The 57,060-nt window shown below is 73.7% G+C and carries 48 protein-coding genes and 1 pseudogene (1 of these 49 running past the window's edge); 34 read left to right on the forward strand and 15 right to left on the reverse strand.

Annotation, left to right across the window (positions count from 1 at the left end):
* The 6 genes from IF45_RS0117530 to IF45_RS0117555 form a co-directional block, all read left to right on the forward strand.
* Positions 1–817: the 3' portion of an ABC transporter ATP-binding protein gene (locus IF45_RS0117530; protein WP_030308282.1), read on the forward strand. The gene continues 353 nt to the left of window position 1, outside the view; 817 of the gene's 1,170 nt are visible here — the last part of the coding sequence; its start codon lies off the left edge, out of view; it ends in the stop codon at positions 815–817.
* Entirely contained in the window at positions 814–1,887 is a 1,074-nt protein-coding gene (locus IF45_RS0117535; protein ID WP_030308283.1) for an ABC transporter ATP-binding protein, read from the forward strand. The genes IF45_RS0117530 and IF45_RS0117535 overlap by 4 nt, the downstream gene beginning before the upstream one ends.
* Before the next feature lie 167 nt (positions 1,888–2,054).
* On the forward strand, positions 2,055–2,678 hold the full coding sequence (locus IF45_RS0117540; RefSeq protein WP_202474989.1) for a trimeric intracellular cation channel family protein: 624 nt from the start codon (positions 2,055–2,057) through the stop codon (positions 2,676–2,678).
* Between the two features lie 127 nt (positions 2,679–2,805).
* Positions 2,806–3,573: a D-Ala-D-Ala carboxypeptidase family metallohydrolase gene (locus IF45_RS0117545; RefSeq protein ID WP_003950999.1), complete on the forward strand. Its 768-nt coding sequence runs from the start codon at positions 2,806–2,808 to the stop codon at positions 3,571–3,573.
* A 149-nt stretch (positions 3,574–3,722) separates the two neighbouring features.
* Positions 3,723–4,574, forward strand: coding sequence for a thioesterase family protein (locus tag IF45_RS0117550; protein ID WP_030308284.1), 852 nt, complete (start codon positions 3,723–3,725; stop codon positions 4,572–4,574).
* 114 nt (positions 4,575–4,688) lie between these two features.
* The gene (locus tag IF45_RS0117555; protein WP_030308285.1) at positions 4,689–5,858 is read left to right on the forward strand and encodes a cysteine desulfurase family protein; all 1,170 of its coding nucleotides are present in this window, start codon (positions 4,689–4,691) and stop codon (positions 5,856–5,858) included.
* A 22-nt stretch (positions 5,859–5,880) separates the two neighbouring features.
* On the opposite strand, the gene IF45_RS0117560 is transcribed toward IF45_RS0117555, so the two are convergent.
* A complete protein-coding gene (locus tag IF45_RS0117560; RefSeq protein WP_030308286.1) occupies positions 5,881–6,615 on the reverse strand; it encodes an N-acetylmuramoyl-L-alanine amidase in 735 nt (244 codons plus the stop codon).
* Between the two features lie 61 nt (positions 6,616–6,676).
* On the opposite strand from IF45_RS0117560, the gene mnmA reads away from it, so the two are divergent.
* A complete protein-coding gene (gene mnmA, locus IF45_RS0117565; protein WP_003951003.1) occupies positions 6,677–7,822 on the forward strand; it encodes a tRNA 2-thiouridine(34) synthase MnmA in 1,146 nt (381 codons plus the stop codon).
* A 44-nt stretch (positions 7,823–7,866) separates the two neighbouring features.
* Here mnmA and IF45_RS0117570 read toward each other — a convergent pair whose 3' ends face one another.
* Positions 7,867–8,643, reverse strand: a complete 777-nt coding sequence (locus tag IF45_RS0117570) for an alpha/beta fold hydrolase (RefSeq protein WP_015507070.1) — start codon at positions 8,641–8,643, stop codon at positions 7,867–7,869.
* 55 nt (positions 8,644–8,698) lie between these two features.
* Positions 8,699–9,061, reverse strand: a complete 363-nt coding sequence (locus tag IF45_RS0117575; protein ID WP_008410664.1) for a DUF427 domain-containing protein — start codon at positions 9,059–9,061, stop codon at positions 8,699–8,701.
* A gap of 85 nt (positions 9,062–9,146) precedes the next feature.
* Between IF45_RS0117575 and IF45_RS0117580 the strand changes: the two genes are divergently transcribed.
* The 11 genes from IF45_RS0117580 (at position 9,147) to IF45_RS0117630 (ending at position 23,172) form a co-directional block, all read left to right on the forward strand.
* Positions 9,147–9,695 carry an LOG family protein gene (locus IF45_RS0117580; protein ID WP_003951005.1) on the forward strand — a complete coding sequence of 183 codons (549 nt, stop codon included), beginning with the start codon at positions 9,147–9,149 and terminating at the stop codon, positions 9,693–9,695.
* Positions 9,696–9,720: 25 nt separating this feature from the next.
* On the forward strand, positions 9,721–10,419 hold the full coding sequence (locus IF45_RS0117585; RefSeq protein WP_008410668.1) for an SDR family oxidoreductase: 699 nt from the start codon (positions 9,721–9,723) through the stop codon (positions 10,417–10,419).
* Positions 10,420–10,500: 81 nt separating this feature from the next.
* On the forward strand, positions 10,501–11,514 hold the full coding sequence (locus IF45_RS0117590) for a methionine synthase (RefSeq protein ID WP_008410671.1): 1,014 nt from the start codon (positions 10,501–10,503) through the stop codon (positions 11,512–11,514).
* Positions 11,515–11,534: 20 nt separating this feature from the next.
* Positions 11,535–13,721, forward strand: coding sequence for an NAD-dependent DNA ligase LigA (ligA, locus tag IF45_RS0117595; RefSeq protein ID WP_018470884.1), 2,187 nt, complete (start codon positions 11,535–11,537; stop codon positions 13,719–13,721).
* 227 nt (positions 13,722–13,948) lie between these two features.
* On the forward strand, positions 13,949–16,117 hold the full coding sequence (locus IF45_RS0117600; RefSeq protein ID WP_037638188.1) for a putative bifunctional diguanylate cyclase/phosphodiesterase: 2,169 nt from the start codon (positions 13,949–13,951) through the stop codon (positions 16,115–16,117).
* Positions 16,118–16,418: 301 nt separating this feature from the next.
* Positions 16,419–16,715 carry an Asp-tRNA(Asn)/Glu-tRNA(Gln) amidotransferase subunit GatC gene (gene gatC, locus IF45_RS0117605; RefSeq protein WP_003951011.1) on the forward strand — a complete coding sequence of 99 codons (297 nt, stop codon included), beginning with the start codon at positions 16,419–16,421 and terminating at the stop codon, positions 16,713–16,715.
* A gap of 5 nt (positions 16,716–16,720) precedes the next feature.
* A complete protein-coding gene (gatA, locus tag IF45_RS0117610; RefSeq protein WP_003951012.1) occupies positions 16,721–18,217 on the forward strand; it encodes an Asp-tRNA(Asn)/Glu-tRNA(Gln) amidotransferase subunit GatA in 1,497 nt (498 codons plus the stop codon).
* On the forward strand, positions 18,214–18,453 hold the full coding sequence (locus IF45_RS0117615) for a hypothetical protein (protein WP_008410677.1): 240 nt from the start codon (positions 18,214–18,216) through the stop codon (positions 18,451–18,453). The genes gatA and IF45_RS0117615 overlap by 4 nt, the downstream gene beginning before the upstream one ends.
* 17 nt (positions 18,454–18,470) lie before the next feature.
* The gene (gatB, locus tag IF45_RS0117620; protein ID WP_003951014.1) at positions 18,471–19,979 is read left to right on the forward strand and encodes an Asp-tRNA(Asn)/Glu-tRNA(Gln) amidotransferase subunit GatB; all 1,509 of its coding nucleotides are present in this window, start codon (positions 18,471–18,473) and stop codon (positions 19,977–19,979) included.
* 297 nt (positions 19,980–20,276) lie between these two features.
* Positions 20,277–22,511, forward strand: a complete 2,235-nt coding sequence (locus IF45_RS0117625) for an MMPL family transporter (protein WP_030308289.1) — start codon at positions 20,277–20,279, stop codon at positions 22,509–22,511.
* Positions 22,512–22,545: 34 nt separating this feature from the next.
* Positions 22,546–23,172, forward strand: a complete 627-nt coding sequence (locus IF45_RS0117630) for a hypothetical protein (protein WP_008410682.1) — start codon at positions 22,546–22,548, stop codon at positions 23,170–23,172.
* Between the two features lie 69 nt (positions 23,173–23,241).
* On the opposite strand, the gene IF45_RS0117635 is transcribed toward IF45_RS0117630, so the two are convergent.
* A complete protein-coding gene (locus IF45_RS0117635; RefSeq protein ID WP_030308290.1) occupies positions 23,242–23,553 on the reverse strand; it encodes a hypothetical protein in 312 nt (103 codons plus the stop codon).
* A gap of 267 nt (positions 23,554–23,820) precedes the next feature.
* Between IF45_RS0117635 and IF45_RS33355 the strand changes: the two genes are divergently transcribed.
* The 4 genes and pseudogenes from IF45_RS33355 (at position 23,821) to IF45_RS0117655 (ending at position 28,712) form a co-directional block, all read left to right on the forward strand.
* Positions 23,821–23,994 (forward strand): hypothetical protein, encoded by a 174-nt coding sequence (locus IF45_RS33355; protein WP_163008469.1) that lies wholly within the window; start codon positions 23,821–23,823, stop codon positions 23,992–23,994.
* Positions 23,995–24,065: 71 nt separating this feature from the next.
* Positions 24,066–27,203, forward strand: a complete 3,138-nt coding sequence (locus IF45_RS0117645; protein ID WP_030308292.1) for a helix-turn-helix transcriptional regulator — start codon at positions 24,066–24,068, stop codon at positions 27,201–27,203.
* Between the two features lie 283 nt (positions 27,204–27,486).
* Positions 27,487–28,310 (forward strand): annotated as a pseudogene (locus IF45_RS31435) (IS5 family transposase).
* A gap of 30 nt (positions 28,311–28,340) precedes the next feature.
* Positions 28,341–28,712, forward strand: coding sequence for a hypothetical protein (locus tag IF45_RS0117655; protein ID WP_030308293.1), 372 nt, complete (start codon positions 28,341–28,343; stop codon positions 28,710–28,712).
* Between the two features lie 592 nt (positions 28,713–29,304).
* On the opposite strand, the gene IF45_RS33360 is transcribed toward IF45_RS0117655, so the two are convergent.
* From IF45_RS33360 to IF45_RS0117670, 3 genes are all read right to left on the reverse strand, one after another.
* A complete protein-coding gene (locus tag IF45_RS33360) occupies positions 29,305–29,478 on the reverse strand; it encodes a DUF6191 domain-containing protein (protein WP_003951022.1) in 174 nt (57 codons plus the stop codon).
* A gap of 45 nt (positions 29,479–29,523) precedes the next feature.
* Positions 29,524–30,645: a PQQ-dependent sugar dehydrogenase gene (locus tag IF45_RS0117665; protein ID WP_018470893.1), complete on the reverse strand. Its 1,122-nt coding sequence runs from the start codon at positions 30,643–30,645 to the stop codon at positions 29,524–29,526.
* A 279-nt stretch (positions 30,646–30,924) separates the two neighbouring features.
* Complete coding sequence (locus IF45_RS0117670; RefSeq protein WP_030308295.1) at positions 30,925–31,932, reverse strand: aldo/keto reductase; 1,008 nt, start codon at positions 31,930–31,932, stop codon at positions 30,925–30,927.
* A gap of 82 nt (positions 31,933–32,014) precedes the next feature.
* On the opposite strand from IF45_RS0117670, the gene IF45_RS0117675 reads away from it, so the two are divergent.
* From IF45_RS0117675 to serA, 6 genes are all read left to right on the forward strand, one after another.
* On the forward strand, positions 32,015–32,965 hold the full coding sequence (locus tag IF45_RS0117675) for a 2-hydroxyacid dehydrogenase (RefSeq protein ID WP_202475369.1): 951 nt from the start codon (positions 32,015–32,017) through the stop codon (positions 32,963–32,965).
* Between the two features lie 481 nt (positions 32,966–33,446).
* The gene (locus IF45_RS0117680; protein WP_202508652.1) at positions 33,447–36,476 is read left to right on the forward strand and encodes a putative bifunctional diguanylate cyclase/phosphodiesterase; all 3,030 of its coding nucleotides are present in this window, start codon (positions 33,447–33,449) and stop codon (positions 36,474–36,476) included.
* A gap of 260 nt (positions 36,477–36,736) precedes the next feature.
* Positions 36,737–38,584, forward strand: coding sequence for an acetolactate synthase large subunit (locus IF45_RS0117685; RefSeq protein ID WP_008407512.1), 1,848 nt, complete (start codon positions 36,737–36,739; stop codon positions 38,582–38,584).
* 32 nt (positions 38,585–38,616) lie between these two features.
* Positions 38,617–39,141: an acetolactate synthase small subunit gene (gene ilvN, locus IF45_RS0117690; protein WP_003951028.1), complete on the forward strand. Its 525-nt coding sequence runs from the start codon at positions 38,617–38,619 to the stop codon at positions 39,139–39,141.
* A gap of 175 nt (positions 39,142–39,316) precedes the next feature.
* Positions 39,317–40,315: a ketol-acid reductoisomerase gene (ilvC, locus tag IF45_RS0117695; protein WP_003951029.1), complete on the forward strand. Its 999-nt coding sequence runs from the start codon at positions 39,317–39,319 to the stop codon at positions 40,313–40,315.
* A gap of 331 nt (positions 40,316–40,646) precedes the next feature.
* Positions 40,647–42,269: a phosphoglycerate dehydrogenase gene (gene serA, locus IF45_RS0117700; protein WP_044474672.1), complete on the forward strand. Its 1,623-nt coding sequence runs from the start codon at positions 40,647–40,649 to the stop codon at positions 42,267–42,269.
* A 64-nt stretch (positions 42,270–42,333) separates the two neighbouring features.
* Here serA and IF45_RS0117705 read toward each other — a convergent pair whose 3' ends face one another.
* From IF45_RS0117705 to IF45_RS0117725, 5 genes are all read right to left on the reverse strand, one after another.
* Positions 42,334–43,200 (reverse strand): putative protein N(5)-glutamine methyltransferase, encoded by an 867-nt coding sequence (locus IF45_RS0117705; protein ID WP_030308298.1) that lies wholly within the window; start codon positions 43,198–43,200, stop codon positions 42,334–42,336.
* Positions 43,201–43,378: 178 nt separating this feature from the next.
* The gene (locus IF45_RS0117710; protein WP_008407519.1) at positions 43,379–44,320 is read right to left on the reverse strand and encodes a sterol desaturase family protein; all 942 of its coding nucleotides are present in this window, start codon (positions 44,318–44,320) and stop codon (positions 43,379–43,381) included.
* A 104-nt stretch (positions 44,321–44,424) separates the two neighbouring features.
* Positions 44,425–45,063: a helix-turn-helix domain-containing protein gene (locus IF45_RS0117715; protein WP_051720709.1), complete on the reverse strand. Its 639-nt coding sequence runs from the start codon at positions 45,061–45,063 to the stop codon at positions 44,425–44,427.
* 42 nt (positions 45,064–45,105) lie between these two features.
* A complete protein-coding gene (locus IF45_RS0117720) occupies positions 45,106–45,666 on the reverse strand; it encodes a GNAT family N-acetyltransferase (RefSeq protein WP_008407523.1) in 561 nt (186 codons plus the stop codon).
* A 144-nt stretch (positions 45,667–45,810) separates the two neighbouring features.
* Positions 45,811–47,031 (reverse strand): PucR family transcriptional regulator, encoded by a 1,221-nt coding sequence (locus IF45_RS0117725; protein WP_015507058.1) that lies wholly within the window; start codon positions 47,029–47,031, stop codon positions 45,811–45,813.
* 229 nt (positions 47,032–47,260) lie between these two features.
* Between IF45_RS0117725 and IF45_RS0117730 the strand changes: the two genes are divergently transcribed.
* From IF45_RS0117730 to IF45_RS0117740, 3 genes are all read left to right on the forward strand, one after another.
* Positions 47,261–48,187 (forward strand): proline dehydrogenase family protein, encoded by a 927-nt coding sequence (locus IF45_RS0117730; RefSeq protein WP_003951037.1) that lies wholly within the window; start codon positions 47,261–47,263, stop codon positions 48,185–48,187.
* A gap of 49 nt (positions 48,188–48,236) precedes the next feature.
* Positions 48,237–49,868 carry an L-glutamate gamma-semialdehyde dehydrogenase gene (gene pruA, locus IF45_RS0117735; RefSeq protein ID WP_003951038.1) on the forward strand — a complete coding sequence of 544 codons (1,632 nt, stop codon included), beginning with the start codon at positions 48,237–48,239 and terminating at the stop codon, positions 49,866–49,868.
* Positions 49,869–50,038: 170 nt separating this feature from the next.
* Positions 50,039–50,779: a tyrosine-protein phosphatase gene (locus IF45_RS0117740; RefSeq protein ID WP_030308302.1), complete on the forward strand. Its 741-nt coding sequence runs from the start codon at positions 50,039–50,041 to the stop codon at positions 50,777–50,779.
* Between the two features lie 22 nt (positions 50,780–50,801).
* Here the strand turns inward: IF45_RS0117740 and IF45_RS0117745 are convergent, their stop codons facing one another.
* Genes IF45_RS0117745 through IF45_RS0117755 form a run of 3 tightly spaced genes read right to left on the reverse strand, consistent with a single transcriptional unit; the run spans position 50,802 to position 53,523 of the window.
* Complete coding sequence (locus IF45_RS0117745; RefSeq protein WP_030308304.1) at positions 50,802–52,007, reverse strand: lysophospholipid acyltransferase family protein; 1,206 nt, start codon at positions 52,005–52,007, stop codon at positions 50,802–50,804.
* Complete coding sequence (locus IF45_RS0117750; RefSeq protein WP_015507056.1) at positions 52,004–52,867, reverse strand: phosphatidate cytidylyltransferase; 864 nt, start codon at positions 52,865–52,867, stop codon at positions 52,004–52,006. Before IF45_RS0117750 ends, IF45_RS0117745 begins: the two co-directional genes overlap by 4 nt.
* Positions 52,864–53,523 carry a CDP-alcohol phosphatidyltransferase family protein gene (locus IF45_RS0117755; RefSeq protein ID WP_015507055.1) on the reverse strand — a complete coding sequence of 220 codons (660 nt, stop codon included), beginning with the start codon at positions 53,521–53,523 and terminating at the stop codon, positions 52,864–52,866. The genes IF45_RS0117750 and IF45_RS0117755 overlap by 4 nt, the downstream gene beginning before the upstream one ends.
* Positions 53,524–54,102: 579 nt before the next feature.
* On the opposite strand from IF45_RS0117755, the gene IF45_RS33960 reads away from it, so the two are divergent.
* The 3 genes from IF45_RS33960 to IF45_RS0117770 all read left to right on the forward strand — a co-directional run bounded on the left by IF45_RS33960 (position 54,103) and on the right by IF45_RS0117770 (position 56,812).
* Entirely contained in the window at positions 54,103–54,237 is a 135-nt protein-coding gene (locus IF45_RS33960; protein WP_008406190.1) for a hypothetical protein, read from the forward strand.
* A gap of 104 nt (positions 54,238–54,341) precedes the next feature.
* The gene (locus tag IF45_RS0117765) at positions 54,342–55,382 is read left to right on the forward strand and encodes a 3-isopropylmalate dehydrogenase (RefSeq protein ID WP_030308307.1); all 1,041 of its coding nucleotides are present in this window, start codon (positions 54,342–54,344) and stop codon (positions 55,380–55,382) included.
* Positions 55,383–55,723: 341 nt separating this feature from the next.
* Entirely contained in the window at positions 55,724–56,812 is a 1,089-nt protein-coding gene (locus IF45_RS0117770; protein WP_003951042.1) for a branched-chain amino acid aminotransferase, read from the forward strand.
* The last annotated feature ends 248 nt before the right edge of the window (positions 56,813–57,060 follow it).

Here is a 57,060-nt window from a genome sequence, read left to right on the forward strand (position 1 = left end):
GCGGCACCGCGGCATGAAGGGCGCCGCCGCCCGCAAGGAGGCCGCCGACCTGCTGGACCGCGTCGGCATCCCCGACCCGACCCGGCGGCTCAAGGAGTACCCGCACCAGCTCTCCGGCGGTATGCGCCAGCGCGCGCTGATCGCCATGGCGGTGGCCTGCGCGCCCCGCATGCTGATCGCGGACGAGCCGACCACCGCGCTCGACGTGACCATCCAGGCGCAGATCCTCGAACTCCTCAAGGAACTCGTCGACCAGCAGGGCACCGCCCTGCTGATGATCACCCACGACCTCGGCGTGGTCGCCGGCCTCTGCGACCAGGTCAACGTCCTGTACGCGGGCAAGGCCGTCGAGTCGGCCGGGCGGCGCGAGCTGTTCGCGCAGCCCACCCACCCGTACGCGCACGGGCTGCTCGGCTCGATCCCGCGCCTGGACGCCCCCCGGGGCGAGCCGCTGCGCCCGATCCGGGGCTCCATCAACGACCGGATCGACTGGGCCGACGGCTGCGCCTTCGCGCCCCGCTGCGACCACTACACCCTGGAGTGCCTGAGCGGGACGCCGCAGCTGACCGAGCCGGTCGGCGCGGGCCACGGCGTCCGCTGCGTCAACCCGGTGCTCACCGGCGTCGAGGTCAAGACCCTCGGTGTCCCGGCCGAGCAGGCCGTGGACGCGGCGGCGGCGACGGCTCCCGCCGAGCCCGCCGAGCCGAAGATCCCGGCGCAGGCCGGGCCGGAGGCGGACGGGAAGGCCGAGACCGACGAGGGCGACGCCGCACCGGAGGCGGAGCCCGAGGCCGAGAAGAAGAAGGACGCGTCATGAGCCTGCTCGAACTGGACGATGTGAAGGTCCACTTCCCGGTCAAGAAGGGCCTGATCTTCGACCGGACCGTCGGCCACGTCTACGCGGTCGACGGTGTCTCCCTCTCGGTCGAGGAGGGCCAGACCTACGGCCTGGTCGGTGAGTCCGGCTGCGGCAAGACCACGCTGGGCCGCTCCGTGCTCCGGCTGGTCGACATCACCGACGGCTCGGTCAACTTCGACGGCACCGACCTCGCGAAGCTGCCCGCCGAGGAGATGCGGACCTTCCGCCGACGGCTCCAGATGGTCTTCCAGGACCCGCTGGGCAGCCTCAACCCCCGGCAGAACATCGAGTCGATCCTCTCCGAGGGGATGGCTGCGCACGGCATCGGCGGCACCCGCGAGGAGCGGCGCGAGAAGATCCGCGACATCCTCGCCAAGGTGGGGCTGCCCGCCAACGCCCTCGCGCGCTACCCGCACGAGTTCTCCGGCGGCCAGCGCCAGCGCATCGGCATCGCCCGCGCGCTGGTCCTGGAGCCCGACGTCATCATCTGCGACGAGCCCGTCTCGGCGCTGGACGTCTCCATCCAGGCCCAGGTCATCAACCTGCTGGAGGAGCTCCAGGAGTCGCTGGGCCTCACCTACCTGGTGATCGCCCACGACCTCGCGGTGGTCCGGCACATCTCGGACGTCATCGGCGTGATGTACCTCGGCTCCCTGGTCGAGGAGGCGCCCAGCGACGCCCTGTACGCCGAGCCGAGGCACCCGTACACCAAGGCCCTCATGTCGGCCGTGCCGGTGCCCGACCCGGAGGTGGAGGACCGCCGCGAGCGCATCCTGCTCACCGGCGACCTGCCCTCGCCCGCCAACCCGCCGGCCGGCTGCCGGTTCCACACCCGCTGCCCGTGGGCGCAGGACACCCTCTGCGCCACCGAGCGGCCGGCGCTCAAGGACGTCGGCGGCGGCCACAAGGTGGCCTGCCACTTCGCGGCCGAGATCGCCGCGGGCACCGTGGAGCGGACCGCCGCCTCGGTGGTGCCCGCCACCCGCGAGGAGATGGCCGACCGGGTCGTGGAGACCCCGGCCGAGTAGTTCCCGCGTCACACCCGCGCGCCGTGGCGCCCGCCCCGCTCCCGTGAGCGGGGCGGGCGCCACGCGGCCTTCCGTGGGCGGGTCCGCGGGGCCGGGGCGGGACCCAGTACAAATACAGGGTGTTCCAGCAATTCTTCACCCCGGCCGTCCAGCACACCCTCGACCTGATGGGGATCTTCGTCTTCGCGATCTCGGGTGCGCTGCTCGCCGTCCGGAAGAACTTCGACATCTTCGGCATCGCGATGCTGGCCGAGGTCACGGCGCTGGGCGGCGGGCTCTTCCGGGACGTGGTCATCGGCGCGCTGCCCCCGGCGGCCTTCACCGACCTCGGATACTTCACCACCCCGCTCTGCGCCGCCCTGCTGGTCTTCTTCCTCCACCCGCACGTCGAACGCATCCAGAGCGCGGTCAACGTCTTCGACGCCGCCGGGCTCGGCCTCTTCTGCGTCATCGGCACCACCAAGGCGTACACCTACGGGCTCGGGCTGACCGCCTCCGCGGCGCTCGGGCTCGCCACGGCGGTCGGCGGGGGAGTCCTGCGCGACGTCCTCGCCAACGAGGTGCCCTCGCTGCTGCGCTGGGACCGCGACCTGTACGCGGTGCCCGCTATGGTCGGCGCGGCGATGGTGGCGCTCTGCATCCGCTTCGACTCGCTCAACCCGTTCACCGCCGGGGTCGCCGTGCTGACCGCGTTCGTGCTGCGGCTGCTGGCGATGCGGTACCACTGGCGGGCGCCGCGGGCCTGGAACCGGCGCTCCTCGGGGGTGGAGGTGGACGAGGCGTCGACCTGATGGGCCCGGACGTGGGCCCGTACGGGCACCCGGGCCCAAGGATTTGACGAGTTCTTGACAATCGGGCGGTGCGCGGACAGTCTCGGGGGCCCGTCCGGCACCACGGATCAAGAAGAGGTGGCCCCCCATGCGCCCACGCCCCATCAGACTTCTGCTCACCGCCCTCGTCGGGGCCGGTCTCGCGTTCGCCCCCGTCTCCGCCGTCGCCGCCCCCACCGCGACGGCCTCCGCCTCCGCCGACGTCGGCGCCCTGGACGGCTGCTACACCTGGAGCGGCACCCTCAGCGAGGGCTCCTCCGGTGAGGCGGTGCGCCAGCTCCAGATCCGCGTCGCCGGGTACCCGGGGACCGGCGCCCAGCTCGCCATCGACGGGCAGTTCGGCCCCGCCACCAAGGCGGCCGTGCAGCGCTTCCAGTCGGCCTACGGACTGGCCGCCGACGGCATCGCCGGGCCCGCCACCTTCAACAAGATCTACCAGTTGCAGGATGACGACTGCACGCCCGTCAACTTCACCTACGCCGAGCTGAACCGCTGCAACTCGGACTGGTCCGGCGGCAAGGTCTCCGCCGCCACCGCCCGGGCCAACGCCCTGGTCACCATGTGGAAGCTCCAGGCCATGCGGCACGCCATGGGTGACAAGCCGATCACCGTCAACGGCGGCTTCCGCAGCGTCACCTGCAACAGCAACGTCGGCGGCGCCTCCAACAGCCGCCACATGTACGGCCACGCGGCCGACCTCGGCGCCGGCTCGCAGGGCTTCTGCGCGCTGGCCCAGGCCGCCCGCAACCACGGCTTCACCGAGATCCTCGGCCCGGGCTACCCGGGCCACAACGACCACACGCACGTCGCCGGCGGCGACGGCCGCTTCTGGTCGGCGCCCAGCTGCGGCATCTGAGCCCCGGCTCGCCGCGGTACCCCCGGCGCCCTCCCCGTCACCCGGCGGCGGAGGGCGCCGTGCCGTGTCCGGGGGCGGCCGGTGCACGTCACACAGATGTCACACCGGAAAGCTACCGCTCGGTAGCCTCCCCGTGTAGCGTGGCCGGCATGGCTCAGGCAGCACAGGCAACCATCGGTGACAGCGAGTTCGACCGCGACACGACCATCACCCTCCGCGCCCCCGGCGTCTACGACACCGAACTCTCCGCGGGCTGGACGATCATCTCCGCCGTCAACGGCGGTTACCTGCTGGCGACCCTCGGCCGCGCCCTGGCCGACGCCCTGCCCCACCCGGACCCGTTCACGATCTCCGCGTACTACCTCACGGCCTCCCAGGCGGGCCCGGCCACCATCCGGACCGAGACCGTCCGCACCGGCCGCACCCTCTCCACCGGCCAGGCCTCGCTCTACCAGCAGGACGCGGAGGGCAACGAGGTCGAGCGCATCCGCGTCCTCGCCTCCTACGGCGACCTCGACGCCCTCCCCGACGACGTGCGCACCACCGCCACGCCGCCCGAGTTCCCGCCGGTCGAGCACTGCTTCGGACCGCAGGACGCCCCCGAGCACCGCCCCGTCGAGGGCAGCTCCGCCATCACCGACCGGCTCTGGCTGAAGATCGACCCCGCCACCCTCGGCTGGGCGCTCGGCGCCCCCACCGGCAAGGGCGAGATGCGCGCCTGGTTCGGCCTCGCCGACGGCCGCGACGCCGACCCGCTCTCCCTCCTCCTCGCCGTGGACGCCCTGCCGCCCACCGCCTTCGATCTGGGCCTCAAGGGCTGGGTCCCCACCGTCGAGCTCACCGTCCACATCCGCTGCCGCCCGGCCCCCGGCCCGCTGCGCGTCGCCATCACCACCCGCAACCTCGCCGGCGGCTTCCTGGAGGAGGACGCCGAGGTCTGGGACAGCGCCGACCGCCTCGTCGCCCAGTCCCGCCAGCTGGCCCGCGCCCGGCTGAGCTGACGGACGCCCCGGGGACCTCGGCCCAGGCATCGTGGTCCGGCCGGCCCCGCCGTGGCCGGACCACGACGCCTGGCTGCCGGGGCTCCCGCGCGGGTCCGTAGAATCGGCCCCACCATGGCCTACCTCGACCACGCCGCGACGACCCCGATGCTCCCCGAAGCCGTCGAGGCGATGTCCGCCCAGCTCACCCGCACCGGTAACGCCTCCTCGCTGCACGCGGCCGGGCGCAGAGCCCGGCGCACCGCCGAGGAGGCCCGGGAGACCCTCGCCGAGGCGCTCGGGGCCCGGCCCAGCGAGGTGGTGATCACCGCCGGCGGGACCGAGGCCGACAACCTCGCCGTCAAGGGGCTGTACTGGGCCCGCCGCGCCGCCGACCCGCGCCGCACCCGCGTCCTGGCCAGCCCGGTGGAGCACCACGCCGTCCTCGACGCGGTGCACTGGCTCGGCGAGCACGAGGGCGCCACCGTCGAGTACCTCCCCGTCGACACCCTCGGCCGGGTCCACCCCGAGGCGCTGCGCGAAGCCCTCGCCCGGAACCCGCACGACGTGGCGCTGGCCACCGTCATGTGGGCCAACAACGAGATCGGCACCGTCCAGCCGGTCACCGAACTGGCCGCCGTCGCCGCCGAGTACGAGATCCCGCTGCACGCCGACGCCGTCCAGGCCTTCGGCCAGCTCCCGCTGGAGTTCGGTGCCTCGGGCCTGGCCGCCGCCACCGTCAGCGGTCACAAGATCGGCGGGCCCTACGGCATCGGCGCGCTGCTGCTGGGCCGCCAGTACACGCCGGTGCCCGTCCTGCACGGCGGCGGGCAGGAGCGGCACGTGCGCTCCGGCACCCTCGACGTGCCCGCCATCGCCTCCTTCGCCGTCGCCGGGCAGCTCGCCGCCCAGCGCCGCCCCCGCTTCGCCGAGGAGATCGGCGCGCTCCGCGACGAGCTGGTCGCCGCCGTCCACGCCGCCGTCCCGGACGCCATCCTCGGCGGCGACCCCGACCCCGCCGGGCGGCTGCCCGCCAACGCCCACTTCACCTTCCCCGGCTGCGAGGGCGACTCCCTGCTGCTGCTCCTGGACGCCCAGGGCATCGAGTGCTCCACCGGCTCCGCCTGCACCGCGGGCGTCGCCCAGCCCAGCCACGTCCTGCTCGCCACCGGGACCCCGCCCGACCTCGCCCGGGGCACGCTGCGCTTCTCGCTCGGCCACACCTCGACCCGCGCCGACGTCGAGGCCGTCGCCAAGGCGATCGGCCCGGCCGTGGAACGGGCCCGCAACGCCGGACTGAGCTGACCGGGCGCGGGCACCCGGCGGCTCACGCCCGCTCGCGCCGCTCGTCCTGCTCGCGCTCCCGCTCCAGCTGCTTCTTGGCGGCCCGGACCAGCCGCAGATAGCGGTCCCAGTCCCAGTGCGGGCCCGGGTCGGTGTGGTCGGTGCCGGGCACCTCGACGTGGCCGATGACGTGCGTCCGGTCGACGGGTATGCCGTGGCGCAGGCAGATGTCGGCGGTCAGCCGCGCCGAGCTCTCGTACATCGCGCCGGTGAAGTCCTGCGGGCGGTCCACGAACCCCTCGTGCTCGATGCCGACCGCCCGCTCGTTGTACTCGCGGTTCCCCGCCTGGTACGCCACGTCCAGCTCGCGGATGAGCTGGGCCACCCGGCCGTCCTTGCCGACCACGTAGTGCGTGGCCGCGCGGTGCGCCGGGTCCTGGAAGACCTTGAGCGCCACCGCGTAGCTGCCCTGCACCACATGGATGATCACGCGGTCCACGGTGAAGTCGTCGGGGCGGTCCGCCCGCCGCCAGTTGGCGTCCGAGGCCGCGACCCACTCCGCCTTCGCGTAGTCCACCGCCCCCTCCACCCGGGGCTTGGAGACCCCCGGCACCTGGTACCACAGGCGGCCCAGCTGCTCTCGTGCCAGCACGCCGCCGGTGGCCGCCGCCACCCCGGCGCCGATCAGCACCGACCGCCGCCGGAGCGTACGGCGCCGCGCGCCCTGCCCGCCGTCGGCGCCCCTGCCGGCGCCCGCACTGTGATTTCCGTTGCCCACGCCTGCCCCAACGCCTACGCGAGGGACATTCGTTCCCGCGCCCCCGTACCCTGGACGGGCTATGACTGAGACCTCCCCGCGCACCGAGAACCCGCCGCGCCCCCTGAGGGTGCTCGCCGCGATGTCCGGCGGTGTGGACTCCGCCGTCGCCGCCGCCCGCGCCGCCGAAGCAGGCCACGACGTGACCGGCGTCCACCTGGCGCTCTCCGCCAACCCGCAGTCCTTCCGGACCGGTGCGCGCGGCTGCTGCACCATCGAGGACTCCCGCGACGCCCGCCGCGCCGCCGACGTGATCGGCATCCCCTTCTACGTCTGGGACCTCGCCGAACGCTTCCGCGAGGACGTGGTGGAGGACTTCGTCGCCGAGTACGAGGCCGGGCGCACCCCCAACCCCTGCCTGCGGTGCAACGAGAAGATCAAGTTCGCCGCCCTCCTCGACAAGGCCCTCGCCCTCGGCTTCGACGCCGTCTGCACCGGCCACTACGCCACCGTCGTCACCCGCGAGGACGGCTCCCGCGAGCTGCACCGCGCCTCCGACATGGCCAAGGACCAGAGCTACGTCCTCGGCGTCCTCGACGAGCGGCAGCTCGCCCACGCCCTCTTCCCGCTCGGGGACACCCTCACCACCAAGGACGAGATCCGCGCCGAGGCCGAGCGCCGGGGCCTGGCCGTCGCGAAGAAGCCCGACAGCCACGACATCTGCTTCATCGCCGACGGCGACACCCGCGGCTTCCTCGCCGGGCGCCTGGGCACCGCCGAGGGCGACATCCTCGACGAGGCCGGGCAGAAGGTCGGCACCCACGAGGGCGCCTACGGCTACACCATCGGCCAGCGCAAGGGCCTGCGGATCGGCACCCCGGCCGCCGACGGCAAGCCCCGCTACGTCCTGGACATCTCCCCGGTCGACAACACCGTCACCGTCGGCCCCGCCGCCGCCCTCGACGTCACCGGGCTCACCGCCATCCGCCCTCGCTGGTGCGGCACCCCGCCCGAGGGCAGCGGCCGCTACACCGCGCAGCTGCGCGCCCACGGCGAGGAGACCCCCGTCACCGCCGAGGTGCGCGAGGGCGAGCTGACCGTCACCTTCGACGAGCCGGTCCGCGGCGTCGCCCCCGGCCAGGCCGTCGTCCTCTACGACGGCAGCCGTGTGGTCGGCTCCGCCACCATCGCCGCCACCCGCCGCGCCGGGGCCGTCCCGGCGGCCTGACGGACCCGCCGGGCCGTGCGGCGGGGCCGCTCCCGCCGCACGGCTCAGGGCAGCAGGAACTCCCGCAGGGCCGCCGCCACCGCCTCGGGCGCCACGTCGTGGGTCTGCCCGCCCAGCTCGCGGTACCTGCCCTCCGGCAGGGCCTCGGCCACCGTCCGGGCCGCCTCGGTCATCGCGGGCGGGCTCGCCGAACCGGCCATCACCAGCGCCGGAACCGGCACCAGGGCGAGCCGGTCCAGCGGCGGCGCGCCGTCGCCCAGCAGCTCGTCGTCGTAGGCGAGGGTCGGTGCCACCGCCTCCAGACCGGGCCAGGCGGGGGACCGGCGGGCCCCCGCGATCATCTCCGGCGGCAGCCCGATGCGGGTCATGAACAGCTCCACCGCCCCGCCCCGGTCGTCCGCCGCCAGCAGCGCCACCAGCCGCGAGCGGTACGCCTCCCGCCGCGAGGGGTCCGCCTCGCCGACGGTGAACGGCGGCTCGTACAGCGCCACCCGGCTCACCGCCGTCCCCGCCGACGCCGCGTGCAGCGCCAGCGCCGCCCCCGAGGAGACCCCGTAGAGCGCGGCAGGGCCGCCCACCGCGCGGATCACCTCGGCCAGGTCCTCCACCTCGCGGCCGACCGCGTACGGCCGTGTGTCGCCGCTGCGGCCGCGCCCGCGCCGGTCGTAGGTCACCACCGTGAAGCTGTCGGCGAGCAGCCCGGCCAGCGGCGCCGCGTGCTCCCCGGCCGTCATCGCCCCGCCGACCAGCACCAGCGCCGGGCCGCTGCCCCGTGTCCCGTAGGCGATCGGCGTGCCGTCCCGGGAAACCACCGTGTCCATACCGGCAGCCTCGCCCGAAGACCCGCCGCCCACCACCCGGGCCGCACCCGTCAGGTCACCCGGCGGGCTCCGCCACCACCTCCGTCTCGTAGAAGCAGAAGTGGTCCCTGATCTCCGCGACCGCCTCGATCGGCTCCGGATAGGCCCACACCAGATCCGGCTCGCCCGGCAGCGACCAGTACGAGGCCGTGCCCTTGAAGGGGCAGACCGTGTGCGTCTCCGAAGGCGTGAGCAGGTCGGTGCGGACGTCCTCGGGCGGCAGGTAGTACCGGACGGGCAGCCCCGTCTCGCGCAGCAGCAGCGGGCGGCGGCTCTCCGCCACCACCTGCCCGTCCCGCACCACCCGCACGTGCACCGGGGCCTGCTCGACGGTGATGCGGTGACCGCGTGCCGTGTCGTCTCCGTGTCCCTGAGTCATGGGGTCGACCGTACTCCCGCCCGCCGACAACCCCTGTCCGGTACGCGGCTTCTGCGCCGCGGCGGACGGGCGGTAAGTTGCGGGCATGAACATATGCGTCTTCCTGTCCGCCGCCGACCTGCCCGAGCGCTACACCCGGCCCGCCCGCGAGTTCGCCGAACTCCTCGGCAAGGGCGGCCACACCCTGGTGTGGGGCGGCTCCGACAAGGGACTCATGAAGGTCGTGGCGGACGGCGTCGAGCAGTCCGGCGGCAAGCTCCTCGGCGTCTCGGTGGAATTCCTCGCCGCCTCCGCGCGCCCGGTCCCCGCCGAGTCCGGCGAGATGATCATCACCGCCGACCTGGCCGAGCGGAAGGCGCAGCTCCTCGCCCGCGCCGACGCCGTCGTCATCATGGTGGGCGGCACCGGCACCCTCGACGAGGCCACCGAGATCCTCGAACTCAAGAAGCACGGCATGCACACCAAGCCCGTCGTCCTGCTCAACACCGCGGGCTTCTACGACGGCCTGCGCGAGCAGTTCCAGCGGATGGAGGACGAGGGGTTCCTGCCGCTGCCCCTGACCGAACTGGTCCTCTTCGCCGAGGAGCCCGTCGGCGCCCTCGCCCACCTGGAGGAGAGCGCGGGGGTCCAGTAGGAGCGGTACGGCGCCCGGTGGGATCATGCGGGCCATGGCTACTCATGTGATCACCGGCGCCGGTTCCGGCATCGGCGCCGCCGTCGCCCGCCGCCTCCACGAGCGCGGCGACCACCTCGTCCTCGTCGCCCGCGACGCCGGCCGCGCCCGCGAACTGGCCGCCGCCCACCCCGGCGCCGAGACCCTCGTCGCCGACCTCGCCGACCCCGACCGGATCTCCTGGGCCCTCTCCCACCAGACCCTCCCCGACCGCATCGACTCGCTGCTGCACATCGCGGGCGTCGTCGACCTCGGCACCGTCGGCGAACTCACCCCCAAGACCTGGCGCCACCAGATCGACGTCAACCTCCTCGCCCCCGCCGAACTGACCCGCCACTTCCTGCCGCAGCTGCGCCTCACCCACGGCCACGTCGTCTTCGTCAACTCCGGCGCCGGCCTCAACGCCAACGGCGGCTGGGCCGCCTACGCCGCCGCCAAGCACGGCCTCAAGGCCCTCGCCGACGCCCTGCGCCAGGAGGAGCAGGAGCACGGCGTCCGCGTCACCTCCGTCTACCCGGGCCGCACCGCCAGCGCCATGCAGCAGAAGATCCACCAGCAGGAGGGCAAGGAGTACGACCCCGACCGCTGGATCAGCCCCGAGTCGGTGGCCACCACCCTGCTCACCGCGCTCGACCTGCCCGCCGACGCCGTCATCAACGACGTCAGCATCCGCCCGGGCGGCTGACCCGACCCCGCCGGGACGGCCCGGCGCCGCACCCCGCCCTGCCGGGGCCGGCGCCGCCCCGGGGCCCGTAGCCTGTCCGGCGTGAGCGACACCGACGACTTCCCCACCCTGCGCGCCACCGGCATCGGCTCGATGCCCGGCGGCGACGCCCGCGAGGCGGCCAGGACCGTGACCGGCACCTTCGCGGGCGGCGAGGGCATGCCGTACCTCCCCGAACTGCCCGCCCGCGGCCCCGGCGCCGACATGACCGGCCGCACCGCCGGACTCCTGGCCGACCTCCACGCCCAGCTGGAGCCCAGCGGCTGGCGGATCGCCGACCGGCCCGGCCGCGACATGCGCCGCGCCGTCTCCTGGCTCCGCGAGGACCTCGACGCCCTGGAGGAGTACACCCAGGGGTACGAAGGCCCGCTCAAGCTCCAGGTCACCGGCGTCTGGACGCTCGCCGCCGCCCTCCAGACCCGCGGCGGCGAAGCCTTCCTCGGGGACGCCGGGGCCTGCCGCGACCTCGCCGCCTCCCTCGCCGAAGGGCTCCGCGGCCACCTCGCCGAGGTCCGCCGCCGCGTCCCCGGCGCCCGCCTCGTCCTCCAGCTCGACGAGCCCTCCCTCACCGCCGTCCTCACCGGAACCGTCCGTACCGCCAGCGGCTACCGCACCTACCGCGCCGTCGACCGGCAGGTCGTGGAGTCCGCCCTGCGCGAGGTCGCCGCCGTCCACGACGGGCCCGTCCTCGCGCACAGCTGTGCCCCGTCCGTCCCCTTCGCCCTGCTGCGCCGCGCCGGATTCGCGGGCGCCTCGTTCGATTTCTCCCTGCTCACCGAGGGTGACGACGAGGCGCTCGGTGAGGGCGTCGAGGCGGGCTTCCGGCTGCTCGCCGGTGTCGTGCCCGGCACCGACACCGCATTGTCGGACCCGGCCGGTAGCGTCATGGGGGTCAGGACGTGGTGGCGCAGGCTGGGGCTGAATCCCGGGCTGCTCCCCGAAGCGGTGGCGATCACCCCGTCGTGCGGTCTGGCCGGCGCCTCGCCCGGCTACGCCCGCGCGGCCCTCGCCCACTGCGTCCGGGCGGCGAACTCACTCGCGGACAACCCGGAGTGACGAAACGGGAGGACAGGACAGTGGCCGGCGAACAGCAGAACGCAGACGTTCCCGCGGACGCGCGGGAGCGCCACAAGCACCTCGCCGAACAGGTCGAGGAGCACCGCTTCCGCTACTACGTCAACGACCAGCCCGTCGTCAGCGACGCCGAGTTCGACCGGCAGCTGCGCGCCCTCACCGAACTGGAGGAGCAGTACCCGCCGCTGCGCACCCCCGACTCGCCCACCCAGAAGGTCGCCGGGCAGTACGAGACCGAGTTCACCTCCGTCCAGCACCGCGAGCGGATGCTCTCCCTCGACAACGCCTTCGACGACGAGGAACTCGCCGCCTGGGCCGAGCGCGTCGCCAAGGAGGTCGGCGCCCCCGGCTACCACTTCCTGTGCGAGCTGAAGGTCGACGGCCTCGCCGTCAACCTCACCTACGAGCACGGCCGCCTCACCCGCGCCGCCACCCGCGGCGACGGCCGCGTCGGCGAGGACATCACCCCCAACGTCCGCACCATCTCGGACATCCCCGAGCGGCTGCACGGCGACGACCTCCCCGCCCTGGTGGAGATCCGCGGCGAGGTCTTCTTCCCGATGGAGGAGTTCGAGAAGCTCAACGCCCGCCTCGTCGAAGCCGGCGAGAAGCCCTTCGCCAACCCGCGCAACGCCGCCGCCGGCTCCCTGCGCCAGAAGGACCCCCGGGTCACCGCCACCCGCCCGCTGCACATGGTCGTCCACGGCATCGGCGCCCGCGAGGGCTTCACCATCGACTGCCTCTCCCACGCCTACGACCTGCTGCGCTCCTGGGGCCTGCCCACCGCCCGCCACAACAAGGTGGTCGAAGGACTCGACGGCGTCCGCGCGTTCATCACGTACTACGGCGACCACCGGCACTCCGTCGAGCACGAGATCGACGGCGTCGTCGTCAAGCTCGACGAGGTCCCCCTCCAGGGCCGCCTCGGCTCCACCTCCCGCGCCCCCCGCTGGGCCATCGCCTGGAAGTACCCGCCCGAGGAGGTCAACAGCCGCCTCATCGACATCCGCGTCGGCGTCGGCCGCACCGGCCGTGTCACCCCGTACGCCCAGGTCGAGCCGGTCACCGTGGCCGGCTCCGAGGTCGAGTTCGCCACCCTGCACAACCAGGACGTGGTCCGCGCCAAGGGCGTCCTCATCGGCGACACCGTCGTCCTGCGCAAGGCCGGCGACGTCATCCCGGAGATCCTCGGCCCCGTCGCCGACCTCCGCGACGGCACCGAGCGCCCCTTCACCATGCCGGCCGAGTGCCCCGAGTGCGGCACCCCGCTGAAGCCGATGAAGGAGGGCGACATCGACCTCCGCTGCCCCAACGCCCGCTCCTGCCCCGCCCAGTTGCGGGAGCGGATCTACTACCTCGCGGGCCGCAAGTGCCTCGACATCGAGAACTTCGGCTACGTCGCCGCCACCGCCCTCACCCAGCCCCTGGAGCCCTCCGAGCCCCCGCTGCGCGACGAGGGCGACCTCTTCGACCTCACCGTCGACCAGCTCCTGCCCATCCGCTCCTACGTCCTCGACCCGGACAGCGGCCTGCCCAAGCGCGACCCGAAGACCGGCGAGGAGAAGATCGTCACCTTCTTCGCCAACAAGCAGGGCGAGGCGAAGAAGAACACCCTCGCCATGCTCGACCACATCGAGGCGGCCAAGCAGCGCCCCCTCGCCCGCGTCCTCACCGGCCTCTCCATCCGCCACGTCGGCCCGGTCGCCGCCCAGGCGCTGGCCCGCGAGTTCCGCTCCATCGAGCGGATCGAGGCCGCCACCGAGGAGGAGCTGGCGCAGACCGAAGGCGTCGGCCCGACCATCGCCGCCTCCCTCAAGAGCTGGTTCGCCGAGGAGTGGCACCGCGAGATCGTCCGCAAGTGGCGCGAGGCCGGCGTCCGGATGGAGGAGGAGTCCACCGGCGAGGACGAGGGCCCCCGCCCGCTGGAGGGCCTCACCGTCGTCGTCACCGGCACCCTCGAACACCACACCCGGGACAACGCCAAGGAAGCCCTCCAGAACCAGGGCGCCAAAGTGACAGGTTCTGTCTCGAAGAAGACTTCGTTCGTGGTCGTCGGCGACAACCCCGGCTCCAAGTACGACAAGGCCATGCAGGCCAAGGTGCCCGTCCTGGACGAGGCGGGCTTCGCCGTCCTCCTCGGACAAGGCCCCGACGCCGCACGTGAAGTGGCACTTCCGCTTCCCGAGTGACCTCCGCGAGCCACCCGTTCGGCGCATACCAGATGCATCGGGGTGGCCAGGTCTCATTCGGGCAACCGTCCCCGACCGGTGCCCGTGAAGGCCCTGAGCGGCCTACTGTTGGGGGACGCGCCTCGCGGTGCCCGGCCGGCTCACGGGGCCGGCCGGGCACCCGGGCGGTGACAGTCAAGGCCGTCGGCCCCGCACCCGCGGCACGTGTCGGCCGGGAGAGGGACGGAATGGAACCGACCGAGAGCGCCGCACCGGCCTCATGGCCGCGTCTGCGCCGCACCATTGCCGCGCGCACCGGCCCGCGTCGGGCCCCGTACGGCCCCGGCCGCGCCGAGGGCGTCACGCCGCTGCTCCCGATCGCCGTCATCGCGCTCGCCGCCGTCCTCCTCGCCACCGGCATCGGCCGCGCCGTCGCCACCGGCCACGCCCTCTTCCCGGCGGGCGCCGCCGGGTGGGCGCTCGCCGTTCTCACCGGCATCGTCGTCGGCCACCTCGTCGCCCTCGGCCGCGACCGCTGGTGGGGCGGGACCGGCTCCGGCGCCGCCCTGACCCTCGCCGTCCTGCTGCTCTACGGCTGGGTCCCGGCCGGGCTGGTCAGCATCACCGTCGTCGTCCTCGTCGGCGTCGCCCGCAGGCACCGCTGGCGCCAGGGCCTGCTGCACGGCGCCGTCGACATCCTCGGCATCGCCGCCGCCGCCCTGCTGCTGACCCTCACCGGCGTCACCCCCAGCGTCGAGACACCCTGGGACCCGCGCAGCTGGACCCTGGCCACCGGCGCCGGCGTCCTCTTCGCCGCCGCCGGATACCTGCTGATGACCCGCCTGCTGCTCTGGCTGGTCCACACCCCGAACCCGGGCACCCTGCCCACCGTCACCCGCACCGCGGTGATCCGGCAGAGCCTCGTGGGCGTCGCCCTGCTCGGCATCGCCCCGCTGATCTGCGTGGTCGCCGTCGCCCTGCCGGTGCTGCTGCCGCTCTTCTCCATCCCGCTGATCGCCCTCGACTCCACCCTCTGGATCGCCCGCGCCCGCGCCGAGGAACAGCTCCGCGACCCGCTCACCGGCCTGCCCAACCGCCAGTGGCTGCTGGAGCGGATCTGGACCGCCCTCGACGAGGCCGAACAGGCCGGGACCCGCTCCGCGCTGCTCCTCATCGACCTCGACCGGTTCCGCTCGGTCAACGACACCCTCGGCCACCTCGCCGGCGACCGGCTCCTGCTGCAGATAGCGGAACGGCTGCGCCCCGCACTGCCGCGCGGCGCCGAGGCGGCCCGGCTCGGCGGCGACGAGTTCGCCGTCCTGCTGCCCGTCGCCGCCTCCACCACCGCCGCCCAGCGCGTCGCCCGCCGCCTCGTCTCCGAACTCGGCTCCCCGCTCGACCTGGACGGCCTCACCCTCGTCCTGGAGGCCAGCGCCGGGGTCGCCGTCTACCCGGACCACGCCCAGGACGCCGAAGGGCTGCTGCGCCGGGCCGACGTCGCGATGTACCAGGCCAAGCGGGACCGCACCGGCGTCGAGGTCTACGAGTCCAAGCGGGACTCCAACACCCCCGACCGCCTCGGCCTCCTCGGCGACCTGCGCCGGGCGCTGGACGCCGGCGAGGTCGAGCTGCACTACCAGCCCAAGGTCCGCTTCGACGGCCACGTCGCCGGGCTGGAGGCGCTGGTGCGCTGGGTCCACCCGGAGCGCGGCCGCGTCCCCCCGGACGAGTTCATCGCCATCGCCGAGTCCTCCGGGCTGATGCCGCACCTCACCGAGTACGTCCTGGAGACCGCGCTCGGCCAGGTCGCCCGCTGGCGCGCCCAGGGGCTCAACGTGCCGGTGGCGGTCAACGTCTCCCCGCGCGACGTCCACAGCCCCGGCTTCGCGGGCGCCGTCGCGGCCCGGCTCGCCCGGCACGGCGTACCGGCCGGGGCGCTCCAGCTGGAGATAACGGAGCACGTCCTGCTGGAGGACCCACAGCGGGCCGCCGACACCCTCGCCGGGCTGACCGGGCACGGCGTGAAGATGTCCCTGGACGACTTCGGCACCGGCTACTCCTCCCTCGTCCACCTGCGGCGGCTGCCGGTCAGCGAGCTGAAGATCGACCGCAGCTTCGTCGCCCGGCTCGCCGTCGACACCGAGGACGCGGAGATCGTGCGGTGCACCGTCGACCTCGCCCACTCGCTGGGGCTGCTCGTCGTCGCCGAGGGCGTCGAGGACGACGAGACCTGGGAGCGGCTGCGCGACCTGGGGTGCGATGCGGTGCAGGGGTGGCTGGTCGCTGCCGCGATGCCCGCAGGGGAGACGACGGCCTGGTTGCGGGCCCGGGGGGCCCGGGGGTGGCGGCGGCCGGCGGAGATCGCCGCCGAGGCGGCGGAGGCCGGGCGGGCCGTTCGGTCCGGGCCCCCGCAGTAACGTTCGCCCCTCCCGGGCGCCGGGAGTGGGGTGCGGGCCGCCTGCCCGCGCGGGTCATCGAGGGCCTCAAGCGCCGGCCGGGCTGGAGTTGGCCGGGCTGGAGTTGGCCGGGCTGGGGTTGGCCGGGCTGGGGTTGGTCTGGCTGGGGTCGGCCGGGTGGGATCTGGCGGGATCTGGTGGGGGGTTTCGGGGGCTGGGGGGTCGCCTGAGTGGGGGATCGTGGGAGCGTTTCGTCGGGGGGTGGTGCGGCCCCATAGGATTGGGGTCGCACATCCGCCACTCTCACCCTGAGGATCGCCGCATGCCTGGCATCACGCGCGAGGAGGTCGCTCACCTCGCTCGGCTGGCGCGTCTGGAGCTGAAGGCCGAAGAGCTCGAACACTTCGCCGGACAGCTCGACGACATTCTCGGCGCGGTCGCCCGCGTCTCGGAAGTCGCCGGACAAGACGTACCGCCGACCTCCCACCCGCTGCCGATGACGAACGTCATGCGCGCGGACGAGGTCCGTCCGTCGCTCACCCCGGAGCAGGCGCTCTCCGGCGCGCCCGCCCAGGAGCAGCAGCGTTTCAAGGTGCCGCAGATCCTCGGGGAGGACTGACCGCCATGTCGGACAGCATCATCAAGCTCACCGCGGCCGAGACCGCCGCGAAGATCGCCTCCGGCGAACTCACCGCCGTCGAGGTCACCGAGGCCCACCTGGCCCGGATCGAGGCCGTCGACGAGAAGGTCCACGCCTTCCTGCACGTCGACCGCGAGGGTGCCCTCGCCCAGGCGCGCGCCGTCGACGCCAAGCGCGCGGCCGGCGAGAAGCTCGGCCCGCTCGCCGGTGTCCCGCTGGCACTGAAGGACATCTTCACCACCGAGGGCATCCCGACCACGGTCGGCTCGAAGATCCTCGAAGGCTGGATCCCGCCGTACGACGCCACCGTCACCAAGCGGCTCAAGGACGCCGACGTGGTGATCCTCGGCAAGACCAACATGGACGAGTTCGCCATGGGGTCCTCCACCGAGAACAGCGCCTACGGCCCCACCGGCAACCCCTGGGACCTCACCCGCATCCCCGGCGGCTCCGGCGGCGGCTCCTCCGCCGCGCTCGCCGCCTTCGAGGCGCCGCTGGCCATCGGCACGGACACCGGCGGCTCCATCCGCCAGCCCGCCGCCGTCACCGGCACCGTCGGCGTCAAGCCGACCTACGGCGGCGTCTCCCGCTACGGCATGGTCGCCTTCTCCAGCTCCCTCGACCAGGGCGGGCCCTGCGCCCGGACCGTGCTCGACGCCGCGCTGCTGCACGAGGCCATCGCCGGGCACGACCCGCTCGACTCCACCTCCATCGACGCCCCGGTCCCGCCGGTCGTCGAGGCGGCCCGGAACGGCTCGGTCGCGGGCATGCGCGTAGGCGTCGTCAAGCAGTTCCGCGGCGAGGGCTACCAGGCCGGCGTCGTGCAGCGCTTCGACGAGTCCGTGGAGCTGCTCCGCAAGCTCGGCGCGACCGTCGTCGAGCTGGACTGCCCCTCCTTCGACCTGGCGCTCTCCGCGTACTACCTGATCGCGCCCTCCGAGTGCTCCTCGAACCTCGCCCGGTTCGACGCGATGCGCTACGGGCTGCGCGTCGGCGACGACGGGACGCGTTCGGCCGAAGAGGTCACCGCCATCACCCGTGAGGAGGGCTTCGGCGACGAGGTCAAGCGCCGCGTCATCCTCGGCACGTACGCGCTCAGCTCCGGCTACTACGACGCGTACTACGGCTCCGCGCAGAAGGTCCGCACGCTCATCACGCGCGACTTCGAGCGGGCCTTCGAGGAGGTCGACGTGATCGTCTCGCCGACCACCCCGACGACCGCCTTCCCCATCGGGGAGCGGGCCGACGACCCCATGGCGATGTACCTCGCCGACCTCTGCACCATCCCCACCAACCTGGCCGGCAACGCCGCGATGTCGCTGCCCTGCGGCCTCGCCCCGGAGGACGGCCTTCCGGTGGGGCTCCAGATCATCGCCCCCGCCATGAAGGACGACCGGCTGTACAAGGTCGGGGCAGCCGTCGAGGCCGCCTTCGTGGAACAGTGGGGTCATCCGCTGCTGGAGGAGGCTCCGTCCCTGTGAGTGCACTGTCCAAGGCCAAGGGCTTCAAGAAGTCCAAGACCGGTACGTACCTGTCCATCGGCACCACCGCCTTCGGCGCCCTGAGCGTCTACAAGCAGATGAAGGCCGCCCGCCACGATCACGACACGCTGAGCCTGGTCGACGCGGTCGCGACCGCGGCCGGGATCGTCACCGGCGTCGCCCTGCTCGTGCGTGAGCTCAAGCGCCTCGGCGACGACGACGTCCTGCTGGGCTGAGAGGGAAAAGTTTCACCGTGACTGTCACTGACCTGGTGCCGTACGACGACGCGCTCGCGGCGTACGACCCCGTCATGGGCCTGGAGGTCCATGTCGAGCTCGGCACCAAGACCAAGATGTTCTGCGGCTGCTCCACGGAGCTGGGCGCGGACGCCAACTCGCAGACCTGCCCCACCTGCCTCGGCCTGCCCGGCTCCCTGCCGGTCGTCAACGCCGTCGGCGTGGAGTCGGCCGTCAAGATCGGCCTGGCGCTCCACTGCGAGATCGCCGAATGGTGCCGGTTCGCCCGGAAGAACTACTTCTATCCGGACATGCCGAAGAACTTCCAGACCTCCCAGTACGACGAGCCCATCGCCTTCGACGGCTACCTCGACGTGCAGCTGGAGGACGGCGAGGTCTTCCGGGTGGAGATCGAGCGCGCCCACATGGAGGAGGACACCGGCAAGTCGACCCACGTCGGCGGCGCCACCGGCCGCATCCACGGCGCGTCCCACTCCCTGCTCGACTACAACCGCGCGGGCATCCCGCTCATCGAGATCGTCACCAAGCCCATCGAGGGCGCGGGCGAGCGGGCCCCCGAGGTCGCCAAGGCGTACGTCGCCGAGCTGCGCGAGCTGATCAAGGCGCTCGGCGTCTCCGAGGCCCGCATGGAGATGGGCCAGATGCGGTGCGACGTCAACCTCTCGCTGCGCCCCAAGGGCCGGCAGGAGTTCGGCACGCGCTCGGAGACGAAGAACGTCAACTCGCTCCGCTCCGTCGAGCGCGCCGCCCGGTTCGAGATCCAGCGGCACGCGGCCGTCCTCTCCTCCGGCGGCACCATCGTCCAGGAGACCCGGCACTTCCATGAGGAGGACGGCTCCACCACGGCCGGCCGCATCAAGGACAACGCCGAGGACTACCGCTACTTCCCCGAGCCGGACCTGGTGCCGGTCGCCCCGCCGCGCGAGTGGGTCGAGGAACTGCGCTCCACCCTGCCCGAACTGCCCCGCGTGCGCCGCAACCGGCTCCGCGAGGAGTGGGGCGTCTCCGAGCACGACATGCAGTCGATCCTCAACGCCGGGGCGATCGGCCCGATCGTCGCCACCATCGAGGCGGGCGCCGACGCGGCCGCCGCGCGCAAGTGGTGGATGGGCGAGCTGGCCCGCAACGCCAACGAGACCGGCCGTCCCCTGGAGGGGCTGCCGATCACCCCGGCGCAGGTCGCGCGGGTCGCCGAGCTGGTCAAGGGCGGCGACCTCAACGACAAGCTGGCCCGCCAGGTCATCGAGGGCGTCCTCGCGGGCGAGGGCGACCCCGACACCGTGGTGGAGAAGCGCGGCCTGAAGGTCGTCTCCGACGAGGGCGCGCTCACCACCGCCGTCGAGGAGGCCATCGCCGGCAACCCGGCCATCGCGGACAAGATCCGCGGCGGCAAGGTCGCCGCCGCCGGCGCCCTGGTCGGCGCCGTCATGAAGGCGACGCGCGGCCAGGCCGACGCCGCCCGCGTGAAGGAGCTGATCCTCGCGCAGCTCGGCGTCGAGGGCTGACGCCGCCGCAGTGCCACGCCCGAGGGGCGCCCGTACCGACCAGGTACGGGCGCCCCTCGGCGCGTTCTCGGCGACGCGCCCGGCCCGGAGGCGGATGGTGCGGAGCGTGCGGCGGCCGGAACGGCCCGTCACCGGGCCCCGAAAGGGCTGTGACGAAGCGCACGAAAGGGTCAAAGGATCTTTCCCGCCTGCCAGAGTGACATCACTGCTCACGCTTTCTCGCGGGCCGTACCCATGCGGGCATCCCCCTGCCCGACGGCTCCCCGGTGAAGCACGACCCCCCGAGGGAGCACGTCCGTGGCCGCACTCGCCCGCTGGTGCATGCACCACCGCCTCCTGGCCGTCCTGCTCTGGCTGCTCGTCCTCGGTGGTGCCGGCACCGCCGCGGGGCTGGCCGGATCGGCGTACACCAACGACTACGCGGCCGGCGGCACCGAGTCCGGCGAGGCCACCGCCCTCATCGAACGGGGCTTCCCCGGCCTCGCGGGCGACAGCGACACCGTCGTCTGGCACGCCCCCGACAGCTCCGTGCGCGCCGCCGACGTCGAGCAGACCATGACCCACGCCCTGGACCGCATCGCGGACCTGCCCGGCGTCGCCTCCGTCGCCGGGCCGTACGCCGAGGCGGGCACCGGGCCCGGCGGCGGCATCAGCGAGGACGGCCGCACCGCCTACGCCACCGTCACCTTCGCCGGGCAGACCAGCGACATCAGCCCCGCCCAGGCCCAGGCCGTGGTGGACGCCGCGCACGGAGCCGACGGCGACGGGCTCCAGGTCGAGGTGGGCGGCTCCGCCGTCGCCCTCACCGAGGCGCCCGCGCTGCACACCGCCGAACTCATCGGCGTGGCCGTCGCCGCCGTCGTCCTCTTCCTCGCCTTCGGCTCCCTCGCCGCCTCCCTGCTGCCCATCGCCACCGCCCTGGTCAGCGTCGGCATCGGCTACGCCGGGATCGTGCTGCTCGGCCACGTCATGACCGTCGCCGACTTCGCCCCCATGCTCGGCATGCTCATCGGCCTCGGCGTCGGCATCGACTACGCCCTGTTCATCGTGACCCGGCACCGCACCGGACTGAAACAGGGCCTCACCGTGGACGCGGCCGCCGCCCGCGCCGTCGCCACCACCGGCCGGGCCGTCGTCTTCGCCGGCGCCACCGTCTGCATCGCCCTGCTCGGCATGCTCATCCTGCGGCTGGAGTTCCTCAACGGCGTCGCCATCGCCGCCTCCCTCACCGTGCTGCTGACGGTCGCCGCCTCCCTCACCCTGCTCCCCGCGCTCCTCGCGTACATCGGACCGCGTGCCCTCAGCCGCCGCGAGCGGCGCCGGCTCGCCGCGGAGGGGCCGCTGCCGGAGCTGCCCACCGGGTTCGCCGCGCGCTGGTCCCGCTTCGTCGAGCGGCACCCCAAGCTCCTCGGCGTCCTCGCCACCGCCGTCATGGCCGTCCTCGCGCTGCCCATGCTCACCCTCCACCTCGGCACCTCCGACCAGGGCAACAACCCGGCCTCCAGCACCACCCGCCAGGCGTACGACCTGCTCGCCGACGAGTTCGGGCCCGGCGTCAACGGCCCCCTCACCCTCGTCACCGAGGTCGGCGGCGCCCCGGACCGGCTCGCCCTCGACGGCCTGGAGCAGACCCTCAGGCAGACCGAGGGCGTCGCCGGTGTCACCCCCGTCGTCTTCAACGACGCCTCCGACACCGCCCTGCTCACCGTCGTCCCCACCTCCTCCCCGCAGTCCGAGCAGACCAGCGCGCTGGTCGACCGGCTGCGCGCCGACGTCCTGCCGCGCGCCGAGGCGGGCACCGGGCTCGACCTCAAGGTCGGCGGGATGACCGCCGCCTACGACGACTTCGCCGAACTGATCGTCGGCAAGCTGCCCCTCTTCATCGGCGTCGTCATCGGCCTCGGCTTCGCCCTGCTGCTGCTCGCCTTCCGCTCGGTCGGCATCCCGCTCAAGGCCGCGCTGATGAACGTGATGGCCGTCGCCGGCGCCTTCGGCGTGGTCGTGGCGATCTTCCAGTGGGGCTGGGGGAGCGAACTCCTCGGCCTCGGCAGCTCCGGGCCGATCGAGCCCTTCCTCCCCGTGATCATGGTCTCGGTCCTCTTCGGGCTCTCCATGGACTACCAGGTCTTCCTGGTCAGCCGCATGCACGAGGAATGGGTCGCCACCGGTGACAACACCCGCGCCGTACGCGTCGGGCTCGCCGAGACCGGCCGGGTCATCAACTCGGCCGCCGTCATCATGATCTCCGTCTTCCTCGCCTTCGTGCTCAGCGGCGACCGGCTCATCGCCATGTTCGGCATCGCCCTGGCCGTCGCCGTCGCCCTGGACGCCTTCGTCCTCCGTACGCTGCTGGTCCCCGCCCTCATGCACCTGCTGGGCCGCGCCAACTGGTGGCTACCCGGCTGGCTGGACCGCGTACTGCCCCGCATCAGCATCGAGGGGCCGCCCGAGCAGCGGGCCGCCCACCCGGCGGAGGTACCCGTACCGCGCGCCCCGGACGAGGACCCCGCCCGCTCCGCCGCGCTTCGTTAAGCGGACTCTCAGACTCCATCCGTACGGTGCCCCCATGGATACCAAGACGGCTGACGGCAAGCGCCCGGCGACCGGAGCGGAGGACGAGCAGCAGGACACCGACGGGACCACGCCCGGGAAGACCCCCGGCGAGGAGAAGGACCCGGCGGGCAAGGGGGCGCCCGCGGCGGCGGAGACGGACGGCGTCGAGGCCGTCCACGACGCCCACGACGCCGACGACCTCGACGCCGACGACGAGGCGGCGACCGAGGACACCGCCACGGCAGCCCCCACCGGGATCGCCGCCGGAGCCGCCGCCATCGTCTCCGTCGTCCTCGGCGTCGTCTCGCTGACCGGCGGCTGGCTCGGCACCATCGCCTCCGCCCGCGCCTCCCTCATCGGCCAGCTGGAGACCTCCCAGGGCGCCGGCGTCGCCGACCAGGTCCAGGCCATCTACGGCGACTCCTGGGAGGCCGCGGCCCTCGTCGGCGGCGCCTTCGCCGCCGTCGGCCTGCTCGTCGGCATCGGCGTGGTGCTCCGCGTCGCCTACTGGCCCGCGCGCACCGGCCCCGTCTGGGTCCGCTCGGCCGCCTGGGCGGGCGTCGCCGTCGGCCTCGTCGGCCTCCTGCTGGCCCTCTCCAAGTACACCGGGCTCCTCCTCGGCGTGCCCTCGGCGGGCTGAACCCCGCACCCGCCCCAGCCGCCCCGTCCCGCCGCCCGCGGGGCGGGGCGGTCGTGCGTCCCGGCCGCCTCAGCCGACCCGTACGCCGATCGTCAGCTCGACCCCCGCGTCCCGCGCCTCCACCCCGCGGACCAGCCACGTCCTCGACGACAGGGACGTACCCGCCTCCGTCGTGTACGCGCCGACCGCCAGGACCGTCTCGCCGGACTCGGGGGAGACCAGCACCTCCGCGTCGGCCGGGGCGTCGTCCGAGAAACGCAGCGCCAGCTCCAGCGGACGAGGCGCCCGCGCGTACCCGGACGGATCGGCGAGCCCGTCCACCAGGAAGCGGGCGCCCCGGAAGAGGTGGGTGTGGAGACAGGCGGCGGGAAGGCGCGACATGGCTCCACTCTGCGACGTACGCCCCCGGGGCGGCGGGTGGGCTGCTCCGGACGTGTGAGAGGGACCGCCTTACGCGCGGGAGCACCTGTGGGCTCCGGTCCGCACGGCCTGAGGCACGCCCTAAGTCCACGCCGCCCGCGGTCTAAGGCCCCCCCGCCCCCGGGATCGGTCATCCTCCCGATGCGGACGGTCACCCTGCGCGAGGAGAGTCGGGAACACCGCCGGGGAAGAACCCGGCGGCCTCGCACCACACACCCGGGGGACCTCATGTTCGACTACGCGCTCTACCGGCTCCGCTCCGCCGAACTCATCGAGGAGGCCGCACACGACCGGCTCGCCCGCCGCGCCGAGCAGCCGCCCGCCACCGGGCGCCCGGCCCGCAGGACGGGCCAGGACAGGAAGGACCGCGAGGTCCGGCCGCCGCGCGCCTCCGCCGCGTGAACACCTCGCACCGGGCCGCGCGGCCCGCACCGCCTCCCCGCCGGGCCACCCCGGTGGGGGAGGCGTATGCGATGCTCACCGGCGTGGAACACAAGTCGGTCAGCCCTGTCTTCGTCGGACGCGCCACAGAACTCGACACCCTCCGCCGGGCGTTGACGGAGGTACGGACAGGAGAACCCCGGGCCCTGCTGATCGGCGGCGAGGCCGGCGTCGGCAAGACCCGGCTCCTGGAGGAGTTCACCGCCGAAGCCACCGGAGACGGGGCCCTCGTCACCCTCGGCGCCTGCGTGGAGAGCGGCACCGAAGGACTGCCCTTCGCCCCGTTCGCCGCCGTGCTGCGCACCCTGCGCCGCCTGCTCCCCGAGGAGTTCGCCGCCGGCGCCGCCGGGCAGGAGGGCGAACTCGCCCGGCTCCTGCCCGACCTCGGCGAAGCCGCCCTCGCCCGCTCCGGCGAGGAAGGCACCGCCCGCCTCTTCGACCTGACCGCCCGTCTCCTCGAACACCTCGCCGCCGCCCGCCCCGTCGTCCTCGTCGTCGAGGACCTGCACTGGGCCGACGCCTCCACCCGCCGCCTCATCGCCTACCTCTTCCGCACCCTGCGCACCGGCCGCCTCCTCGTCCTCGCCAGCTACCGCGCCGACGACATCCACCGGCGCCACCCGCTCCGGCCCCTCCTCGCCGAACTCGACCGGCTGCGCACCGTCCAGCGCCTCGAACTGCCCCGCTTCAACCGCGCCGAGGTCGCCGGCCAGCTCGCCGGAATCCTCGCCGCCGAACCCGACGACTCCACCGTCGACGAGGTCTTCGCCCGCTCCGAGGGCAACGCCTTCTTCGTCGAGGAACTCACCGTCGCCGCCCGCTCCGGCTGCCACGCCGGGCTCACCGACTCCCTGCGCGACCTCCTCCTCGTCCGCGTCGAAGCCCTCCCCGAACGCAGCCAGCACCTCGTCCGGCTCGCCGCCGAAGCCGGGCCCACCACCGAGTACGCCCTGCTCGCCGCCGTCGCCCGGCTCCCCGAGACCGACCTGCTCGACGCGCTCAGGGCCGCCGTCGGCGCCCACATCCTGCTGCCCAGCGAGGACGGCGACGGCTACCGCTTCCGCCACGCCCTCGTCCGCGAAGCCGTCACCGACGACCTGCTGCCCGGCGAACGCACCCGCATCGGCCGCCAGTTCGCCGAAGCACTGGCCGCCGACCCCACCCTCGTCGCCCCCGACGCCTACGCCACCCGGCTCGCCGGATACTGGTACCGCGCCCACGACGCCGCCAAAGCCCTCCCCGCCGTCCTCCGCGCCGCCGCCGAGGCCCGCCACCGGCACGCCTACGCCGAGCAGTTCACCCTCCTGGAACGCGCCATGGAACTCTGGGACGGCGTCCCCGAGGAGATACGCGGCGCCCTGCGCAGCGCCGACCACGCCGAGGTCTACCCCCACCTGACCGCCCGCCGGGGACCCGGCACCGGCGAAGGCCCCGGCGCGCCGCTGCGCTACCTCCACCTGATGGCCGACGCCGCCGTCGCCGGACGCCTCTGCGGCCAGCGTGAACGCGCCTACAAGATCGCCAAGAAGGCCGTCCGGATGCTCGGCGAGACGAGGAGCACCGGCGAGAGCTGGGACGAACCCCTCTTCGCCGCCTGGTTCTGGGTGCAGCGCTCCCGCGTCGCCGAGAGCGTCGGCCGCGGCGACGGCTGGCAGGAACTCCACACCGCCCAGGAACTCGTCCGCGGCCTGCCGCCCTCCGAGATGCACGCCGAGGTCCTCTCCTGCGTCGCCTCCTGGTGGATGCTCCACCGCCCGGGCCCCGAGGCGTACGCCGCCGCCGAACGCGCCGTCCAGTACGCCCGCATGGTCGGCGCCGACGACGACGTCGAACTCGCCGCCCGCGGCACCCTCGCCGGGCTGCGCATCGACTCCGGCGACATCGACACCGGCCTCGCCGAACTCCGCGAAGTCCTCGCCGACGCCCTGCGCCGCGAACGCCCCCACCAGATCGGCCGCTGCTACGTCAACCTCCCCTCCCACCTGGAAGGCATCGGCCGCTCCGCCGAGGCGGCCGCCCTCATCGAGCGGGGCCTCAAGGAGAGCGACCGGTACGGCCTCCTCTTCACCGCCACCTTCCTCCACGCCAACCACGCCGAATCGCTGATCTCCCTCGGCCGCTGGGACGAGGCCCTGCGCAGCGCCGACGCCGCCGCCGGACTCACCGGACAGGCCAAGCCCGCCGGTATGGCCGCCCACAGCCGCACCGTCATCGCCCTCGCCCGCGGCGACCTCGACACCGCCGTCCGGCAGGACGCCGTCGCCCGCTCCCGCGTCGGCAGCCACGGGGCCATGCCCCAGCACGCCCTGCCGCTGGCCACCACCCGCCTCTCCATCGCCGCCGCCGAAGGCCGCGTCCACGACGCCCGCGCCGAACTCCGCGCCGCCGCCGAAACCGGCTTCCCACCCGGCACCCAGCGCTACGCCTGGCCCCTGCTGGTCGCCGCGGCCACCACCGAGTCCGACGCCCGCGGCCTGCCCGGCGCCGAGGAAGGCCGCGCCGACCACATCGCCCTCGTCCGCCACCTCGCCAAGAACCTCGTCACCTTCGTACCGGTCTGCGAGGCCCAGGCCGCCTGGGTCCGGGCCGAACTCCGGCGCGGCGAGGGACAGGACACCGTCGAGGACTGGGCCGACGTCCACCAGCGCTTCCTGCCCCTCGAACGCCCCTGGGACCTCGCCCGCGTCGCCCTCCGGTACGCCGAGGCACTCCTCGCCGACTCCGGCACCCGGCCCGGCCCCGGCCGGACCCAGGCCGCCGAACTCCTCCGCACCGCCCGCGCCACCGCCCGCCGCCTCGGCGCCCGCCCCCTCGCCGACTCCATCGACCTCCTCGCCCGCCGCGCCCGCCTCTCCCTCAGCACCCGCCCGGCCGCGACACCCCGGCCGGACACCCCCACCGACCCCGCCGAGGCCCTCGGCCTCACCCGCCGCGAACGCGAGGTCCTGAGCCTCCTCGTGGCCGGCCGCACCAACCGCCACATCGCCGAGGAACTCTTCATCTCCCCGAAAACCGCCAGCGTCCACGTCTCCCACATCCTGGCCAAGCTGGAAGTCTCCAGCCGGGGGGAGGCCGCGGCTGTGGCACACCGGCTGCGGTTGGTGGGGAGTGGGGCGGGTGGGAGCGGGGGCGACGGGGGTCGAGAGAAGGGGGTCGGGGTGGGGGCTTGATGCTGACGGGGTGGGGTGCGGTGGGGAGTTCGGCTGTGCCGGTGCTGATGCCTGCCGGTGCAAGTTGCGGCTGAGGCGCTTGTACATGTCTGTACCTGCGGGCTGCTGGGGGAGTGCTTGCCCGGACGGACTGGGGGCGGGCTTGCTCGTAGCCCTGTGAACTCGTCGCTGTGCCTGTGCCAGGGGGTACCCGGGCCGTGTTCTGAAAGTTGGCTCGGTGCCTCGTCCCGCATCGCGATGATCTCGGTGTGGGGCGAGGGATCTTTCTGACGGGCAGTGGGCTGTGCTGGAGCCGTTGTTGCCGGTCACGGTGCTGGGGCGGCCGTCGTCGGGCCGGCGGAAGTTGATCGACGGGATCCGGTGGCGAGTGCGGACCGGTGCTCCGGGGCGGGATCTACCGTTGGAGTAGGGGCCGTGGCAGACGGTCTACGGACTCTTCCGCCGCTGGCAGCGTGACGGCATCTGGCCCGGACTGCTGGCTCGGCTGCAGGCTCGGGCGGATGTGGCCGGGCTGATCACGTGGGAGGTCAACGTCGACTCCACGCTCTGCGGGGCTCATCAGCACGCCGCGGGCGCCCGTCGCGACGGGCAGGCTCAGAAGGAACCGCCGGGCGGGTCCCGCGCCGAGCGGGACGACCACGGACTGGGCCGGTCCTGTGGAGGCTTCACCACCAAGATCCACTTGGCCGGCGAGCAAGGTCAGCGGCGGCTGTCTCTGCTGGTCAGCGTGGTGACAGCCCTCAGTTCGTCGCCGTTCTGGAAGGCATCCGGGTGCCCCGCACCGGGCCGGGCCGTGCCCGTGTCCGGCCGCTGCGGGTGCGGGGTGACACGGCGTACTCCTCCAGCGCCAACCGGGCCGATCTGCGAAAGCGCGACATCCGGTGCGCGATTCCGGAGCCTGCTGACCAGATCGCCCACCGCAAGCGGCGGGGGAAGGCCGGAGGGCGGCCTTCGGTCTCCGGCCGGGAGGACTACAAGGCTCTGCACGCGGTCGAGTGCGGGATCGACCGGCTCAAGCGCGACCGGGCGGTCGCGCCCCGGTTCGACAAACTCGCCGTCCGCTTCGAGGCCACGGTCCTGATCGCCGAGATCGGCGAATGGCTCTGAGCGGGCCCCTGGCTGTCGGCTCCACGTGCCATGCTGACCGCGACCCGGGTCGACAGCGAGGGGAAGACAACGGTGGCGGCTCAGTACTACGGCGCCGACAGCGAGAACGGCGACCGCATCGACGACCCCTCCGAGGACGCGCTGTTCATGATGATCAGCGACCTCAACGACTCCGACAACACCTTCGTCGTCGTCCAGCCCGACGAGGACGATCCCGTCTGGTTCGCTTCCGTGGCCGTCCTGGACGAAGGCGGCTACGAGACCGTCCGCCGTGACACCACCCGCAACGAGCACGAGGTCACCACGGCGACCAGCGTCAACGACATCGCCCGCGACCTCACCATCTGGTTGGCCGCCCGTGACTTCCCCGGACGGCCAACCAGCCAGGTCAGCGAGTCCTGAAACAAGCCCTAGGGGGCTTGCCCGTTGTGTAGCTGCACGGGCTCGTGGCAGCGGTGGGACATGCCTGCCCGTGTCCTACCCGCGCGCCTGCTGGGGGAGCGGGTGCTTGTAGCTGTACCGGGGATGCGCCTGCCGGGCCCGTGCCCGTACCGGTCGGGCGGGTGCCTGCCCCGTGTCCGTACTGGCGAGGCTGGGCCTTGCCCTTACCTGGGGGGCCTCCCCCCCGCCCCTCCCCACCCCCAAGCCCCACTCCAGGGCAGCCCTCGGCCCCAGCCCGACGCAGCCCAGGCCCGGGTCAGCCCAGAGCCCTCTTCGGCCACCCAGGCTCTTCCGCCCAGCCCTTGTTCCGGCCTGGTCCAGCCCGGGCCCTGGTCGGCGCGAGTTCGACCCGGCCCGGCCTAGCTTCGGCCCCGGCCCGGCCCAGCGCCAGCCCGGCCCGGCTCCAGCCCTGACCGGCCCCGGCCCGCGGTCCAGCCCCGCCCCCGACCGACCCAGCCCTAGCCGACCCAGCCCAGCCCCGACCCAACGCAGCCCCCACCCCACCTCTCAGTCCCTCAGCCCATCCGCCCCCGCCCCTCCTGCCCTCCGCCCCTCACTCCCCCCGCCGCCCAGGCACCCGAATCACCACGTGCCCCGAAGCAAGGTCGATCGGTCCCTTGCCCGGGTCGGCCGCGTCGGCGTCGACGCGGGTCAGTTCAAGGCGCTTCTTCTCCTCCTCGGTGTGGCGCCTTCCGGGAGCGAAGAGCTGCTCGATGAGGTTGAACACCTGACCACCTCCATGGCGCGGGCCGCCGGTGCGGCTGGTCCACGGTCAGCGCACCCGCACCTCCAGAATCCGGTCGTCGTCCTTCTCGGGGGAACCCCTGCCGTCTGTCTCGTTGGTCACCACCCACAGCTTGTCGCCGCCCGCGGAGACGACGGTGCGCAGGCGGCCGTACTCGCCCTCCAGGAACGCCTGGGGCTTGGCCGAGGGCTTGTCGCCGGAGAGCGGGATGCGCCAGAGCCGTTCGCCGCGCAGGCCGGCCATCCACACCGAGCCCTCGGCGACGGCGATGCCGCTCGGGGAGGCGTCGGCGGTGCGCCACTGCTCCACGGGGTTGCGGAAGTCGCCGTCCCCGTCGCCCTCGCCCTCCACGTCCGGCCAGCCGTAGTTGCCGTCCTTCTCGATGTGGTTCAGCTCGTCCCAGGTGTCCTGGCCGAACTCCGACGCCCACAGCCGGCGGTCCTCGTCCCAGGCCAGGCCCTGGACGTTGCGGTGGCCGTAGGACCAGACGACCGAGTCCTGGTCCGGGTTTCCCTTGGCCGGTTCGCCTTCCGGGGTCATCCGAAGGATCTTGCCGCCCAGGGACTCCTTGTCCTGCGCCAGGCCCTTGTCGCCCGTCTCGCCGGTGCCCACGTAGAGCATCTTGTCGGGGCCGAAGGCGATCCGGCCGCCGTTGTGGGTGAAGCCCTTGGGGATGCCCTTGAAGATCGTGCTCGGTGCGGAGAGCCGTTCACCGGCGGGCTTCTTCGCGTCGTACCGCATGCTGGCGATGCGGTTGTCCGAGGCGGTGGTGAAGTAGGCGTACACCAGCTGGTCCGTGGCGAAGTCGGGGGAGAGGGCCAGGCCGAGGAGGCCGCCCTCGCCCTCGGCGTCGACCCCGGGCACCTGGCCGGCCTCGCTTGTCTTGCCGGAGTCGCCGTCGACCTGGACGATCTCGCCCTCGTCGCGGGAGGCCACCAGGAGGTTCCCGTCGGGCAGCGGGGCCAGGCCCCAGGGCGACTTCAGGCCGGTCGCGAGGGTGCGGACCACCTCCACCGAGCCCTTGTCGGGCGGCGCGTCGGAGGCCGCCGACGGCGATCCGGAACCGGACGGGCTCGCCGAACCTGGTGAGGACGGCCCGCTCTCCGGCTCGGCGGGGCCCGAGGAGCAGCCCGCCCCCAGGAGCGCCATCGCCACCGCCGCCGTGACCGCTCCCAGCGGGCGGCGGCGCCCGGACGGCCTCGCCGGCGCCGGGCGGGGCGGGGGTGTGCGGAGGTCGGGCGGAGTGGTCGGCATCTTCGGTCCCTTCACGACGGTGTTGGTTGGTTTCCTAACCCGCCGCTCCCGCCGGAATGCGCGAATGGCTCCGATCAGCCGTGAACTGCGACGTTCTGTCACCGGTTTCTCAGCCTTCCGGGGCATCCGCGGACGTCAACCTCGTGCACCGCTGCGTCCGCCCTCGGCCGGGGCTCAGTCCCACGACCCCTGGGCCGGCGGCAGCCCGTCGATCTCCGCGAGGTCCGGGCCGGTCAGCCGCAGCCCGGCGGCCGCCGCGTTCTCCGCGACCCACCGGGCCTGCTTCGCCCCGGGCACCGGCACCACCAGCGGGGACCGCCCCAGCACCCACGCCAGCGCCACCTGTGCCGGGGTCGCGCCGTGCCGCTCCCCGACCCGGCGCAGCCCCGCCACCAGCGGCTGGTTGGCGGCCATCATCTCGGCGGTGAACCGGGGATGGCGGGCCCGCAGGTCCTGGGGCTCGAACCCCTCCCCGGGCCGGAGCGTGCCGCTGAGGAAACCGTTCCCCAGCGGCATCGCCGCCATCAGCCCCACACCGCGTGCGGTGCACCACGGCAGCAGCGTGGCCAGCGCCTCCGGCGACCAGACCGACAGCTCTGCCTGGACGGCGCTGACCGGGAACACCTGCTGGACCCGCTCCAGCTGGCGAATCGTTCCCGCGTACAGCGCCTCCCCGTCCAGCGGGCCGCCGCCGCGGCGACCGCCCCGCGCACCGACCGCGCACAGTCCCAGCGCGCGCACCTTGCCCGCCGCGACCAGCTCCGCCATCGCGCCCCAGGTCTCCTCCACCGGCACCTCAGGGTCGGCGCGGTGCAGCTGGTAGAGGTCGATCACGTCCGTCTGCAGCCGCCGCAGCGAGGCGTCGCAGGCCCGTTTCACGTACCCGGGGCGGCCGTTGGCCACGATGTGCTGGTCACCGACGAGCAGGCCGCACTTGGTCGACACGAACGCCTCCCGGCGCCGGTCCCGCAACACCCTGCCGAGCAGCAGTTCGTTGGTGAAAGGGCCGTACATGTCGGCCGTGTCCAGCAGCGAGACCCCCGCGTCCAGGGCCGTGTTGAGCGCCCGCAGGGACTCCTCGCCCCGCTGCCGCGAGGCGGCGTACGCCCAGCTCATCGGCATGCATCCGAGCCCCACCGCCCCGACTTCGAGCGCCGTCGCGCCGATCGTCCTGCGCTCCACCTGGCCTGACCCTCCCGCTGCGCCTCCGAGCGACCCCAACGTAACCTCTGGCCCTCAGGGCGGTTCGCATAGCCTCCTGACCATGACTACCGATGTGTGGCTCCCGTTCGCACCCGAGGAGATCCCGGGCCTGCCGTCCGCCGCCGATCACGGCCTGACCTACCGTTTCTGGGACGGCGGCGACACCTTCCCCGCCGATCCCGCCGACTGCGCCTTCTACGTCGTCCCCTATCTGAAGGGCGCGGAGATCGCCGTGCGCCCCCTGGCCGGGATGGCCCGGGCCGAGGTCGTGCAGACGCTCTCGGCCGGCGTCGACCACGTCCAGGCCGGGATGGGGCCGCTCCACCCCGGCGTGCGCCTGTGCAACGCGCGCTCCGTCCACGAGGCGAGCACCGCCGAGCTGACCCTCGCCCTGATACTCGCCTCGCTGCGCGGCATCCCCCGCTTCGTCGAGGGCCAGCGCCAGGAGGAGTGGCGTTCCGGCTTCTACCCCGCGCTGGCCGACAAGACCGTGCTGATCGTCGGCTACGGCTCGATCGGCTCGGCCATCGAGGACCGGCTCGCGCCCTTCGAGTGCGCGCGGGTGCTGCGCGTCGCGCGCTCCGCCCGTGACACGGAGCGCGGCCCGGTGCATCCGCTCGCCGAACTGCCCTCCCTGCTCCCCGAGGCGGACGTGGTGGTGCTCTCCACGCCGCTGACCGAGGCCACCCGGGGGCTGGCCGACGCCGAGTTCCTCGCCCGGATGCGGGACGGCGCCCTCCTCGTCAACGTGGCGCGCGGCCCCGTCGTGGACACCAAGGCGCTCCTCGCCGAGGTGGAGAGCGGCCGGCTGACCGCCGCCCTGGACGTGACCGACCCCGAACCGCTGCCCGCGGGCCACCCGCTGTGGCACGCTCCGGGTGTGCTCATCAGCCCCCACGTGGGCGGCTCGACGTCCGCGTTCCTGCCGCGCGCCAAGCGGCTGCTGGCCCGTCAGCTGACCCACTGGACGGCGGGCGAGCCGCTCGACAACGTGGTGTACACGACGGCCTGAACGCCCGGCGCGGAACCCGGCGTTCCGCGCACCGCTCCGCCGCGTGGCAGGGTTGCCACCGGCACGTGCGGGCGGGGCGGAGCCCCTTGCCCGGAGGGTGCGCCCTGCCGGGCAAGGGCTCCCGAGAGCCCCGAACGGACACGCTCCGCAGCGAATCGGGCGCTACGGGTGGTCAACAGCCACGTTCGGTCACTGTATGTAGGTGACCCCTGTCCCTGAGTGACCATCCTGGTGTATCGTCGCCGCAGGGGTGGCGCCAGGACGACAGGCGCCAGGGGAGAGAAAGCCAAGAACCGCGAGGGGGGCGACGGATGCTGTACGGCCCGGACACCCATGACGGCCCAGACACCCACGATCCGACGCGACACCGGACCGCCCGGTCCCACGGGCGCCGCCGAGGCGGCCGGCCCCGCCCGCCGGAGCTCCCGACCGCCGGCCGCCCGCTCCGCCGGGGAGCCCCCCGGTGAGCGGCCCCGGCGTCATGCCCGCCGCGCCGCCCGCACCGCCGGCGGCCACCGGCCCGGAGTCCGCCCGCGGCCCGGCCGGCTCAGGAGTCCTCGGCCAGCTCCTCCTCGCCCTCGTCTGCGGCGGGTACGCCGTCGGCGCCGTCCTCGGCTGGGGCTCCCCCCGGCTCTCCATGGCGATGGGTGACTTCGGCCTGAGCGTCGCCGCAGGGGTCGCCGCCGTCTCCTGCTTCCTCTACGCCCGCACCCGCGACAGCCGCTTCCGGCCCGCCTGGATCCTCTTCGGGATCTCCTCCGCCATGGCCTCCCTGGGGAACGCCGCCTGGGGCTGGTACGAGGTGATCCTCGACACCGAGGTCCCGAACCCGAGCATCGCCGACCTCTTCTTCCTCTGCTTCGCGCCGCCCGCCGTCGTCGGCCTGCTCGTCCTCGCCAAGCGCCCCGTCACCCGCGCCGGGTGGGTCTGCCTGGCCCTGGACTCCTGGCTCATCGGCGGCTCCCTGCTGACCCTCGCCTGGTCGCTGGCGCTGGCCCACACCGCCGACATCGAGGGCGGCAGCGTCTCGTACGCCGCGCTCAACCTCGCCTATCCGCTGCTCGACATCGCGCTCGTCAGCATGATCCTGGCGCTCCACTTCCGGCGCTCCTCGGCGGGGCGCTCCGCGCTCAACACCGCCATCGGCGCCCTCGCCCTGACGGTGCTGTGCGACGCCCTGTTCACCTCGCCGCTGCTGCACAACAGCTACCGCTCCGGCCAGATCCTGGACGCCGGATGGTTCGCCGGCTCGCTGCTGCTCGCCTACGCCCCCTGGGTCGGCCGGCACCGCGAGAGCGAGCGCGGCGCCGTGGAGGAGCCGCCGGCCCAGGACGCCCGGCCCGGCGCCGTCCTCCCCGCCGGCCACCCGGCGATCGCCGCGCACGACCGCACCAGCCCGATCTCCGGCTCGCTCGCCGCCCTGACGCCCTACCTCGCGGCCGCCGTCTGCACCCTCGGCATCCTCTACAACGTGGTCAACGGCCGCAGCGTCGACCGCGTCGTCCTGGTCACCGCCTGCACCGTCGTCCTCGCCCTCGTCGTACGGCAGGGCATCATGCTCATCGACAACATCACCCTCACCCGCGAACTCGCCCACCAGGAGAACCACTTCCGCTCCCTGGTGCAGGGCTCCAGCGACGTCATCATGATCGCCGACCCCAGCGGCACCCTGCGCTACGTCAGCCCCGCCGCCTCCGGGGTCTACGGCCGCGACGCCTCCGAGCTGGAGGACACCGAGCTCTCCGCCCACATCCACCCCGGCGACCTCGGCCGCGTGGTCCACGAGGTACGCCGCTTCCTCGCCGCCGACCCGGCCCTGGAGCCCACCACCCGCATCGAGTGCCGCTTCCAGTCCGGCCGGGGCACCTGGCTCAACGTCGAGTCCACCGTCAACCGCCACCAGGGCGGCCTCATCTTCAACAGCCGCGACGTCACCGAACGCGTCCGCCTCCAGGCGCAGTTACAGCACAGCGCCGAGCACGACCCGCTCACCGACCTGCCCAACCGCGCCCTGTTCACCCGCCGCGTCAGCCAGGCCCTGTCCGGCCGCCGCAGCAGCGACCGCGGCGCCGCCGTCCTCTTCATCGACCTGGACGGCTTCAAGGCGGTCAACGACACCATCGGCCACCAGGCCGGTGACGAACTCCTCGTCCACGCCGCCCGCCGCCTCGACGAGGCCGTCCGCGCCGGGGACACCGCCGCCCGCCTCGGCGGCGACGAGTTCGCCGCCCTCATCCTCGGCGACACCGGCGAGGACCGCGCCGCCCGCGAAGGCCACATCCAGGAACTCGCCGACCGCCTCCGCAAACGCCTCTCCGAGCCCTACGCCATCGACGGCAACGATGTCCGCGTCGCCGCCAGCATCGGCGTCGCCTTCGCCGAACCGGGCCAGAACGCCGGAGAACTCCTGCGCAACGCCGACCTCGCCATGTACCGCGCCAAGGCCGCCGGCAAGGACCGGGTCGTGCTCTACGCCCCGCAGATGCAGGCCGACGTCGTCCGCAAGGCCGAGCTGGCCTCCCGGCTCCGCTCCGCGCTCAACGCCGGCGAGTTCGCCCTGCTCCACCAGCCCGTCGTCGACCTCACCACCGGCAAGGTCGCCGCCGTCGCCGCGCAGGCCCGCTGGCGCTCCGGCCAGGGCATACTCTTCACCCCGGCCGAGTTCCTCCGCGTCGCGGACAACGGCGACCGGGCCGCCGAGCTGGGCCGCTGGACCCTGGAGCAGGCCATCGCCCAGGCCGCCGAACGCCACCGCTCCGGCCACGCAGCACCCGTCGTCGTCCGCCTCGGCGCCCGCCGCCTGCTCGACCGCGCGGCACCCCCGTACGCCGTCGAGGCGCTCCTGACCCGTTACGGGCTACCCTCCGGCGGCCTCGTCCTGGAGCTGGCCGACAGTGACAGCTCGGTCCCGCAGGACGCCCTGGAGCAGCGCCTCACCGTGCTGCGGCGGCTCGGCGTCCGGATCGCCCTCGACGGGTTCGGCGGCGGCCACGCGGCCGCCGACGCCCTGCGGCGGCTCCCGGTGGACATACTCAAACTCGACCGGAGCCTGGTCGAGGGGGTCGTCGAGTCGGCCCGCCAGCACAAGATCACCGCGGGCGTCCTGCGGATCGCCGCCGACCTCGGCCTCCAGACCGTCGCCGAGGGTGTCGACCGGCCCGAGCAGGTGGTGGCGCTGCGGACGATGGGGTGCACCCACGCCCAGGGCATGGCCTTCGCCGGCCACCTCGACGAGTACCGCCTGCGCCGCACGCTCACCCACGGCAACTACGCCCTGCCCGCGGGGCCGGTGGTCCCCGCCCCGCAGGGGCCGCCGCACGCTGCCTTCGTCCCCGCCGCCACGGGCGGCTCCGGGGGTCCCGGGAGCGAGCCGCCCGGAGCCGGCGGCGGTGCGAGCCTGGTCACACGGCGCGGCGCCCCTGCCGTGGTCGCCCAGGCAGCGGCTGCGGGGATGCCGCGCGGCCCCCGCCCCGTCGGCCCACATCATGAGACTCCTGTCCCACCTACTTGACAGTCACCACACGGCGGGGAGAGGGTCAGTGCCATGCGCACCCGAATTCTCGTACTTGGAAAGCGCGTCGGCTGAAGCCAGGACATCCGTCCGGCGAACGTATCCGACGCGCTCCCCTCGCTTGCCACCTGGCACGAGGGGTTTTTTGTTGCACAGGTGACCCCAAAAGCCCGCAAAGAACCCGCGAGGCGATGAGGGGGAAACCCGTACAGAACCGCCTAGACCCGCACACACCCTCAGCTTCGAGAAGAGACACGCAGATGACCGAGCAGGCCACCGGGGCTCATCCGACGCCGCGGCCCCGTTCCTCCGGACCGCAGTCCGCGCCCGTCGAGCACGTCACGGGTGCGCAGTCCCTCATTCGCTCTCTTGAGGAAGTCGGCGCCGACACCGTGTTCGGCATTCCGGGCGGTGCGATCCTCCCGGCGTACGACCCGATGATGGACTCCACCCGGGTCCGTCACGTGCTGGTCCGCCACGAGCAGGGCGCGGGTCACGCGGCCACCGGATACGCCCAGGCCACCGGCCGGGTCGGGGTCTGCATGGCCACCTCGGGTCCCGGTGCCACCAACCTGGTCACCCCGATCGCCGACGCCCACATGGACTCCGTCCCGCTGGTCGCGATCACCGGCCAGGTCGCCGCCAAGTCGATCGGTACGGACGCCTTCCAGGAGGCGGACATCTGCGGCATCACCATGCCGATCACCAAGCACAACTTCCTGGTCACCAAGGCCGAGGACATCCCGCACACCATCGCCGAGGCGTTCCACATCGCCTCCACCGGCCGCCCCGGGCCCGTCCTCGTCGACATCGCCAAGGACGCCCTCCAGGCGAAGACCACCTTCAGCTGGCCCCCGCAGACGGACCTGCCCGGCTACCGCCCGGTCACCAAGCCGCACGCCAAGCAGATCCGCGAGGCCGCCAAGCTCATCACCGCCGCCCGGCGCCCCGTGCTGTACGTCGGCGGCGGCGTCGTCAAGGCCGGGGCCACCGCCGAGCTGAAGGTCCTCGCCGAGCTGACCGGCGCCCCCGTCACCACCACCCTGATGGCGCTCGGCGCCTTCCCCGACAGCCACCCGCAGCACGTCGGGATGCCCGGGATGCACGGTGCGGTCACCGCCGTCACCGCGCTCCAGAAGGCCGACCTGATCGTCGCCCTCGGCGCCCGCTTCGACGACCGCGTCACCGGCAAGCTCGACAGCTTCGCCCCGTACGCCAAGATCGTCCACGCCGACATCGACCCGGCCGAGATCGGCAAGAACCGCGCCGCCGACGTGCCGATCGTCGGGGACGCCCGGGAGGTCATCGCGGACCTCGTCCAGGCCGTCCAGGCGGAGCACACAGAGGGCCGCACCGGCGACTACACCGCCTGGTGGAAGGATCTCGACCGCTGGCGCGACACCTACCCGCTCGGCTACGACCAGCCGGAGAACGGCATGCTGGCCCCCCAGCACGTCATCGAGCGCATCGGGCAGCTCGCCCCCGACAACACCGTCTTCGCCGCCGGCGTCGGCCAGCACCAGATGTGGTCCGCCCACTTCATCGACTACGAGCAGCCCGCCACCTGGCTCAACTCCGGCGGCGCCGGGACGATGGGGTACGCCGTCCCGGCCGCCATGGGCGCCAAGGCCGGCCGCCCCGACGCCACCGTCTGGGCCATCGACGGCGACGGCTGCTTCCAGATGACCAACCAGGAACTGACCACCTGCGCGCTGAACAACATCCCGATCAAGGTCGCCATCATCAACAACGGCGCCCTCGGCATGGTCCGCCAGTGGCAGACCCTCTTCTACAACCAGCGCTACTCCAACACCGTCCTGCACGCCGGTCCCGAGGGCGCCGACCAGCCCAACGCCGGTACCCGCGTCCCCGACTTCGTCAAGCTCGCCGAGGCCATGGGCTGCGTCGCGATGCGCTGCGAGTCGCCGGACGAGCTGGACGCCGTCATCGCCAAGGCCAACGCCATCAACGACCGGCCCGTCGTCGTCGACTTCATCGTCCACGAGGACGCCATGGTCTGGCCGATGGTCGCCGCCGGCACCTCCAACGACGAGGTCATGGCCGCCCGAGGCGTCCGCCCCGACTTCGGCGACAACGAAGACGACTGAGCCGCGCCGAACGCAGAGAGAGAACGACGTCCATGACCAAGCACACCCTCTCCGTCCTGGTCGAGAACAAGCCCGGTGTCCTCGCCCGGATCACCGCCCTGTTCTCGCGCCGCGGCTTCAACATCGACTCGCTCGCCGTCGGCACCACCGAGCACCCCGACATCTCCCGCATCACCATCGTGGTCAATGTCGAATCCCTCCCGCTGGAACAGGTCACCAAGCAGCTCAACAAGCTGGTCAACGTCCTGAAGATCGTCGAGCTGGAACCCGGCTCGGCCATCCACCGCGAACTCGTCCTCGCCAAGGTCCGCGCGGACAACGAGACCCGCTCGCAGATCGTCGAGATCGTCCAGCTCTTCCGCGCGAAGACGGTGGACGTCTCCCCGGAGGCCGTCACCATCGAGGCCACCGGCTCCAGCGACAAACTGGAGGCCATGCTGCGGATGCTGGAACCCTTCGGCATCAAGGAACTCGTCCAGTCCGGCACCATCGCCGTCGGCCGCGGCTCGCGCTCCATCACGGACCGCTCGCTGCGCGCGCTGGACCGCAGCGCGTAACGGGCGTCGCGCGCCGCGCACATCGGCGCGCACGCCCCGCGCGCATCCCCGCGAGGACACCTCTCGTTCGCCCGGTACGGGCGGCCCCGCCGCCCGCATCGCGAGACCCGGACACGTCCACCACCCCGCCCGCCGTACGGTGGGACGCATCATCAGCACACCAAGGAGATTCCCAGTGGCCGAGCTGTTCTACGACGACGACGCCGACCTGTCCATCATCCAGGGCCGCAAGGTCGCGGTCCTCGGTTACGGCAGCCAGGGGCACGCCCACGCGCTGTCGCTGCGCGACTCGGGCGTCGACGTCCGGGTCGGCCTCCACGAGGGCTCCAAGTCCAAGGCCAAGGCCGAGGAGCAGGGCCTGCGCGTGGTGACGCCCGCCGAGGCCGCCGCCGAGGCCGACGTCATCATGATCCTCGTCCCGGACCCGATCCAGGCGAAGGTCTACGAGGAGTCCGTCAAGGACAACCTCAAGGACGGCGACGCGCTCTTCTTCGGGCACGGCTTCAACATCCGGTTCGGCTTCATCCAGCCCCCGGCCGGCGTCGACGTCTGCATGGTCGCCCCCAAGGGCCCGGGCCACCTGGTCCGCCGCCAGTACGAGGAAGGCCGCGGCGTGCCCTGCATCGTCGCCGTCGAGCAGGACGCCACGGGCAACGGCTTCGCGCTCGCCCTGTCGTACGCGAAGGCCATCGGCGGCACCCGCGCCGGTGTCATCAAGACGACCTTCACCGAGGAGACCGAGACCGACCTCTTCGGCGAGCAGGCCGTCCTCTGCGGTGGCACCTCCGCCCTGGTGAAGGCCGGCTTCGAGACCCTCGTCGAGGCGGGCTACCAGCCGGAGATCGCCTACTTCGAGTGCCTGCACGAGCTGAAGCTCATCGTCGACCTCATGTACGAGGGCGGCCTGGAGAAGATGCGCTGGTCCATCTCGGAGACGGCCGAGTGGGGCGACTACGTCACCGGCCCGCGGATCATCACCGACGCCACCAAGGCCGAGATGAAGAAGGTCCTCGCCGACATCCAGGACGGCACCTTCGCCAACAACTGGATGGCCGAGTACCAGGCCGGCCTGCCCAAGTACAACGAGTACAAGAAGGCCGACGAGAACCACCTCCTCGAGACCACCGGTCGTGAGCTGCGCAAGCTCATGAGCTGGGTCGACGAGGAGGCGTAAGCCCTCGGCGGGGGCGGGCCGGGAGTCCCCCGCCCGCCCCCGCGTACGCCGGTGCGGGCCCGCTCGCACCGGCGCGGCGCACCGGCGTACGGTGGTGCCGCGCGCCGTTCCCGTCCGCCGGGAACGGCTTGCCGGAGTGTGCGCGGGACGCCGTCGGCGGTTCGGACAGGATGTCCGGCCTCGTACGGGTGATCCTTCCGCTCAGGCGGGTCGGCGACCACCCCGGCACCACTACACTGCACGGACATACGCGTTTGCAGGCCCACAGCGTCGTGCGTCTCTCCACGCGGCTACCCTCCACCGCATGCGGCCGTCGGGACGGCCGTCCGCAATGGGACTTGTGAGGACTCACGTGAGCTCGAACCCCGCCAAACCGGTCGTACTCATCGCTGAAGAACTGTCGCCGGCCACCGTCGACGCGCTGGGCCCGGACTTCGAGATCCGCCAGTGCAACGGCGCCGACCGAGGCGAGCTGCTCTCCGCCATCACCGATGTCGACGCGATCCTCGTCCGCTCCGCCACCAAGGTCGACGCGGAAGCCATCGCCGCCGCCAAGAAGCTGAAGGTCGTCGCCCGTGCCGGCGTCGGCCTCGACAACGTCGACGTCTCCGCCGCCACCAAGGCCGGCGTGATGGTCGTCAACGCCCCCACCTCCAACATCGTGACCGCCGCCGAGCTGGCCTGCGGCCTGATCGTCGCCACCGCCCGCAACATCCCGCAGGCGAACACGGCGCTCAAGAACGGCGAGTGGAAGCGCTCCAAGTACACCGGTGTGGAGCTGGCCGAGAAGACCCTCGGCGTCGTCGGCCTCGGCCGCATCGGCGTGCTGGTAGCCCAGCGCATGTCGGCCTTCGGCATGAAGATCGTCGCCTACGACCCCTTCGTGCAGCCCGCGCGGGCCGCGCAGATGGGCGTCAAGCTGCTGAGCCTGGACGAGCTGCTGGAGGTCGCGGACTTCATCACCGTCCACCTCCCGAAGACGCCGGAGACCCTCGGCCTCATCGGCGACGAGGCGCTGCACAAGGTCAAGCCCTCGGTCCGCATCGTCAACGCCGCGCGGGGCGGGATCGTCGACGAGGAGGCCCTCGCCTCCGCCCTCAAGGAGGGCCGCGTCGCGGGCGCCGGACTCGACGTCTACGCCAAGGAGCCCTGCACGGACTCCCCGCTCTTCCAGTTCGACCAGGTCGTCGCCACCCCGCACCTCGGCGCCTCCACCGACGAGGCGCAGGAGAAGGCCGGTATCGCGGTGGCCCGCTCGGTCCGCCTCGCCCTCGCCGGCGAGCTGGTCCCCGACGCGGTCAACGTCCAGGGCGGCGTGATCGCCGAGGACGTCCGTCCGGGCCTCCCGCTCGCCGAGAAGCTCGGCCGCATCTTCACCTCGCTCGCCGGCGAGGTCGCCACCCGCCTCGACGTCGAGGTGTACGGCGAGATCACCCAGCACGACGTGAAGGTGCTGGAACTCAGCGCCCTCAAGGGTGTCTTCGAGGACGTCGTCGACGAGACCGTCAGCTACGTCAACGCCCCGCTCTTCGCACAGGAGCGCGGCGTCGAGGTGCGGCTGACCACCAGCAGCGAGTCGCCCGACCACCGCAACGTGGTCACCGTGCGCGGCACCCTCAACGACGGCCAGGAGGTCTCGGTCTCAGGCACGCTGGCCGGGCCCAAGCACCTCCAGAAGATCGTCGCCATCGGCGAGCACGACGTGGACCTCTCCCTCGCCGACCACATGGTCGTCCTGCGGTACGAGGACCGTCCCGGTGTCGTCGGCACCGTCGGCCGCGTCCTCGGCGAGTCCGGTGTCAACATCGGTGGCATGCAGGTCTCCCGCGCCACCGTCGGCGGCGAGGCGCTCGCCGTGCTGACCGTGGACGACACCGTCTCGCAGGCCGTTCTCACCGAACTGGCCGACGAGATCGGCGCGTCGGTGGCCCGCTCGGTCGACCTGAGCGACTGACCGCACCCCGCAGCAGCCCGCAGGGCCCGTACCGCCTCGGTGGTACGGGCCCTGCGGCGTGCGGTCAGGCGGGGCGGGTGGCGGTCAGGACGGTGGCGGCGCGTTCCTCGTCGTGGTGGAGGGCCGGGGCCAGGCCCGCCGCGGCCAGCACCTCGCGGGCGGTCCGGGCCTGCCGCCCGGTCGTCTCCACCAGCAGAGTGCCGCCCGGGGCGAGCCACCGCCCGGCCTCCGCGGCGACCCGCCGCAGCACCGCCAGGCCGTCGTCGCCGCCGTCGAGGGCGACCCGGGGTTCGTGGGTGCGGGCCTCGGCGGGCAGCAGGGGGAGGTCGGCGGTCGGCACGTAGGGGACGTTGGCGACGAGGACGGCGACCCGGCCGCGCAGGGCGGCGGGGAGCGCCGCGTACAGGTCGCCCTCGTGGACCTCGCCCACGCCCGCCAGGTTGCGGCGGGCCCAGCCGGCCGCGACCGGGTCGATGTCGGCGGCGTGCACCTCGGCGCGGCGCCCCGAGGCGGCGAGGGCCGCGGCGGCCGCGCCCGAGCCGCAGCACAGGTCGACGGCGACCGGGACGGGGCCCCGGGCGCGGGCGAGCAGGTCGCGGGCGAGGGCGAGCAGGAACTCGGTACGGCGCCGGGGCACGAAGACGCCGGGCCCGACCGCGATCCGCAGCCCCGCGAACTCGGCCCAGCCGACGACGTGTTCCAGCGGGTGCCCGGCGGCCCGCCGCGCCACCAGCCGGTCGAGCGCGGCGAGGCCGTCGCCCCCGCCCGAGGCGGCCGCCTCGGCCAGCAGGGCCGCCTCCTCCTCGGCGAAGATGCAGCCGGCGGCGCGCAGGCGGACGGTGGCCGCCGCGACGGCGGAGGGCGGTACGTCGGCGGGCTGAACGCGAGCGTCCGCGCCCGGGGACGAAGAAGTGCCGGAGGAGGGGGACATGACAGCCTTTCGGAAGCCTTCGGTGTGCTTCCGCGCGGCTCTAGCCTCGTGAGGCCGACGGCGAGACGGACGGGAACACCCGGTGGATACGCACGGGGATCGGTCTCACCTCCTCGGTCGGGGCCCGGAACGGGCTGCGCCACCGTACCACCGGGACGCCGCCCGGGCCGGGGAGAACTCAGCTGCCCGCGGCCGGAGCGAGCGCCCCGCCGTCCCCGGCCCCGTCCGGGGGCGCGGGCTTCCACCCCGGCGGCCGGAAGACGTAGCCGAGCTTGTCGCGCAGGCGGGGTGCCGAGCGGACGTCGGCGAGGATGTTGCCGTACTCGTGGTACTGGAGCGTGAAGACGTTGTACGTGTCCACGGGCTTGGTCAGGCCGTAGGTGGGGCGGTGCGTCTCCTCCTGGAAGGTGCCGAAGAGGCGGTCCCAGACGATGAGGATGCCCCCGTAGTTCTTGTCCAGGTACTCCGGGTCGCTCGCGTGGTGGACGCGGTGGTGCGAGGGGGTGTTGAGGACGAACTCGACGGGGCGGGGGAGCTTGCCGACCGCCTCGGTGTGGGTGAAGAACTGGTAGACGAGGTTGAAGGAGAAGGCCACGTAGATGGTCCACGGGGCGAAGCCGAGCAGCGGGAGCGGTGCCCAGAAGATCGCCTCCGACCAGGGGTTCCATTTCTGGCGGACGGCGGTGGTGAGGTTGAAGTACTCGCTGGAGTGGTGCGCCTGGTGGCCCGCCCAGCCGATCCGCACCCGGTGCGAGAAGCGGTGGTTGGTGTACCAGGCGAGGTCCACGGCGATCAGCAGCAGGACCCAGCTCCACCAGGTGTCGGTGGGCAGGTGCCAGGGCGCGAGGGCCGCGTAGAGGTAGACGAAGAGGACCAGGGTGGCGGCCTTCAGCACGGCGGTGGAGACGAGCGAGCCCATGCCCATCACCAGGTTGGTGCGGGAGTCGGGCCACGAGTGGCCCTTCGGGCGGTCCCCGGGCGGGCGTTCCGCTCCGGGCTCGCGGCGTTCGGCACGGTCCAGCAGGGCGAACGAGGCGAGTTCGATCCCTGCGAACAGGGCGAAGAACGGGGTGGCGTAGAGCAACGGGGTGTTGATCACGTCCCACAGGTCGGACAGCATCGCGGCTCCTCGGGGTCGGCCCGTCGGGAATTGACTCGTGGGTAAGTTACTCAGAGGTCAATTCGCGGTCAATGGGTCGCGCGGACCGGAAGGGAGCGGTCGGGTCAGGAGTGGGGGCCCAGGACGATGTGGAGCATCCGGGCGGCGCGGGCCGCCATGTCGGCGGCCGTCTGCTCGGGGTGGTCCAGCCACCACTGGACGATCGCGGTCACCGCGTGCTGCCACACCGCGCTCAGCAGGTCGTGGTCGAGCGGGTCGTCGTCGCCCGCCGCCCGCAGGATCTCCGCCGTGCCGACCGCGCCCATCTCGGCCAGCCGCTCGCGGTACTCGGCCGCCGCCGCGTACGCCGCGCCGTCCTCGGGCAGCGTCGTGTCGTGCACCACCGACCAGGCCCGGCGGCAGTGGTCCAGCACCGAGAAGATCGCCGCCAGCGTGTCCAGCGCCCGGGCCTCGGCGGTGGTCGCGGTCTGGGCCGCCTCCACCTCGCCCACCAGCAGGCTCCCCGCGTAGTGGGCGCTCGCGGCGGCCAGGCCGTCCTTCGAGGTGAAGTAGGTGTAGATCAGCGGCTTGGAGATCCCGGCCCGCTCCGCGACGGCCGCCACCGAGGCCCGCGCGTACCCCTGCGTCCCGAACTCCTCGACCGCGAGCCGCACGATCTGCCGCTCGCGGTCGGCGCGGGCCACACCCTTGGTGCCGGTCCTGGTTTTGCTCTCGGCTCGGGGGGTGGGGCGCGCGCTGGTCACGAAGGGAGCCTACCGAGGGCCGGGCGGGGGCGTGCCGGTGTGTCAGGCGGAGGGGCGAGCGGCGGCGGCCACCACCTCGTACGCGCGGCCGTGCACCTCGTACCCGCCCAGCACCGCCATGCCGAACCCGTCGACGTGCACCTTCCGGGACGCCTCGTTGGCCCGCTCGACGAAGGCCACCACCGCCTCGGCCCGGGCCGCGGCCGACCGCAGCGCCGCCTCGTACAGGCCCCGCGCCACCCCCTTGCCCCGGTACCCGGCCCCGACCACGACGGGCCCGTACAGCAGCCAGCGCGTGGCGCTCAGCGGCCGCCCCTGCCACTCCAGCCGGTCCTGGGCGGCCAGCAGCGCCGCGACGGGTGGCGGCGGGTCCGGTACGTCGCCGGGCGCGGCCAGGCAGACGAGGCCCGCGAGTGCGCCGGCCTCCTCCGCGACCAGGACGTTCCCGGCCCCGGCCATCGCCCGCAGGGCCGCCTCGTCGAAGGAGCCCTGCACGAACCCCTGCTCGGCGCGTTGCCGCTCGGTCAGCGCGTCGTGGCGGTTGGCCGCGAAGAGCGCGGCCAGGGCGGGGGCGTCGTCGGGGCGGGCGGGGCGGATGCGCATGGGGGGATGCTGCCACGTGGGGGTGGTGGGCGCGCGGTGCGGGAGGCGTGGTGCGGGGCGTGGCGGGCGCCTCGTACGGGGCGGGCGACCTGGGGTTTTACGTATGCGGGGCGGGTGCTGCGACGGGGCGCGCGAGGCCCCGCGTCACAACCGTGCCGCCTTCAGGGCCATGTGGAGCAGGAGGCGGTCCTCGCCGTCGTCGAGGTCGAGGCCGGTGAGTTGTTCGACGCGGGAGAGGCGGTAGTAGAGGGTCTGGCGGTGGACGCCGAGGGCGGCGGCGGTGCGGCCGGCCTGGCCCGCGTGGTCGAGGTAGGTCTCGGCGGTGCGCGCCAGTTCCCGGTGCGCCCCCGTCAGCAGCGGGGCGGTGGCGGGGTCGGCGGCGGTCGGTGCCGACAGGGCGGTCAGCAGGCGGTACGGGCCGAGGGCCGACCAGTGGGCGACGGGGCCCAGCCGGGGCTCGGCGTGGGCGGCGCGTGCGGCGGCGAGGGCCTCGCGCCAGGCGCGGGCCGTCTGGGCCATGCCGGTGCGCGGGGTGCCCACGCCGGCGGCGGCCGCGCCGGAGAGCGCGCGCAGGCGCTCGGCGGCGGTCTCGGCGGGGCCGAGCGCGCCCGGCGTACGCAGCCGGACCAGGGCGGCGAGGACCGCCGGGGCGGGCGCGGGGGAGTCGGGTGCGTCGCCTGGTCCGGCTCCCGGGGCGGCGGGCGGCCCGAACGCCGCCTCGCTGCCGGGCGGCGCGGGCAGGACGCAGAGCGCGGCGGCGCCGGGCAGGCGTCCCACGCCGGGCGGCTCGTCGAAGGGCCACGGGCCGACGCAGACCACGGCGTGCAGCCGGTCGGCCTCGGAGCCGAGGGCGGCGCGCAACGCGGCGTGCGCCTGGTCGTGCTGCCAGCCGGGCGCGGCGGTCAGCACCGCCCGGAACTCGCGGGTGACGTCCTCCCCGGCGGACGCCTCGTCGGCCATGAGGGTGCCGATGCGGGCGGTGACCGCCATCGCCGCGTCCAGCTGCCCGGACGAGGGGCGCGGGTCGGTGTCCAGCAGCCAGACGTAGCCGCGGACGATGCCCCGATGGCGTACCGGCAGGCAGATCCGGCCGCGCAGCACGCCCGCCTCCGGGGAGGCCGGGATGTGCACGGGGCCGGTGGCCCGGGCGATGCCGTACGCCTCGAACCAGGCGCGGACCTGGGCGGTGGAGCGGCGGGTGAGGATCGAGCGGGTGCGGACCGGGTCCAGGGCGGTGGTGTCCAGGTCGCCGCCGCCCTCGTGGGAGCCGAAGGCGATCAGCTCGAAGTCCCGGTTCTCCAGTGTGGCCGGGGCGCCGAGCAGCTCGGAGATCTCGTCGACCAGGTCCTGGTAGTCGCTGCGCACGCTCCCATTGTCACCCGGCGCGCGCCCCGCTTCATACAGATGTCTGAGATCGCGGCCACGGATGCGTGACAGCTGTAGATGGCAGGCCGGAAGCGGCATCCTTACATTCAGGGTGGTTGAACATGCTGTTCCCGATGTGCCCCTTGCGGGCGCACCCGTGCCGTTCGCCCCACAAGGGCGGAGTGCGGGCGGGACGGCCCATCTCTCGTGCAAGTTGTGGAGGTGCCCGATGCTGGGTCCCGTGATCCTCGCCGCGTCGCGCAGCGACAAAATGCGCCGCCTCGTGTCGGCCGCCCCCGTCACCAAGCAGGTCGTCGACCGGTTCATCCCCGGCGAGACGGTCGACGCCGTCGTGCCGATCGTGCAGGAGGCCGTGGCGAGCGGCCTGGAGCTGACCATGGACGTGGTCGGCGAGGACATCACCACGCCCGAGCAGGCCGCCGCCGCCCGCGACGCCTACCTGGAGCTGATCGACCGCCTCAAGGTCCTCGGCCACGGCACCAAGGCCGAGATGTCGGTGAAGCTCTCGATGTTCGGCCAGGCGCTGGAAGGGGGCCACGAGCTGGCCCTCGCCAACGTGCGCCCCGTCGTCGAAGCCGCCGCCGCGATCGGCACCACCGTGACCCTCGACGCCGAGGACCACACCACGCTCGACTCGATGTTCGCCATCCACGAGGAGCTGCGGAAGGACTTCCCGCAGACCGGCTGCGTCATCCAGTCGTACCTCTTCCGCACCGAGGACGACGCCCGCCGCCTGGCCGCCGCCGGCAGCCGCGTCCGCCTCGTCAAGGGCGCCTACAAGGAGCCCGCCTCGGTCGCCTACCAGGACAAGGCCGACATCGACAAGGCGTACGTCCGCGTGCTGCGCATCCTCATGGAGGGCGACGGCTACCCGATGGTCGGCTCGCACGACCCGCGGCTGGTCGCCATCGCGCAGGAGCTGGCCCACCGCGCGGGCCGCAAGCTCGACGACTACGAGTTCCAGATGCTGTACGGCATCCGCAGCGACGAGCACCACCGCCTCGCCGCCGAGGGCCACCGTATGCGTGTCTACACCGCGTACGGCACCGACTGGTACGGCTACTTCATGCGGCGGCTCGCCGAGAAGCCCGCCAACCTCCTCTTCTTCTTCCGCTCGATGCTCACCAAGGGCTGAGTCCCTCCCGACGGCAGACCCCAACCGCACCAAAGGAGTCACGAGACCCATGGACGCAGTGACCAAGGTCCCCACCCCGGTCAACGAGCCGGTCCACGGCTACGCCCCCGGTTCCCCCGAGCGTGCCCGTCTGGAGGCCAAGCTCAAGGAGCTGGCCGAGAACCCCATCGAGCTGCCGATGACCATCGGCGGCGTCAAGCGCCTCGGCGCCGGTGAGAAGTTTCAGGTCGTCCAGCCCCACAACCACCAGGCCGTCCTCGGCACCGGCGCCAACGCCACCGAGCAGGACGCCCAGGACGCCGTGGACGCGGCCCTCGCCGCCGCCCCGGCCTGGCGCGCCCTGTCCTTCGACGACCGCGCCGCGATCATCCTGCGCGCCGCCGAGCTGCTGTCGGGCCCCTGGCGCGAGACGCTGGCCGCCTCGACCATGCTCGGCCAGTCGAAGACCGCCCAGCAGGCCGAGATCGACACCCCCTGCGAGCTGATCGACTTCTGGCGTTTCAACGTGCACTACGCGCGCCAGATCCTCGCCGAGCAGCCCCCGGCCAACTCCCAGGGCGTGTGGAACCGCATGGACCACCGCCCGCTGGAGGGCTTCGTCTACGCGATCACGCCGTTCAACTTCACGGCCATCGCCGCCAACCTGCCGACCGCGCCCGCGCTGATGGGCAACGTCGTCGTGTGGAAGCCGTCCCCGACGCAGACCCACGCCGCCGTGCTGCTCATGCAGCTCCTGGAGGAGGCCGGGCTGCCCAAGGGCGTCATCAACCTGGTCACCGGCGACGGCCTCGCGGTCTCGGAGGTCGCACTCAACCACCGCGACCTGGCCGGCATCCACTTCACCGGCTCGACCAAGACCTTCCAGCACCTGTGGAAGACGGTCGGCAACAACATCGAGAAGTACCGCACCTACCCGCGTCTCGTCGGTGAGACCGGCGGCAAGGACTTCGTCGTCGCCCACCCGAGCGCCGACCCGGCGATCCTCAAGACCGCCCTGACCCGCGGCTCCTTCGAGTTCCAGGGCCAGAAGTGCTCGGCCTCCTCCCGCGCCTACGTTCCGGCCTCCATCTGGAACAACGGCTTCAAGGAGGAGTTCGCGGCCGAGGTCGACGCCATCGCCATGGGTGACGTCACCGACCTGTCGAACTTCATCGGCGCCGTCATCGACGAGCGGTCCTTCGCCAAGAACAAGGCCGCCATCGACCGCGCCGCCGCCGACCCGACCTGCACGGTCATCGCGGGCGGCACGTACGACGACTCGGTGGGCTACTTCGTCCGCCCGACCGTCATCGCCTGCACGGACCCGGAGAACGAGGTCTTCACCACCGAGTACTTCGGCCCGATCCTCGCCGTCCACGTGTACGAGGACGACCAGTACGACGCCATGCTCGACCAGATGGAGTCGGTCTCGGACTACGCGCTGACCGGTTCGGTCATCGCCAACGACCGTGCGGCCGCCGCGTACACGATGGACAAGCTGCGCTACGCCGCCGGCAACTTCTACATCAACGACAAGTCGACCGGCGCCGTCGTCGGCCAGCAGCCCTTCGGCGGCGGCCGCGCCTCCGGCACCAACGACAAGGCCGGTGCCCCGCAGAACCTGATGCGCTGGACGCTGACCCGCGCCATCAAGGAGACGCTGGTCCCGCCGACCGACTACCGCTACCCGCACATGGGCTGACCTCCGCCCGCCGGGCCGCCGCCCCACGCGGCGGTCCCCCCGTACTCCGCCCCCGCCCGGTTCCCCCCGACCGGCCGGGGGCGGTGTCATGTCCGGCCACTGCCCCTCTACGCTGCCGGTGTCCGGGCGCCGCCACGGGCCGCCCGGCGACGAGGGAGGGGACCCCCGCCATGACCGCCGCCGCGCCGCCCGATCCGCACACCCGCCGCCACCTCACCTGGGACGGCTGCTTCAACGTCCGCGACCTCGGCGGCCTCGGCCGCCACGCCCCCGGTGCCTTCGTCCGCGCCGACTCCGTCGAGAAGCTCACCGCCGCCGGCTGGGCCGCCGCCCACGCCCACGGCGTACGCACCGTCCTCGACCTGCGCAACGACGACGAACGCGGCACCGACGCCGCACCCCGCCCCGACGGGATCACCACCGTGCGCCTCCCGCTCGACGGCATCGAGGACACCGCCTTCTGGGAGCCCTGGTTCACCGACTGGCGCTGGGGCACGCCTCTGCACTACCGGCCGTTCCTCGACCACTTCCCCGAGCGCGTCGCCGCCACCGCCGAGGCCCTCGCCGCCGCCGCGCCGGGCGGCGTCGCCTTCCACTGCGCCGCCGGACGCGACCGCACCGGCCTCGTCTCCCTGCTCCTCCTCTCCCTCGCCGGCGCCACCCCCGAGGAGATCGCCGCCGACTACGCCCTCAGCGAGGCCCGGATGACCCCCGTCTTCACCGCCCTGGGCCGCGCCGAGGAGGCCGCCCAGCTCGTCGCCGCCTACCGGTCCCACGCCACCAGCCCCTACGCCGAGATGCTCAAGGTCGCCCGCCGGTTCGACGGTGCCGCCTACCTGGCCGCCGCCGGGGTGCCCGGGACGACCGTCGCGGCGCTCCGGGCCCGGGCCACGGGACAGCCCCGGGGCTGACACGGAAGCGGGGTACGCCGCCTCACGCCCAGCCCCGCACGATCAGCCCGAGCCCCACCGCGAACCCGCCGCCGAGCAGCACCAGGTACACCCCGTACAACCGCCGCAGCCGGTGCAGCAGGAAACCGAGGAGGCCGAACGCGGCGCCCACGCCCAGCGTCCGGGCGCCGCGCGCCGCCGTGCTGTGCAGCAGCCACGCACCGGTGTCCGTCCCGGCGCGGCCCGCCTCGGCGGCGTACACCTTGAAGGGGACGCCGTTCCAGGGCTGGGCGTGGACCGCGAGGGCGCCGTCCCGCTCCAGCGCCACGCGGGCCTCGCTCCGCATCCGCTCCGTGGTCAGCGGCGCGGGCAGCTCCGCGCCGGCCGCCGCCAGGTGCAGCGCCAGCAGACCGCCCGCCACGCTCCCGGCGAGCGCCGCCAGCGACACCCGCAGCGCCGACCGGGGCACCGCCGCGCAGACGACGCCCAGCAGCAGCTCCGGCATCAACGGCCAGCTCAGCGCCTCCGCGCACGCCCACACGAAGGCGAGCAGCAGACCCCGCCGGGCGACCAGCGCCGCCACCCGCCGCCGCACGGCCGAGTCCCGCAGCGGCTCGGCGACGGTACGGGCGTGCAGCGCGGCCACCGCCGCACGGGCCTCCTCCGGTTCCGCCGAGGGGCCGAGCGGGGCGCCTACGCGGACCCGGACCAGCGCCGGGCGGAGCCTGCCGTGCTTGGGCAGCAGCCGCCCCGTCCCCGCGATGCCGACCGGCACCACCGGCACCCCCGCCTCCCGGGCCAGCAGCAGCGCGCCCCGGTGGAAGGTGCCGAGCCGCCCGTCGTCCGCGCCCCGCGTCCCCTCGGGGAAGAGCACCACGGCGCGGCCCGCCCGCAGTTCCGCCGTGCGCTCCAGCAGGTCCCCGAGGCCGCCCCCGGTCCGCCGCACCGGGAAGCCGGCCGCCAGCCGCCCGCAGATCCGGCGCCGCCACGGCGAGGCGAACCAGTAGTCGGCGGCGGCGCCGATCAGCGGGGCGTGCCGGGCGTCGAGCGTGGCGAGGAGCGCCGCGGTGTCGGCGTGCGAGGTGTGGTTGGCGACCACCACGCACCCGCCGGGCGGCAGCGCCCCGCGCCGCTCCACCCCGCCGGTCAGCGTCAGCACGCACCACCACAGGAGGCGGCGCAGCAGGGCGCCCGCCCGGGGTGCGGGGCGCGCGGTGCGGGGCGCCGCCTCGGGCGCGGCCGCGCTCACGCCGCCACCACCAGGGCCAGGGCGAGCGCGACGAGCAGCGAGTCGATCCGGTCCAGCAGCCCGCCGAACCCGGGCAGCCAGCTCCCCGCGTCCTTCACCCCCGCCTCCCGCTTCACCATCGACTCCAGCAGGTCCCCGAAGACGCACCCGCCGAGCGCCGCCGCCCACAGCCCCGGCGACCAGGCCCCGAGCGCCGCCAGCACCGCACCCGTCGCCGCCGCCGCGCCGACCACCCCGGCCCAGGTCTTCGCCGGGGAGAGCGGCGACAGCGGCCGGGCCAGGCGCCCCCGACGGCCCAGCGCCGTCCCGCCGCACCACGCGCCGACGTCCCCGAAGGAGACGGCCACGCCCACCGCGAGCGCCGCCGGGCCGAGCAGGACCAGGCCGCACAGCGCCACCGGTATCCACAGCAGACCGAAGACCGTCCGCCCCGCCCGGGTGAACCCCCGCTCCGCGTCCCCGCCCAGCAGCGCGGGCAGGGCGGCCGCGAGCAGCAGCAGCGCCGCCGCCTGGAGGCCGAGCCGCTCCGGGGCCCGCCACGCGAGCAGCGGCAGCAGCAGGGCCGCGCCGGTCAGCACCGCCCACTCGCCCCGGCCCAGCTCCGCCAGTCGCGCGTACTCGGCGACCGCGACCACCCCGAGCCCCGCCGCCAGCCCGAACGCCCCCGGGGGCCCGGCGAGGAACGCCCCGAGGTAGAGCGGCGCGGCCAGCGCCCAGGTGCGCCACCGGCGCCGCAGCTCCGCCCGGAGCCGTACCCGGGCCGGGAGCGTGGCGACGGCGACGCCGCCGAGGCCCAGCGCCCCGCCGACCACCGGGACGGCGCGGGCGAGCAGCTCCGTGGTGGCGAGGGCGGCGGTCATCGGGTGCCCCCGGTGGCGGCGGCCGACGGGGCGGCGGAGGGCGGCGTGGCCCCGTACGGGGCGGCGCTCCCGGCGCGGTCCGCCGCGCCCAGCTCCCGCCACAGGCGGGCCCCGCGCAGCAGGGCGGTGGCGGCGGAGCCCGCGGCGAGCACCGCGAGGACCGGGGCGTACCAGCCGGTGGCGGCGGCCACGACGGCGAGCAGGCAGCGCTCCGTCTTGCCGGCCGGACCGCCGTTGAGCCGGGGTGCCCCGGCCGCCGCCCCCGCCAGCGACACCCAGGAGGGCAGCGTCGCGGCGCAGGCCGCCAGGGCGACCAGCCAGCCCGGTGCCACTGCCCAGAACGCCGCGATCACCAGGAGGTCGGCGGCCCGGTCGCCCGCCTCGTTGAGCAGTGCGCCGCGCCGGGTGGAGCGGCCGGTGTCGCGGGCCAGCGCGCCGTCGAGGTTGGCGCAGGCCAGCCGCGCCGCCAGCAGGAGCGCGACGGGGGCGGCGGCCCAGCCCGCCGGGAGAAGGGCGAGGGCCCCGCCGGCCGCCGCGGCGGCGGCGACGCCGGCGGCGGTGAGGGCGTCGGGGGAGATCCGGCGCCGGGCGAGCGCGCCGCGCACCCCGGACAGCCGGTCCGCGTACCAGGGCTTCAGTGCGTAGAGGCCGTTCATGGCTCCGACTCTGGCGGCGCGGAGCGGGGGCCGGAACGGTGCGCGTACTCAGAGGCTCTGAGTACGGCCGCCGGGGCGGGCGGTGTGGGGGCGGGGGAGCGGTGTGGGGTGGGCCACCCGGTCGGCGCAGGCCGCTCCGGCGGGCGGAAACCCGGTGTGAGCTGGCGCGGAAGGGGCGCGGAGGCGGCTCACTAGGGGCGCGTTCGGAAGAAGCCGTCTCAGATAGTAGGAAGTCCGAGTAACTGTGGAGACAGAAGCGGGCCGCGGGTCTAGCTTTGTAGGAGCCGAACGTCTCGCTGGAACCAGCGAATGACGGGTGTGCCTCCGCGCCCCGAGCAGGCAATCCCTGCTGGCCCGGAGCCCCGTCCCTCCCGGCGCTCGACCTCCCGCGCGATCTTCCGGCGGCCGCCCACCCGGCCGCCCGGCCCGGTCGCGGGGTTCAAGCCACCCGTTCCGGACGCGGTCCGCCGTGTCGCGGGCCGAGGCGGCCGCCCGTTCCCCAGGTCCAGCGCCTCCCGCCGATCCCGGCGAGACCGTCCGGCGCCCCAGTGATCCCAGCGATCCCCAAGGAGTCTCCCCATGTCCGCAGAGACGACCTCCGCCCGCCGCTCCCGCCGCGTCCACCGGGCCACCGAGACCGACCGCCGCAACGCCGCCGCCGCACTCCAGCGCGCCCTGGACCGCCGCGACAACGGCGGCTCGACCGGTCACTGAGCCACTGCACCGCGCCCGCCCGGCCCCACGGCCACGGGCGGGCGCGTACGTCCGCATGATGGACGGTCCGTGTCACCCCGTGGGACGAGGAGTAGGGTGCGACCATGTCTCGCAGCATCAATCTCGCAGTGATCCCCGGTGACGGCATCGGCCAGGAGGTCGTGGCCCAGGGTCTGAAGGTCCTCAACGCGGTCCTCCCCGAGGATGTGAAGCTGGAGGCCAAGGAGTACGACCTCGGCGCGCGCCGCTGGCACCGCACGGGCGAGACCCTGCCCGACGCGGAGCTGGAGGCGCTCAAGGAGCACGACGCGATCCTCCTCGGCGCCATCGGCGACCCCTCGGTCCCCTCCGGCGTCCTCGAGCGCGGCCTGCTGCTGAAGCTCCGCTTCGCCTTCGACCACTTCGTCAACCTCCGCCCCTCGAAGCTCTTCCCGAACACCGCCACCCCGCTGGCCGGCCGTCCGGAGATCGACTTCGTGGTGGTCCGCGAGGGCACCGAGGGCCCCTACACGGGCAACGGCGGCTCGCTGCGCACCGGCACCCCCGCCGAGGTCGCCACCGAGGTCAGCGTCAACACGGCGTACGGCGTGGAGCGCGTGGTCCGTGACGCCTTCGCCCGCGCCCAGGCGCGGCCCCGCAAGAAGCTCACGCTGGTCCACAAGAACAACGTGCTGGTCTTCGCCGGCCACCTGTGGAAGAACACCTTCGACAAGGTCGCCGCCGAGTACCCGGACGTCACCACCGACTACCTGCACGTCGACGCCGCGACGATCTTCTTCGTCACCCAGCCCGAGCGGTTCGACGTCATCGTCACCGACAACCTCTTCGGCGACATCATCACCGACCTCGCCGCGGCCGTCACCGGCGGCATCGGCCTGGCCGCCTCCGGCAACATCAACCCGACGGGCGCCTTCCCGTCGATGTTCGAGCCGGTCCACGGCTCCGCCCCCGACATCGCCGGGCAGGGCAAGGCCGACCCGACCGCCACCATCCTCTCCGTCGCCCTTCTGCTGCGGCACCTCGGCTACGAGGCCCAGGCCGCCCGCATCGAGGAGGCCGTCTCCGCCGACCTCGCGGAGCGTGACGGCACAGCGCGGACCACCGACGCCATCGGCGACGCGCTCGCCGGACGAGTAGCCGGCTGACCCGGCGCGCGACACCCGAAGCCGCCGGGTCCCCCACGGGACAACCCGGCGGCTTCCTCATGGGCGGCCCCGGGTGCGACAACCCAGGGCCCGCGCTCACCCCGCCCCCCCCTGCCGCTCCGCCGCGTGACACGTTCGGCGGGGCGGAGGACTCCTCGGCGTTCCCTCACCGCCCCCTCCGGCGCGATAATCGAACGTGGGGCCGCGGAAAATGAGGCGATACCCGGACGTCCGTGTGGTGCACAGCTGACCGGAGTGCGAGACAGCACCCCGGCCACGCACCACTCAGGGGTACGGGCGTGAGCGCGGTCCGTCACCACCACACGTGAAGGACACCACTCATGACGACGCCGACGATCGAACTGAAGCCCTCCGCGCACCCGCTCCCGGAGGCCGAGCGCGAGGCGATCCTCGCCCGCCCCGGCTTCGGCCGGCACTTCACCGACCACATGGTCACCGTGAAGTGGACCGAGGGCCGCGGCTGGCACGACGGCCAGCTCGTCCCCTACGGGCCGCTCTCCCTCGACCCCGCCACCAACGTCCTCCACTACGCGCAGGAGATCTTCGAGGGGCTCAAGGCGTACCGCCGCCCCGACGGCTCCGTGGCGACCTTCCGCCCCGACGCCAACGCCCGCCGGTTCCAGGCCTCCGCGCGCCGCCTCGCCATGCCCGAGCTGCCCGTGGAGACCTTCATCGAGGCGTGCGACCTGCTGGTGGCGCAGGACAAGGCGTGGGTCCCGCCGCACGGCGGCGAGGAATCCCTCTACCTGCGGCCCTTCATGATCGCCACGGAGGTCGGGCTCGGCGTCAAGCCGGCCAACGAGTACCTCTTCGTGGTCATCGCCTCCCCGGCCGGCGCGTACTTCCCCGGCGGCGTCAAGCCCGTCTCGATCTGGCTCTCCGAGAACCGCGTCCGTGCCGTCCCCGGCGGCGTCGGCGACGCCAAGACCGGCGGCAACTACGCCGCCTCCCTCCTCGCCCAGGCCGAGGCCGCCGCCGAGGGCTGCGACCAGGTCGCCTACCTCGACGCGGTCGAGCACAAGTGGGTCGAGGAACTGGGCGGCATGAACCTCTGCTTCGTCTACGGCGACCGCCTCGTCACCCCCACCCTCACCGGCTCCCTCCTCGCCGGGATCACCCGCGACACCCTCCTCTCCCTCGCCGCCGACCTCGGCTACCGGGCCGAGGAGGGCCGCGTCTCCATCGACCAGTGGCGCGAGGACAGCCGCAGCGGCGCCCTGACCGAGGTCTTCGCCTGCGGCACGGCCGCCGTCATCACCCCGGTCGGCCGGGTCAAGACCGCCACCGACGAGTGGACCCAGGGCACCGGCGAACCCGGCGAGGCCACCCTGCGCCTCCGCGAGGCCCTCCTCGCCCTCCAGACGGGACGCACGGAGGACCGTCACGGGTGGATGCACCCGCTGGGCTGAACCTCGGGGGCCGGGGCGTGGGAGCGCCTGGTGCCGGTCCGACCGGTCTGACCGGACGAGCGGGACGGCCCGTCGTCCCCGCAGCGGATGCGGGGGCGGCGGGCCGTTTCGGTCCGGGGGCGGCGCCCAGGTCCCGACCCTCGGGGGTAAGGGGTGCCGTCGCGGCGTCGGGCTTACGCGCGCCGCGACGGGGCGCGCGGCGTACGGGGCGGCCACGGGGCGCGCGACCTGCGGCTTCACGGGGTACG

The sequence above is a fragment of the Streptomyces albidoflavus genome, assembly GCF_000719955.1.
Classification (GTDB): domain Bacteria; phylum Actinomycetota; class Actinomycetes; order Streptomycetales; family Streptomycetaceae; genus Streptomyces; species Streptomyces albidoflavus.

What these genes read in the sequence shown, in the direction of transcription:
- IF45_RS0117535 (WP_030308283.1), top strand. Translation starts at nt 814, where the DNA reads ATGAGCCTGCTCGAACTGGACGATGTGAAGGTCCACTTCCCGGTCAAG.
- IF45_RS0117540 (WP_202474989.1), top strand. Translation starts at nt 2,055, where the DNA reads ATGGGGATCTTCGTCTTCGCGATCTCGGGTGCGCTGCTCGCCGTCCGG.
- IF45_RS0117545 (WP_003950999.1), top strand. Translation starts at nt 2,806, where the DNA reads ATGCGCCCACGCCCCATCAGACTTCTGCTCACCGCCCTCGTCGGGGCC.
- IF45_RS0117550 (WP_030308284.1), top strand. Translation starts at nt 3,723, where the DNA reads ATGGCTCAGGCAGCACAGGCAACCATCGGTGACAGCGAGTTCGACCGC.
- IF45_RS0117555 (WP_030308285.1), top strand. Translation starts at nt 4,689, where the DNA reads ATGGCCTACCTCGACCACGCCGCGACGACCCCGATGCTCCCCGAAGCC.
- mnmA (WP_003951003.1), top strand. Translation starts at nt 6,677, where the DNA reads ATGACTGAGACCTCCCCGCGCACCGAGAACCCGCCGCGCCCCCTGAGG.
- IF45_RS0117570 (WP_015507070.1), bottom strand. Translation starts at nt 8,643, where the DNA reads ATGGACACGGTGGTTTCCCGGGACGGCACGCCGATCGCCTACGGGACA.
- IF45_RS0117575 (WP_008410664.1), bottom strand. Translation starts at nt 9,061, where the DNA reads ATGACTCAGGGACACGGAGACGACACGGCACGCGGTCACCGCATCACC.
- IF45_RS0117580 (WP_003951005.1), top strand. Translation starts at nt 9,147, where the DNA reads ATGAACATATGCGTCTTCCTGTCCGCCGCCGACCTGCCCGAGCGCTAC.
- IF45_RS0117585 (WP_008410668.1), top strand. Translation starts at nt 9,721, where the DNA reads ATGCGGGCCATGGCTACTCATGTGATCACCGGCGCCGGTTCCGGCATC.
- IF45_RS0117600 (WP_037638188.1), top strand. Translation starts at nt 13,949, where the DNA reads ATGGAACCGACCGAGAGCGCCGCACCGGCCTCATGGCCGCGTCTGCGC.
- gatC (WP_003951011.1), top strand. Translation starts at nt 16,419, where the DNA reads ATGCCTGGCATCACGCGCGAGGAGGTCGCTCACCTCGCTCGGCTGGCG.
- gatA (WP_003951012.1), top strand. Translation starts at nt 16,721, where the DNA reads ATGTCGGACAGCATCATCAAGCTCACCGCGGCCGAGACCGCCGCGAAG.
- IF45_RS0117630 (WP_008410682.1), top strand. Translation starts at nt 22,546, where the DNA reads ATGGATACCAAGACGGCTGACGGCAAGCGCCCGGCGACCGGAGCGGAG.
- IF45_RS0117635 (WP_030308290.1), bottom strand. Translation starts at nt 23,553, where the DNA reads ATGTCGCGCCTTCCCGCCGCCTGTCTCCACACCCACCTCTTCCGGGGC.
- IF45_RS33355 (WP_163008469.1), top strand. Translation starts at nt 23,821, where the DNA reads ATGTTCGACTACGCGCTCTACCGGCTCCGCTCCGCCGAACTCATCGAG.
- IF45_RS0117645 (WP_030308292.1), top strand. Translation starts at nt 24,066, where the DNA reads ATGCTCACCGGCGTGGAACACAAGTCGGTCAGCCCTGTCTTCGTCGGA.
- IF45_RS0117655 (WP_030308293.1), top strand. Translation starts at nt 28,341, where the DNA reads ATGCTGACCGCGACCCGGGTCGACAGCGAGGGGAAGACAACGGTGGCG.
- IF45_RS0117665 (WP_018470893.1), bottom strand. Translation starts at nt 30,645, where the DNA reads ATGGCGCTCCTGGGGGCGGGCTGCTCCTCGGGCCCCGCCGAGCCGGAG.
- IF45_RS0117675 (WP_202475369.1), top strand. Translation starts at nt 32,015, where the DNA reads ATGACTACCGATGTGTGGCTCCCGTTCGCACCCGAGGAGATCCCGGGC.
- IF45_RS0117680 (WP_202508652.1), top strand. Translation starts at nt 33,447, where the DNA reads ATGCCCGCCGCGCCGCCCGCACCGCCGGCGGCCACCGGCCCGGAGTCC.
- IF45_RS0117685 (WP_008407512.1), top strand. Translation starts at nt 36,737, where the DNA reads ATGACCGAGCAGGCCACCGGGGCTCATCCGACGCCGCGGCCCCGTTCC.
- ilvN (WP_003951028.1), top strand. Translation starts at nt 38,617, where the DNA reads ATGACCAAGCACACCCTCTCCGTCCTGGTCGAGAACAAGCCCGGTGTC.
- serA (WP_044474672.1), top strand. Translation starts at nt 40,647, where the DNA reads ATGGGACTTGTGAGGACTCACGTGAGCTCGAACCCCGCCAAACCGGTC.
- IF45_RS0117705 (WP_030308298.1), bottom strand. Translation starts at nt 43,200, where the DNA reads ATGTCCCCCTCCTCCGGCACTTCTTCGTCCCCGGGCGCGGACGCTCGC.
- IF45_RS0117710 (WP_008407519.1), bottom strand. Translation starts at nt 44,320, where the DNA reads ATGCTGTCCGACCTGTGGGACGTGATCAACACCCCGTTGCTCTACGCC.
- IF45_RS0117720 (WP_008407523.1), bottom strand. Translation starts at nt 45,666, where the DNA reads ATGCGCATCCGCCCCGCCCGCCCCGACGACGCCCCCGCCCTGGCCGCG.
- IF45_RS0117730 (WP_003951037.1), top strand. Translation starts at nt 47,261, where the DNA reads ATGCTGGGTCCCGTGATCCTCGCCGCGTCGCGCAGCGACAAAATGCGC.
- pruA (WP_003951038.1), top strand. Translation starts at nt 48,237, where the DNA reads ATGGACGCAGTGACCAAGGTCCCCACCCCGGTCAACGAGCCGGTCCAC.
- IF45_RS0117740 (WP_030308302.1), top strand. Translation starts at nt 50,039, where the DNA reads ATGACCGCCGCCGCGCCGCCCGATCCGCACACCCGCCGCCACCTCACC.
- IF45_RS0117750 (WP_015507056.1), bottom strand. Translation starts at nt 52,867, where the DNA reads ATGACCGCCGCCCTCGCCACCACGGAGCTGCTCGCCCGCGCCGTCCCG.
- IF45_RS0117755 (WP_015507055.1), bottom strand. Translation starts at nt 53,523, where the DNA reads ATGAACGGCCTCTACGCACTGAAGCCCTGGTACGCGGACCGGCTGTCC.
- IF45_RS33960 (WP_008406190.1), top strand. Translation starts at nt 54,103, where the DNA reads ATGTCCGCAGAGACGACCTCCGCCCGCCGCTCCCGCCGCGTCCACCGG.
- IF45_RS0117765 (WP_030308307.1), top strand. Translation starts at nt 54,342, where the DNA reads ATGTCTCGCAGCATCAATCTCGCAGTGATCCCCGGTGACGGCATCGGC.
- IF45_RS0117770 (WP_003951042.1), top strand. Translation starts at nt 55,724, where the DNA reads ATGACGACGCCGACGATCGAACTGAAGCCCTCCGCGCACCCGCTCCCG.